Annotated in this window: 54 protein-coding genes (2 of these 54 only partly in view); 31 read left to right on the top strand and 23 right to left on the bottom strand. The window is 66.6% G+C overall.

Annotation, left to right across the window (positions count from 1 at the left end):
• Nucleotides 1-333, bottom strand: partial view of a quaternary amine ABC transporter ATP-binding protein gene (locus MLP_RS04835; protein ID WP_013861894.1) — the 5' end (the start) only. 675 nt of this gene lie to the left of the window's left edge; the window shows 333 of its 1,008 coding nt (coding positions 1-333); it begins with the start codon at nt 331-333; the stop codon falls past the left edge of the window.
• Between the two features lie 245 nt (nt 334-578).
• Here MLP_RS04835 and MLP_RS04830 point away from each other — a divergent pair, with 245 nt between their 5' ends.
• The 7 genes from MLP_RS04830 (at nt 579) to MLP_RS04800 (ending at nt 8,284) form a co-directional block, all read left to right on the top strand.
• Nucleotides 579-1,550: an Ldh family oxidoreductase gene (locus MLP_RS04830; RefSeq protein ID WP_013861893.1), complete on the top strand. Its 972-nt coding sequence runs from the start codon at nt 579-581 to the stop codon at nt 1,548-1,550.
• A gap of 142 nt (nt 1,551-1,692) precedes the next feature.
• Nucleotides 1,693-2,961, top strand: a complete 1,269-nt coding sequence (locus MLP_RS04825) for an aromatic ring-hydroxylating oxygenase subunit alpha (RefSeq protein WP_013861892.1) — start codon at nt 1,693-1,695, stop codon at nt 2,959-2,961.
• Nucleotides 2,958-4,100: a hybrid-cluster NAD(P)-dependent oxidoreductase gene (locus MLP_RS04820; RefSeq protein ID WP_156821032.1), complete on the top strand. Its 1,143-nt coding sequence runs from the start codon at nt 2,958-2,960 to the stop codon at nt 4,098-4,100. Before MLP_RS04825 ends, MLP_RS04820 begins: the two co-directional genes overlap by 4 nt.
• Before the next feature lie 46 nt (nt 4,101-4,146).
• On the top strand, nt 4,147-4,782 hold the full coding sequence (locus tag MLP_RS04815) for a GntR family transcriptional regulator (protein WP_013861890.1): 636 nt from the start codon (nt 4,147-4,149) through the stop codon (nt 4,780-4,782).
• A 148-nt stretch (nt 4,783-4,930) separates the two neighbouring features.
• On the top strand, nt 4,931-6,319 hold the full coding sequence (locus MLP_RS04810; RefSeq protein WP_041791276.1) for a flavin monoamine oxidase family protein: 1,389 nt from the start codon (nt 4,931-4,933) through the stop codon (nt 6,317-6,319).
• A gap of 112 nt (nt 6,320-6,431) precedes the next feature.
• Nucleotides 6,432-7,322 carry a dihydrodipicolinate synthase family protein gene (locus tag MLP_RS04805; RefSeq protein ID WP_013861888.1) on the top strand — a complete coding sequence of 297 codons (891 nt, stop codon included), beginning with the start codon at nt 6,432-6,434 and terminating at the stop codon, nt 7,320-7,322.
• Nucleotides 7,323-7,501: 179 nt separating this feature from the next.
• The gene (locus tag MLP_RS04800) at nt 7,502-8,284 is read left to right on the top strand and encodes an IclR family transcriptional regulator (protein WP_013861887.1); all 783 of its coding nucleotides are present in this window, start codon (nt 7,502-7,504) and stop codon (nt 8,282-8,284) included.
• Between the two features lie 5 nt (nt 8,285-8,289).
• Here the strand turns inward: MLP_RS04800 and MLP_RS04795 are convergent, their stop codons facing one another.
• From MLP_RS04795 to MLP_RS04785, 3 genes are all read right to left on the bottom strand, one after another.
• Nucleotides 8,290-9,012 carry a carboxymuconolactone decarboxylase family protein gene (locus tag MLP_RS04795; protein ID WP_013861886.1) on the bottom strand — a complete coding sequence of 241 codons (723 nt, stop codon included), beginning with the start codon at nt 9,010-9,012 and terminating at the stop codon, nt 8,290-8,292.
• A 112-nt stretch (nt 9,013-9,124) separates the two neighbouring features.
• Nucleotides 9,125-10,141 carry a zinc-dependent alcohol dehydrogenase family protein gene (locus tag MLP_RS04790; protein ID WP_013861885.1) on the bottom strand — a complete coding sequence of 339 codons (1,017 nt, stop codon included), beginning with the start codon at nt 10,139-10,141 and terminating at the stop codon, nt 9,125-9,127.
• A 109-nt stretch (nt 10,142-10,250) separates the two neighbouring features.
• Nucleotides 10,251-11,642 carry a WD40 repeat domain-containing protein gene (locus MLP_RS04785; protein ID WP_156821029.1) on the bottom strand — a complete coding sequence of 464 codons (1,392 nt, stop codon included), beginning with the start codon at nt 11,640-11,642 and terminating at the stop codon, nt 10,251-10,253.
• A gap of 176 nt (nt 11,643-11,818) precedes the next feature.
• Here MLP_RS04785 and MLP_RS04780 point away from each other — a divergent pair, with 176 nt between their 5' ends.
• Nucleotides 11,819-12,415, top strand: a complete 597-nt coding sequence (locus MLP_RS04780; RefSeq protein ID WP_013861883.1) for a TetR/AcrR family transcriptional regulator — start codon at nt 11,819-11,821, stop codon at nt 12,413-12,415.
• A 106-nt stretch (nt 12,416-12,521) separates the two neighbouring features.
• A complete protein-coding gene (locus MLP_RS04775; protein ID WP_013861882.1) occupies nt 12,522-13,442 on the top strand; it encodes an acetoacetate decarboxylase family protein in 921 nt (306 codons plus the stop codon).
• A 70-nt stretch (nt 13,443-13,512) separates the two neighbouring features.
• Here MLP_RS04775 and ald read toward each other — a convergent pair whose 3' ends face one another.
• Nucleotides 13,513-14,631, bottom strand: coding sequence for an alanine dehydrogenase (gene ald, locus MLP_RS04770; protein WP_013861881.1), 1,119 nt, complete (start codon nt 14,629-14,631; stop codon nt 13,513-13,515).
• Nucleotides 14,632-14,752: 121 nt separating this feature from the next.
• Nucleotides 14,753-15,340, bottom strand: coding sequence for a dihydrofolate reductase family protein (locus tag MLP_RS04765; RefSeq protein ID WP_013861880.1), 588 nt, complete (start codon nt 15,338-15,340; stop codon nt 14,753-14,755).
• 104 nt (nt 15,341-15,444) lie between these two features.
• Between MLP_RS04765 and MLP_RS04760 the strand changes: the two genes are divergently transcribed.
• Nucleotides 15,445-16,617, top strand: a complete 1,173-nt coding sequence (locus MLP_RS04760) for a methyltransferase (protein WP_197536503.1) — start codon at nt 15,445-15,447, stop codon at nt 16,615-16,617.
• 2 nt (nt 16,618-16,619) lie between these two features.
• Here MLP_RS04760 and MLP_RS04755 read toward each other — a convergent pair whose 3' ends face one another.
• Nucleotides 16,620-18,719 carry an AAA family ATPase gene (locus tag MLP_RS04755; RefSeq protein ID WP_013861878.1) on the bottom strand — a complete coding sequence of 700 codons (2,100 nt, stop codon included), beginning with the start codon at nt 18,717-18,719 and terminating at the stop codon, nt 16,620-16,622.
• A gap of 131 nt (nt 18,720-18,850) precedes the next feature.
• Here MLP_RS04755 and pdxR point away from each other — a divergent pair, with 131 nt between their 5' ends.
• The 6 genes from pdxR to MLP_RS04725 all read left to right on the top strand — a co-directional run bounded on the left by pdxR (nt 18,851) and on the right by MLP_RS04725 (nt 24,585).
• Nucleotides 18,851-20,284 (top strand): MocR-like pyridoxine biosynthesis transcription factor PdxR, encoded by a 1,434-nt coding sequence (gene pdxR, locus MLP_RS04750; RefSeq protein WP_013861877.1) that lies wholly within the window; start codon nt 18,851-18,853, stop codon nt 20,282-20,284.
• Nucleotides 20,285-20,435: 151 nt separating this feature from the next.
• Nucleotides 20,436-20,738 (top strand): hypothetical protein, encoded by a 303-nt coding sequence (locus MLP_RS04745; RefSeq protein ID WP_013861876.1) that lies wholly within the window; start codon nt 20,436-20,438, stop codon nt 20,736-20,738.
• Nucleotides 20,739-20,784: 46 nt separating this feature from the next.
• Entirely contained in the window at nt 20,785-21,147 is a 363-nt protein-coding gene (locus tag MLP_RS04740) for a hypothetical protein (RefSeq protein WP_013861875.1), read from the top strand.
• A 174-nt stretch (nt 21,148-21,321) separates the two neighbouring features.
• Entirely contained in the window at nt 21,322-22,503 is a 1,182-nt protein-coding gene (locus tag MLP_RS04735; RefSeq protein ID WP_013861874.1) for an FAD-binding domain, read from the top strand.
• Nucleotides 22,504-22,512: 9 nt separating this feature from the next.
• The gene (locus MLP_RS04730; RefSeq protein ID WP_013861873.1) at nt 22,513-23,139 is read left to right on the top strand and encodes a TetR/AcrR family transcriptional regulator; all 627 of its coding nucleotides are present in this window, start codon (nt 22,513-22,515) and stop codon (nt 23,137-23,139) included.
• 27 nt (nt 23,140-23,166) lie between these two features.
• Complete coding sequence (locus MLP_RS04725) at nt 23,167-24,585, top strand: wax ester/triacylglycerol synthase domain-containing protein (protein ID WP_013861872.1); 1,419 nt, start codon at nt 23,167-23,169, stop codon at nt 24,583-24,585.
• A 38-nt stretch (nt 24,586-24,623) separates the two neighbouring features.
• Here the strand turns inward: MLP_RS04725 and MLP_RS04720 are convergent, their stop codons facing one another.
• The 7 genes from MLP_RS04720 to rhaI all read right to left on the bottom strand — a co-directional run bounded on the left by MLP_RS04720 (nt 24,624) and on the right by rhaI (nt 33,111).
• The gene (locus tag MLP_RS04720; protein WP_013861871.1) at nt 24,624-25,862 is read right to left on the bottom strand and encodes an acyl-CoA dehydrogenase family protein; all 1,239 of its coding nucleotides are present in this window, start codon (nt 25,860-25,862) and stop codon (nt 24,624-24,626) included.
• Entirely contained in the window at nt 25,859-26,848 is a 990-nt protein-coding gene (locus tag MLP_RS04715; RefSeq protein WP_156821028.1) for an acyl-CoA dehydrogenase family protein, read from the bottom strand. The genes MLP_RS04720 and MLP_RS04715 overlap by 4 nt, the downstream gene beginning before the upstream one ends.
• A gap of 10 nt (nt 26,849-26,858) precedes the next feature.
• Nucleotides 26,859-28,310 (bottom strand): rhamnulokinase, encoded by a 1,452-nt coding sequence (locus tag MLP_RS04710; protein WP_041791265.1) that lies wholly within the window; start codon nt 28,308-28,310, stop codon nt 26,859-26,861.
• Between the two features lie 10 nt (nt 28,311-28,320).
• Nucleotides 28,321-30,117 carry a bifunctional rhamnulose-1-phosphate aldolase/short-chain dehydrogenase gene (locus MLP_RS04705; RefSeq protein ID WP_013861868.1) on the bottom strand — a complete coding sequence of 599 codons (1,797 nt, stop codon included), beginning with the start codon at nt 30,115-30,117 and terminating at the stop codon, nt 28,321-28,323.
• Between the two features lie 65 nt (nt 30,118-30,182).
• Nucleotides 30,183-31,052: an IS3 family transposase gene (locus tag MLP_RS04700; RefSeq protein WP_041790759.1), complete on the bottom strand. Its 870-nt coding sequence runs from the start codon at nt 31,050-31,052 to the stop codon at nt 30,183-30,185.
• Nucleotides 31,053-31,072: 20 nt separating this feature from the next.
• Nucleotides 31,073-31,366, bottom strand: a complete 294-nt coding sequence (locus MLP_RS04695) for a transposase (protein WP_013861031.1) — start codon at nt 31,364-31,366, stop codon at nt 31,073-31,075.
• Nucleotides 31,367-31,944: 578 nt separating this feature from the next.
• Entirely contained in the window at nt 31,945-33,111 is a 1,167-nt protein-coding gene (gene rhaI / locus MLP_RS04685; protein WP_013861866.1) for an L-rhamnose isomerase, read from the bottom strand.
• 217 nt (nt 33,112-33,328) lie between these two features.
• On the opposite strand from rhaI, the gene MLP_RS04680 reads away from it, so the two are divergent.
• Nucleotides 33,329-35,566, top strand: coding sequence for an alpha-L-rhamnosidase (locus tag MLP_RS04680; RefSeq protein WP_013861865.1), 2,238 nt, complete (start codon nt 33,329-33,331; stop codon nt 35,564-35,566).
• A 101-nt stretch (nt 35,567-35,667) separates the two neighbouring features.
• On the opposite strand, the gene MLP_RS04675 is transcribed toward MLP_RS04680, so the two are convergent.
• Nucleotides 35,668-36,675, bottom strand: a complete 1,008-nt coding sequence (locus MLP_RS04675; RefSeq protein ID WP_013861864.1) for a LacI family DNA-binding transcriptional regulator — start codon at nt 36,673-36,675, stop codon at nt 35,668-35,670.
• A 199-nt stretch (nt 36,676-36,874) separates the two neighbouring features.
• Here MLP_RS04675 and MLP_RS04670 point away from each other — a divergent pair, with 199 nt between their 5' ends.
• From MLP_RS04670 to MLP_RS04645, 6 genes are all read left to right on the top strand, one after another.
• Nucleotides 36,875-38,224, top strand: coding sequence for an ABC transporter substrate-binding protein (locus MLP_RS04670; RefSeq protein ID WP_013861863.1), 1,350 nt, complete (start codon nt 36,875-36,877; stop codon nt 38,222-38,224).
• 24 nt (nt 38,225-38,248) lie between these two features.
• On the top strand, nt 38,249-39,178 hold the full coding sequence (locus MLP_RS04665) for a carbohydrate ABC transporter permease (protein ID WP_013861862.1): 930 nt from the start codon (nt 38,249-38,251) through the stop codon (nt 39,176-39,178).
• Entirely contained in the window at nt 39,178-40,005 is an 828-nt protein-coding gene (locus MLP_RS04660; protein WP_013861861.1) for a carbohydrate ABC transporter permease, read from the top strand. Before MLP_RS04665 ends, MLP_RS04660 begins: the two co-directional genes overlap by 1 nt.
• 102 nt (nt 40,006-40,107) lie before the next feature.
• Nucleotides 40,108-41,136, top strand: a complete 1,029-nt coding sequence (locus MLP_RS04655; protein ID WP_231851418.1) for a LacI family DNA-binding transcriptional regulator — start codon at nt 40,108-40,110, stop codon at nt 41,134-41,136.
• A 214-nt stretch (nt 41,137-41,350) separates the two neighbouring features.
• Complete coding sequence (locus MLP_RS04650) at nt 41,351-42,649, top strand: HAD family hydrolase (protein ID WP_013861859.1); 1,299 nt, start codon at nt 41,351-41,353, stop codon at nt 42,647-42,649.
• Between the two features lie 172 nt (nt 42,650-42,821).
• Nucleotides 42,822-43,076, top strand: a complete 255-nt coding sequence (locus tag MLP_RS04645) for a hypothetical protein (protein WP_013861858.1) — start codon at nt 42,822-42,824, stop codon at nt 43,074-43,076.
• 189 nt (nt 43,077-43,265) lie between these two features.
• Here MLP_RS04645 and MLP_RS04640 read toward each other — a convergent pair whose 3' ends face one another.
• Both MLP_RS04640 and MLP_RS04635 read right to left on the bottom strand, forming a co-directional pair.
• Nucleotides 43,266-44,297 (bottom strand): Rpn family recombination-promoting nuclease/putative transposase, encoded by a 1,032-nt coding sequence (locus tag MLP_RS04640; protein ID WP_013861857.1) that lies wholly within the window; start codon nt 44,295-44,297, stop codon nt 43,266-43,268.
• Nucleotides 44,298-44,532: 235 nt separating this feature from the next.
• Entirely contained in the window at nt 44,533-45,690 is a 1,158-nt protein-coding gene (locus MLP_RS04635) for an aminotransferase (protein WP_013861856.1), read from the bottom strand.
• Between the two features lie 204 nt (nt 45,691-45,894).
• On the opposite strand from MLP_RS04635, the gene MLP_RS04630 reads away from it, so the two are divergent.
• Entirely contained in the window at nt 45,895-46,875 is a 981-nt protein-coding gene (locus tag MLP_RS04630; protein ID WP_013861855.1) for an NADPH:quinone reductase, read from the top strand.
• Nucleotides 46,876-46,892: 17 nt separating this feature from the next.
• Here MLP_RS04630 and MLP_RS04625 read toward each other — a convergent pair whose 3' ends face one another.
• Nucleotides 46,893-47,780 carry a helix-turn-helix transcriptional regulator gene (locus tag MLP_RS04625; RefSeq protein ID WP_013861854.1) on the bottom strand — a complete coding sequence of 296 codons (888 nt, stop codon included), beginning with the start codon at nt 47,778-47,780 and terminating at the stop codon, nt 46,893-46,895.
• Between the two features lie 144 nt (nt 47,781-47,924).
• Here MLP_RS04625 and MLP_RS04620 point away from each other — a divergent pair, with 144 nt between their 5' ends.
• Together MLP_RS04620 and MLP_RS04615 are read left to right on the top strand one after the other, a co-directional pair.
• A complete protein-coding gene (locus tag MLP_RS04620; protein WP_013861853.1) occupies nt 47,925-48,887 on the top strand; it encodes an aldo/keto reductase in 963 nt (320 codons plus the stop codon).
• Between the two features lie 569 nt (nt 48,888-49,456).
• Nucleotides 49,457-49,912, top strand: coding sequence for a GNAT family N-acetyltransferase (locus MLP_RS04615; protein WP_197536502.1), 456 nt, complete (start codon nt 49,457-49,459; stop codon nt 49,910-49,912).
• 369 nt (nt 49,913-50,281) lie between these two features.
• Here the strand turns inward: MLP_RS04615 and MLP_RS04610 are convergent, their stop codons facing one another.
• The 3 genes from MLP_RS04610 to MLP_RS04600 all read right to left on the bottom strand — a co-directional run bounded on the left by MLP_RS04610 (nt 50,282) and on the right by MLP_RS04600 (nt 53,072).
• Complete coding sequence (locus tag MLP_RS04610) at nt 50,282-50,629, bottom strand: VOC family protein (protein ID WP_013861850.1); 348 nt, start codon at nt 50,627-50,629, stop codon at nt 50,282-50,284.
• 119 nt (nt 50,630-50,748) lie between these two features.
• Complete coding sequence (locus MLP_RS04605) at nt 50,749-52,053, bottom strand: multidrug effflux MFS transporter (RefSeq protein ID WP_231851417.1); 1,305 nt, start codon at nt 52,051-52,053, stop codon at nt 50,749-50,751.
• Nucleotides 52,050-53,072 (bottom strand): zinc-dependent alcohol dehydrogenase family protein, encoded by a 1,023-nt coding sequence (locus MLP_RS04600; protein ID WP_013861848.1) that lies wholly within the window; start codon nt 53,070-53,072, stop codon nt 52,050-52,052. Before MLP_RS04600 ends, MLP_RS04605 begins: the two co-directional genes overlap by 4 nt.
• 145 nt (nt 53,073-53,217) lie before the next feature.
• Here MLP_RS04600 and MLP_RS04595 point away from each other — a divergent pair, with 145 nt between their 5' ends.
• The 4 genes from MLP_RS04595 (at nt 53,218) to MLP_RS04580 (ending at nt 55,417) form a co-directional block, all read left to right on the top strand.
• Entirely contained in the window at nt 53,218-54,114 is an 897-nt protein-coding gene (locus MLP_RS04595; RefSeq protein ID WP_013861847.1) for a helix-turn-helix transcriptional regulator, read from the top strand.
• A gap of 100 nt (nt 54,115-54,214) precedes the next feature.
• Nucleotides 54,215-54,553 (top strand): type II toxin-antitoxin system RelE/ParE family toxin, encoded by a 339-nt coding sequence (locus MLP_RS04590; protein WP_013861846.1) that lies wholly within the window; start codon nt 54,215-54,217, stop codon nt 54,551-54,553.
• On the top strand, nt 54,544-54,843 hold the full coding sequence (locus tag MLP_RS04585) for an addiction module antidote protein (RefSeq protein WP_013861845.1): 300 nt from the start codon (nt 54,544-54,546) through the stop codon (nt 54,841-54,843). Before MLP_RS04590 ends, MLP_RS04585 begins: the two co-directional genes overlap by 10 nt.
• A gap of 220 nt (nt 54,844-55,063) precedes the next feature.
• Nucleotides 55,064-55,417 (top strand): cyclophilin-like fold protein, encoded by a 354-nt coding sequence (locus MLP_RS04580; RefSeq protein WP_013861844.1) that lies wholly within the window; start codon nt 55,064-55,066, stop codon nt 55,415-55,417.
• A 355-nt stretch (nt 55,418-55,772) separates the two neighbouring features.
• Here the strand turns inward: MLP_RS04580 and MLP_RS04575 are convergent, their stop codons facing one another.
• A complete protein-coding gene (locus tag MLP_RS04575; RefSeq protein ID WP_013861843.1) occupies nt 55,773-56,624 on the bottom strand; it encodes a CPBP family intramembrane glutamic endopeptidase in 852 nt (283 codons plus the stop codon).
• 198 nt (nt 56,625-56,822) lie between these two features.
• Here MLP_RS04575 and MLP_RS04570 point away from each other — a divergent pair, with 198 nt between their 5' ends.
• A complete protein-coding gene (locus tag MLP_RS04570; protein WP_049804455.1) occupies nt 56,823-57,641 on the top strand; it encodes an alpha/beta fold hydrolase in 819 nt (272 codons plus the stop codon).
• Nucleotides 57,642-57,663: 22 nt separating this feature from the next.
• Here MLP_RS04570 and MLP_RS04565 read toward each other — a convergent pair whose 3' ends face one another.
• On the bottom strand, nt 57,664-57,671 hold the 3' portion of the coding sequence (locus MLP_RS04565) for a TetR/AcrR family transcriptional regulator (protein WP_013861841.1). The gene runs 691 nt beyond the window's last position; 8 of the gene's 699 nt are visible here — the last part of the coding sequence; the start codon falls outside the window, past its right edge; its stop codon occupies nt 57,664-57,666.

The raw sequence follows: 57,671 nt of genomic DNA, 5'->3' as shown, positions 1-57,671 counted from the left end.
TTGGAAGACCATGCTGACGTTGTCCCGGCGGATCCGCCGCAACTGCTCGGCGTTCATCTTCGCGATGTCGTTGCCGTGCACCAGCAACTCGCCTGCCGTCGGCTCGAGCAGCCCGTTGACCATCCGGATCAGCGTCGACTTGCCCGACCCCGACAGTCCCATCACGACGAAGATCTCGCCCGCACGCACGTCGAAAGAGGCATCAATGACAGCCGCCGTGCTCCCCTCCTTGCGGAGATCGTCGCGAGTGGCCCCAGCGCGCAACCGGGCGACGGCCTGCTCGGGACGCTTCCCGAACACCTTGTAGGTGCCGTTAGCCACGATCGCGTTCAATGTCAGACCTCCCGTCGAGGGTCGTTGGGGCAGCACGTCTGAGCCGGTCGACCAAGGCCCAGGCGGGAGGACGGACCAATGCCACACGGGCATCGTCCCGACCGACTGGACGCCGGGCTCGACACTAAAAGCAGCCTGAGCCGTGCGTCAAGAGATTCGTTCGTGAAGATTTAAACACGTTTTTTTCCAGCATGGCTGGTTCGGCACCGCCGAGCGACTTCAACCCAGGTGGCAGGATTCGCCGAGTGACCGTGGTTCAGCAGGACGAACTCATCAGACTGTGCGTCGACGCGCTGGTTCAAGTCGGCGCGGAGCAGACCGCCGCGACAACCCTGGCGGAAGCGACCGTCGAGGCCGAACTGCTCGGCATCCGTGCAGTCGGCGTCGCGCACCTCTTCGACTATCTGGCCGGCTATCGGGAGGGCCGGATCACTGCCGGCGCTCGGCCAGTGGTACGCCGGGTCGCCCCGGCGGTCGTCGAGGTCGATGCTGATCGGGGACTGGCTCAGGTCGCCTTCGCCGAAGCTCGAGCCGAGCTGCTGTCGGCGACGACCAGCTCCGGGATCGCGGCGCTGTGGATCAAGGGCTCCTTCACCTGCGGCGAGCTCGGCTACTACCCCCGGTCGCTCGCCCGGCAAGGGCTCTTGGGCCTAGCCGTCGCCAACGCGACTGCGCTGATGTCACTCGGTGGGGCACCACACTCGGTGTTGGGGACGAACCCCGTCGCGTACGCCGTACCACGTCCTGGCCAACTCCCACTGGTGATCGACCAGGCGTCCTCCGCCACCGCGTACGTCAACATCCGCGCCGCCGCGGCGGGCGGCAGGTCGATCCCGCCAGGATGGGCACTTGGTCCGGATGGACGACCGACCGAGGACGCCAAGACAGCGTTGCACGGCACCTTGCTGCCGTTCGGCGGTCACCGCGGCGGCAACATCGCCCTCCTGGTCGAACTGCTCGCCACCTTGTCCGGCGCCTCGTTCTCCCTGGACTCGCCACCCTTCGACCGCGGCACGGAATCCCCCGCCATCGGCGTCTTCATCCTCTGCATCGACCCGCAGGTCTTCGGCGGCTCGCTCGATCGGATCACGACCTACCTCGATCGCCTCACCGCCGAACACCAGGTACGGCTGCCCGCCCTGGAAGTCACGGAGATTGCTCAGCAGGCTGACCTCGACCCGGCCCTCCTGGACCGGCTTCGCCACGCGGCCGGCTGACCCTGTTGCAGCCGCAGAGTCCGGGATCTACACTTTGTCTATCCTGTTGAAACTGTTCCGCATTGCGAAACACCTGTAGCGCGATCGTCACGCGAGCCAGAGCTTCGGCAGGTGCGACCCCCGGACATTGAGGAGAGTCCCCGTGAGCCTGGCAATCCAGACCCCACCCGTCGAGCTCGAGACGCTCGTCAGGGACCGAGCTGTGGGCTACAGCTTGGCCGCCCCCTTCTACGCCAGCCAGGAGATCTTCGACCTGGATCTCGAGGTGATCTTCGGCCGGCACTGGCTGTTCAGCGCCGTGACCGCCGAGATCCCGGACGCCGGTGACTACCTCACCATCGACATCGGCCCGTACGCGGTCATCATCGTCCGTGACGACGACGAGGAGATCCGCGCATTCCACAACGTCTGCCGGCACCGCGGCTCGCGGCTGCTGAAGGATGCCTGCGGTTCGGTCGGCAACATCGTGTGCCCCTACCACCAGTGGACCTACCGCCCCGACGGCGACCTGATCTTCGCCGAGTCCCAACCGGACACCTTCGACAAATCGCGCTTCGGTCTCAATCCGGTCAACGTCAAGGTGGTCGCCGGGCTGATCTTCGTCTGCTTCTCCGACAACCCACCGGACGACTTCGACGAGGTCGCCGAGTTCCTCGAGCCCTACCTGGCGCCGTACGACCTGACGAACGCCAAGGTCGCCCACCAGACCGACCTGGTCGAAGAGGGCAACTGGAAGCTGGTGATGGAGAACAACCGCGAGTGCCAGCACTGCGACGGCGCCCATCCCGAGCTGGTCAGCGCCTACTTCCCACTGTTCGGCTATTCCGAGGACGACATCACCCCCCGGCTGCGGCCGGTGTTCGAGCGCTATCAGGCGGCCCGTGCCGATCTGGACCGGGTCTGCTTGCTGCGCGGCTTTCCGCAGGAGGAGCGCCGCGAGCTGGACACCCGGGCCACCGGCTTCCAGCTGAGCCACCTGGCGCTCGACGGAGCAGGCATCAGCTTCTCCGAGGGCGGCGCCCAGCTGTGCAAGAAGCTGCTCGGCACGATGACCGAGCCGAGGTTCGGCGACCTCTCGCTGCACCTGCAACCGAACTCCTGGTTCCACTTCCTCAGCGACCATGCCGTCGTGTTTCGCGTGCTGCCCATCTCGCCGGAGAAGAGCATCGTGCGCTCCACCTGGCTGGTGCACCCGGATGCGGTCGAGGGTGTCGACTACGACGTCGAGTCACTGACCGCGGTCTGGGAGGCAACCAACCGGGAGGACCGAGAGCTCGTTGCCGACACCCAGAATGGCGTCATGAACCCGGGCTATATCCCTGGTCCGTACTCGCTGGTCGAGGACGACGTCGAGGCGTTCGCCAACTGGTACATCACCCGCCTGCAGCACCACGTGGCGGCGTTCCGGTGACCACCACTACTTCCCGTGCAGTGGATCCTCGGTCCCCGGGGCTCCTGCCACCGCTCTCCTCGCCCGAGTGCTGGGCGGAGGATGACCAGACCACGTTGGTCTGCCGGGGCGTCTGGGAGATCACCCACGATGTCAAGACGTTTCTCTTCGGTGCACCCGACGGAAGAGTCTTCAACTTCGAGGCCGGGCAGTTCATCACCCTGCAGCTGGAGATCGACGGACAGCCGATCAACCGCTGCTACACGGTCTCGTCGCCGCCCACCCGACCGCACCTGATCTCGATCACGGTGAAGCGGGTGCTCGGCGGGCCGGTCTCCAACTGGCTGCACGACAACCTCGTAGCCGGCACCGAGGTGACCGTGCTGGCGCCACTCGGACAGTTCACCCTGGCCAGCCCGATGGCGGACAAGTATCTGTTCCTGTCCGCCGGCAGCGGCATCACACCGGTCATGTCGATGACCCGGACACTCACCGATCTCGGCTCCGCGGCCGACATCATCTTCATCCACAATGCCCGCACCCCGGCGGACATCATCTACCGGCGCGAGCTGGAGGCGATCGCCGCGGTGATGCCGAACATCAAGGTCGTGCACATCTGCGAGGGCGACTATCCCTCCGAACGGTGGATGGGTCTTCGGGGCCGACTGAGCGCGGCGGCACTGGAGGCGATCGTGCCCGATCTGAACGAGCGGGTCACCTATACCTGCGGTCCGCCGGCGTACATGGCCGCAGTTCGACGCATCGTGACGGCGTTGGGCTACGACATGGCCAACTATCACGAGGAGAGCTTCGACTTCGACAGCCTGCCTGCAGGTGAGCAGCAGGCCCGCGAGATCGAGGTGCCCCAGGACGGCGGCGAAGCCGAAGCAGAGCAGGCGACCTTCAACATCGAGTTCGTGCGCAGTCGTAAGACGGTCACCTGCGGAGCAAAACAGTTTGTCCTCGATGCGGCGCTCACTGCCGGGCTACGACCTCCGTCGTCGTGCAGCCAGGGCATGTGCGGCACCTGCAAGACGGTGATGTTGGATGGCTCGGTCGACATGCAGCACAACGGTGGCATCCGACCCAAGGAAGTGGCCGCGGGGAAGATCTTGATCTGCTGCTCCACACCGCTGAGCGATCTGAAGATCGACGCCTGACCTGTCGACCCCAGCTATCAGCTCAACACTGACTTATCCTCATGGCGTGGTCGGGTTGGCTGAGCAGGCGTACGAGCGGATTCGCGACGACATCGTCTTCCTCCGAGTCGAACCGGGCGCACCACTGGACGACAAGGAGTTGAGCGCAGAGCTGGGGATGAGCATGTCCCCGATCCGTGATGCGCTCAAGCGGCTCACCCTCGAGCGGCTGGTCGTCACCTATCCGCGTCGAGGCACGTTCGTCGCCGAGATCACCGTCAGCGACGAGCAGTGGCTGACCGAGATCCGGCTGAACCTGGAAGGGCTGGCGGCGGCGCTCGCGGCCGCGCGGGCGACACCGGACGAGCGTGACGCACTGTCCACGTTGGCCGCGCGGCTCGACGACGATCGGATGAACCACATCACCAGCGAGTACCACCTGCTGGACTACGAGATTCACAAGGCGGTCTACGTCGCGGCGCACAATCCGTATCTCGAGGCCAGCCTCACGCAGTACCTCAACTTGATGATGCGCATCTGGCACTACGGCCTGCGGCGGGTCCCCAGGCAGCATTCGGTGGGACGCGATCAGCAGGAGGTGGTGGCGGCAATCGTGGCCGGCGATGCGGAGGCTGCGACACTGGCCGCCCGGGCCCATCTCGGCGACTACTCCGTCGCCGTCCGGTCCCTGTTGATTCGCTGAAGCACTGAGTCGATTCGCTGACCTGGTTGCTTCGCTGAGGCGCCGACCTACAGACCAACTGCGCACTATTGACACCCGACATCGGGTGATCTACGTTCTGAAATATCAGTTGTCGGTCCAGTGATGTGACCGAGCTAAGGGGATGCTCATGAGAGACGTCGTCATCGTCGGCGGCGGTATTGCCGGGCTGGCAGCCGCTTGGCGATTGCGCCACTGGGACTCGGTTCTGCTGGAGGCCGATCATCGCGTCGGCGGTCGCATCCGATCGGAGCGACGGGGAGCCTATTGGCTCAACTGGGGCGCCCATGTGCTCGCCGGCCCGGGCAGCTCGACCGACGACCTGCTGCACGAGGTCGGCGTCACCGCCGTCGATGTTCCTGGCTCGTTGAAGGCGCTGTCGATGAACGGCGCCTTCGTCCCGAGTGGGCGGATCGAGACCTATCCCCTCCGGGTGCCGATGTCGATGGCCAACCGAGCGGCCGTGTTCACCTCCGGCGCGAAGATCGCCGCCGCGGTGCTCCGGTATTCCCGCGTGGTCCGCCAGCGGCCCGGCGAGTCCGGCGCCCAGCGACAGCAGCGGATCTACGACTTCGAGAACGAGCGGACCTTCGCCGACTTCGTCGGCGATATCCCCTCCGATGCCGCGGAGCTGTTCAAGGTCACGGTGACCCGCTCGGCCGGCGACATGGACCAGATCTCCGCCGGGTCGGGCATCGGCTATTTCAGCCTGGTGCTGAGCGGCGGACAAGGACTCGGCCGCGGCATCGTCGGCGGACCGTCGACCCTGACCGAGGCCGTCGCCGTGGCTCTCGGCAATCGCGTACAACTCGGCGCTCAGGTGCAGGAGATCGTGCACCGACGCGACTCCGTCGTGGTGCGGTATCGCCAAGGCGATGCCGATCACGAGGTGGAGGCGCGTACGGTCGTGCTGGCAACCCCAGCCACGGTCTCCCATCGGGTGGCCGTCGACCTGCCGGAAGAGGTACGCGGCGCGCTCGGCCAGATCGTCTACGGCCCGCACGTGTCGGCAGCGTTCCTGACCAACGAGACCTCGGCTCGTCCTTGGGACGACGTGTACGCCATCGCCTGCCCCAAGCGGTCGTTCGCCATCGCCCTCAACCAGGCCAGCATCGTGCGCGGCAGCGAGTCGGTCCGCCAGCCCGGCGGCAGCATCATGACCTTCTCTCCCGCCAGCCTCGGCCGAGCTCTGCTCGACAAGTCCGACGAGGAGATCGTCAACACCCACCTCGCCGACCTGGAAGAGGTGCTCGGCCATGGATTCGCCGACAGCGTGGTCGAGGCCAACGCCTCCCGTTGGCAGGACGGCTCGCCCTACTGCGCGCCGGGCCGGGCCAAGCTACAGCCGATCCTGACCCGTCCCTCGAGCCGGGTGTTCCTGGCCGGCGACTACCTCGGCACCTTGTATACCGAGTCTGCGATCACCTCGGGCTTCGCCGCCGCGCAGGAGGCGGCCAGCCTGCTGGCGACCGATCGCCAGCGCCACGTCCCCGCCATCACCCAGCACGCAGCGGATTAAGAGTCCGCGGGTCGCTTCTCGACCAGCCCGCGCACCACCGCCAGTTCGCGTACACAGCCCCACAACCGACTACCCACCGAGCCTCATTCAACCCCGGAAGGACCCTCCGCTCATGACCTCCGACACCGCACTGCACGGCGTACTCGTCGCCCTGGCCACCCCGTTCACCGCCGATGGCGCCCTCGATGTGCCGACCCTCCGCGCCTTGGTCGATCGCACGATCGACGGCGGCGTACACGGCGTCGTCGCCTGCGGCTCCACCGGCGAGTTCAGCGCCCTGAGCTCTGACGAGCGCCGTCAGGTCGTGGAGACCGTCGTCGACCACGCCGCCGGCCGCGTGCCTGTGGTCGCGCAGACCGGCTCGACCAGCGTCACCGAGGCCATCGCCTTGTCTCAGCATGCCGAGTCCGTCGGCGCCAGCGTGGTGATGCCGGTCGCACCGTTCTACGAGCCGCTGTCGCTGGACGAGACCGCTCACTATCTGCGTCGGGTCGCCAGCTCCGTGCAGATCCCGGTGATGATCTACAACCTGCCAGGTGCCACCGGCGTCGATCTGCCGCCAAGCCTGGTCGCCGAGCTCGCCGATTCGGTGGAGAACATCCGCTACATCAAGAACACCACCCCCGACATGGCGCAGGCCGCGCAGCTGATCCACTACTACGGCGACCGACTCGGGCTCTTCCTCGGCTGGGACAGCCTGATCCTGTCCTCGCTGGCCTCCGGCTCGGCGGGCGTGATGGCCGGCACCGCCAACGTCATCCCGGCCGAGATCGTCGCCGTCTACGACGCCATTCAGGCCGGGGACCTGGCGGCTGCTCGCCAGGCCTGGGCGCGGATCTACCCGCTGCTGGACGGCTCGCTCTCGGTCAACTACGTCGCCGCGGTCAAGCTGGCTCTCGACGTCGTCGGCTTCCCCGCCGGTCCGACCCGCGAGCCGATCTCCCCGCTCGACCCGGCAGATGCCGCCCGGATCACCGAGCTGGCCTCCGCCTTCCGTTCGTAGCTCGACTACTTCGGCTTCGCGGTCCCGTCGATTCCCACTCCGCGCCAACTCAGTCCCGACCCGGCGCCCCTCCCTCCCTCCACTTCGCACCATTTCCCTGCTACTGCGCACCAGGTAGACCCCATGCGAAGTAGACCGAAATGGTGCGAAGTGGGGATTGGGTCGCATAGAGTTTCACCATGGGAGACGGTGCCGCCAAGCGAGACATGTCGGTGCACTCCGTCGACCGGGCGGTGTCGATCCTGCAGGTGCTGGCTCGTCGCGGTCCGACGGCGGTGACCGATGTCGCCAACGAATTGGGCATTCACAAGTCAACCGTGTTCCGGTTGCTGTACACGCTCGAGGCCCGCGGGTTGGTCGACCAGACCGGCGCACGCGGCCGCTATCAGCTGGGCTACGGGGTGGTGCAGCTCGCCGCCGGCGCGTCCCGCAAGCTCGATCTGTCCCAGGTGAGCCGCAGGATCTGCGAGGATCTGGCCGAACGAGTCGGCGAGAGCGCGAGCGTCGATATCGCGGACGGCGACTCGGTGCTGAGCCTCGATCAGGTGATCGGAGCGGCCTCTGTGACCAGCGTCAACTGGGCGGGCAAGCGCACCCCGATGCACGCCACCTCCTCCGGCAAGATCTTCTTGGCGTTCATGCCGGCAGAGCAGCGCGCCGCGTACTTCGAGCGGCCCGGACAGCGATTCACCGAGCACACGATCACCGGTCGGCGGGAACTGGAAGCCGAGCTGGCGCAGGTACGCGACCAGGGCTTCGCCGCCACGATGGAGGAGTTCGAGATCGGCCTGGCGGCCATCGCCGCGCCGATCCGCGACATGAATGGTCAGGTCGTGGGCGCCATCTCGATCTCCGGCCCCAACTTCCGGATCAACGCCGAGACCATCCCCGCTCTCGCGCCGGCGGTGATCGAGGCGGCCGACGAGATCTCCCAGCGCAACGGCCAGCCCAAACCCGGCTGAGGTCGTTAGGCGGGAGGAATGACCTCGTTGATCGCATTGATCGCGTTCAACGAGCGCGGATAGCCGATGTACGGCAGCAGCTGGGTGACGACGTCGATCAGCCGAGCCCGGTCGTTGCCGACATTCAGGTTGCCCCGGACGTGGCCCTTCACCTGCGGATCGCAGCCGCCTTGGGCGACCAGGAACGCGAACGTGATCAGCTCGCGCGTAGGCAGGTCGAGCCCGGTCCTGGTCAGGTGGTCACCGAAGCAGTTACCGGACAGATAGACCTGGATGTGGGCCAGATCAGCCGGTGCATTGGCATACATCGCGTCGACCCCGGCGTGCCCTACCACCTCACCCTGCACCTGGCGCCCGCGAGCCAGCCGGTTTGCCGGGGTCGTGGTCGACTGTGCCGGCAGCGGCAGCGCGACACCTCGCTCGACGAAGACCTCGTTGGTGATGGTCAGGGCGTCGAGCGCCTTGCCCAACCCGACGTACGGGACCGCCTGATAGACGATCTCCCGCACCTCCACCGGGCTGACCCCGGATGCGAGCACAGTGCCGAGCAGCACCCGGTACGCGCCGTGTGCCTGACCGGCGATCAGCGCGGCGAGCTGGACGATCAGCCGTGTCCGATCATCGAGGCTGCCGTGCGGCAGCACCTCCTCGGCGACGAAGCGGTCGACATACTCGACCAGCTCCGGATCCGTTGTCGCCAGGGTCGGGTAGTCATCGAGATACGCCATGAGCATGCCTTCCTCTTCGTCGTTGCTACAGATTCGGTCGTTCAGCGGCAACAAACTGCGTGTTCGTCACCGTCATCGGAGACGAACACGCAGCTTGTGCCGGAATAGCACATCAGGGCCGAAGCAGGACCTTGATCGCACGACGCTCGTCCATCGCCGCGTACGCCTCGGCGACCTGCTCCAGCGGCAACTCCAGATCGAACACCTTGCCCGGCTCGATCTGCCGGCTGAGCACCTTGTCCAGCAGTGTCGGCAGATACTGAGCCACCGACGCCGGGCCACCTTTGACTCCGACATTGCCGAAGAACATCTGTCGCAGCGGCAACTCCACGCCGTGCGGCACGCCGACGACCCCGACCATGCCACCGGGTCGGACCACCCGTACCGCCTGAGTCATCGATTCCCCGGTGCCGACCGCCTCACAGACCGCGTCCGCGCCAACGCCATCGGTCAGCTCCATGACCGCGGCGACTCCCTCGTCACCGCGGGTCTCAACGATGTCGGTGGCACCGAAATCGGTGGCGATCCGCTGCCGGGACTCGTGCCGGCTCATCGCGATGATCCGCTCGGCACCCAGCTCGCGGGCGGCAAGCACCGCGCAGAGTCCGACGGCCCCATCGCCCACCACGACCACTGTCGCACCCGACTGGACGTTCGCACTGACCGCGGCATGCCAACCGGTGCTCATCACATCCGACAGGGCGAGCAAGCTCGGGATCAGTTCCTCGTCCGGCAACGTCGGGGTGGCGAACAAGGTGCCATCCGCCTGCGGAATCCGGATCAGCTCGGACTGGCAGCCGTCGAACGGGCTGGAGTTGACGCAGGAGAACTGGAAACCGGCGCGGCAGTGGGCACAGGTGCCGTCGGAGGCATAGAAGCCGCCGACCACGAACTGCCCGGGCGTCAGCGTGGTGACCCGCTCGCCGACCTCTTCGACGATGCCGACGTACTCGTGTCCGTACGGCCGTGGCTTGGCGAGCTGGTCGATCCCGCGGTACGGCCACAGGTCCGAGCCGCAGACGCAGGTCGCGACCGTCCGGATCACCGCGTCAGTGGGTTCCTTGATCACCGGATCGGGCCGGTCCTCGACTCGCACATCGCCTGGTCCGTACAAGATCGTTCCGCGCATCGATTCTCTCCTCCGACTGCTCGCTGTCCGGGACTGGTCAGGTCCCCGGCCTACTCAACCAGCCGAGCAGCGACGGTGGGAGGCCCTGTCAATGCCACCCTGCTGACAGTCAGTGCGGCGCGCCCGGCCGAAGCAGCCGGCGTCGCACGACGGCAGTGAGCAGCATCGCCAGGAGGCCGGCAGCCACCGCACGCAAGAGGGCGGCCCACCACGGCAACGGACCGCGGTCGACGGGCCGCGACTCGACCTGCCACCGCGGGATCAGGTCACGGGCCGCGTCGACGGACGCCATTGCTGCACCGGTGAAGTTGGGCCGATAGGTCGCAAAGGTCTGCCAGCTGCCGTTCACGACGTCAACCCAGAGCAGCTCGGCGTTGTTCGCGTCGCCGTCAGTTGGTGCATGCACAAGAACCGTCGAGTCATCGCGCCAGCCGAGCACGGCTCCCCAGTAGTCAGGTGTCTCCAGCGGCAACCGCCGAAGCGATGGCTCGGCACCGGAGAAATCCGCGACGAGGACCGTGGTACCCAGGGTCGCCGCGATCCGACGTCCGTCGGGCGACCAGGCATCACCATCCAGGCTGAGCTCGGGGCAGGTGTAGCCATCGTCATCCTCACTCGCGTCATCAGCAGTCGCGCCATTCTCGGCGTCGGGACTCGTCTCCGCCTCCTCACCGTCCTCGCTCTCCTCACCGTCGTCCACGGTTTCGTCCTCGTATCCCTCGTCCTCGTATCCCTCGTCCTCGTAGCAACGAGAGTCGCGCTCGATCTCGACCGGGAGCTGCGTGATGCGCCGGCCAGAGTCGGCATCAATCACCTCGAAGGTGTCACCGCGGATGATCGCGATGCGATTCCCATCCGGCGACAGCGCAGCTCCTCCGACGTCGCTGATGCCGGGATACTCCCGCATACGACCAGTGGCCAGATCGATGCTGGCCAGCCCAAGGCGCTCCCCCTCGGCATATCTGTTCACCTCTTCATCGCTCACCGCGAGCAGGACTGTTTGAGAGTCCGGCCCGATCGCGGCCGGCATCGCGGTACGACCATCGCCCACCGAGAGCGTGCGACGGTGCCCGTCGCGCAATGTCACGACATCGATATCGCCGGTGGCCCCGGAGCTGCCGATGACCACGAACGTACCGTCTGGTGACAGGACGCTCGGGCCGGGATCCCCCTGATCCATCGGCGTCGACCGAGCCTCCGCCTGAGCGAGTCGCCGATAGGTGGCGCCGTCCGCACCCAGCAGCACAGCCATCGGGCTGTCACCGAACTCCACTCCGACACCGTTCTGATAGAGCAACGACGCCGCCTCCATCTCCCCGTCGGCCAGCGAGTTCGTGTGCCAGGAATAGCTGGCGATCGTCGATGGGAACCGTGGCGGATCGAGCGATGCCGGACCTTGGAGTCGCAGCACCCAACCCGGGACATTGAGCAGCGCGAGCACGATCACCGCCACCAGCAGCCCTACCCTCGCCGGTCGAAGCCAGTCACGCACCCGCCGCATCGACACCAAGTCCTCCCGTCCCCACTCCCCGCCCCCGCGGGGAGATGGCGGTGAGCGTACGACCTGGCAAGGTCACACGCAGCGAATCCCCAGGGAATCTGGCGAGCTGCGGCCAGCGCCTCCGGGATGAGATATGTTTACGTTGCTCACATAAGCGCTGAGGAGCGACGTGCACCGTGTCAACTTCGACGAAGAGTGGCTACCATCACGGCGACCTGCGCGCCGCCTCACTGGCCACGGCCATGCGCATGCTGGAGGCCGGGGAACAGTTCTCCTTGCGCGCAGTGTCACGGGAAGCGGGAGTCTCACCCACCGCGTTGTATCGGCACTTCACCGATCGGGACGCACTGGAGTCTGCCCTGGCAGCCGCGGGGCTACGCGACTTGCTGGCCGACCTGACCGCCCACGAGGAGCCGCCGGCAACAGCCGAGGATCTCGGCGATCTCGCAGTGGCCTACGTCGATTTCGCCCTGCGCAGGCCGGCGCTGTTCCGAGTGATGTTCACCAACGCGTGCGACGAGGGGAATGAGCAGCGCGTCGAGGCCGCGGGACGGATCCACTCCCTGCTCGAGTCCGCCATGGCTCGTGTCTTTCCCGGCGGCGACGCCAAGGCGCTCGCCGCGGCCGGGTGGGCCTTCGCACATGGGATGGCCTGCCTGTATGCGGACGGCAAGTTGACCGCGCGCTCCACGGAGGAGGTCGCCGACCACGTACGCGCAGCACTCGCCGCTTTGCTGGCAATTCGCTCGGCCCAGTCACCGACGCCCGACTAGCGCGCCAGGGGCTACGCACGCCACCGCCCGAAGCACAGTGTTGACACTGCTCACATCAACCACTAGCAACGTTGATGTAAGCAACGTAAACATTGAGGAGCAGCCTGTGTCCGTCAGCACCGAGCAGACCGTCACCGTCGACCTGGGCGGTCGTGCGGTCGACGTACCGAAGGGTGGCCTGTACGACCGCTTCCGCATGGATACCGACCTCGACGTGGTCGCCGCCGACCCGCGGGTGAGCAGCGTGGACTTCTTTCGCCGGCTGCCCAAGGTCCGGGTCGATTCCCCCATCGGACCGACGCTGACGCCGAACTTCTACTACCGGATCTCCACCGCCCGACTCACGATGATCGCGCCGTCGCGAGCGATCCGCAGTCGTTTGCCGAAGGAGCTGTCGCCGCTGGAGGTCGCGCCGGGTCTTGGCCTCGTGTCGGTGATGTTCTTCCGCTACGACGTATGCGACATCGACTTCTACACCGAAGCAGCTGTGGGGATCGCTGTTCGACCCGCCCGGCACGGTGGTCTCGGTCTGGTCGACACCGTCGCCGCTCTGAAGAACGAGCACTTGCACTCGTACGTGCTGTCGTTGCCGGTCAGCACCGAGATCGCCCACGTGCGCGGCCACGACGGCTACGGGTTCCCGAAGTGGGTCACCGACCTGGACGTCGAGATCGACACCACCCGGACCTCCGCCCGCGTGGCGAACGACGACGGCGAGACCGACATCGCGCTCTCGGCGGCAACACCGCGACAGGCCACGGCCGGCACCGGCGAGCACGTCGCGACACTGACCTCGTACACGTCCATCGGCGGCGCATGGCACTCCACCCTCAGTCAGACCAACCTGCTGAGTGCCGGCACCACCCGGTTCCCTCGTGGAGTGAACCTGCAGCTCGGAATCGGCCGAATGGCCGACGACGTCCGATCCTTGCAACCGATCAGGACCATCCAGCTTGATGTGGTCACCAACGGCCAACTGGCCCTGCACATGCCCGTCCCGACCTCGATCCAGCGAGTTCAGGCATGAAGCGCATCTTGAACGTCGTCACGAACGTCGGCCACTAAGACGACCCCTCGCTGGAGAACTTCCAGTCCGACTAGTGCGCAAGCTCGGCGTCGTGGAAGGGCAGTCCGTGAGCCTCGGCGACCGCGAGATTGCAGAGGCTGCCGTCGAGGGTGGAGAGTCCCAGAGCCAACGCCGGATCGGCTGCCGCGGCACCGCGGACACCCCGGCCCGCCACGGTGACCAGATAGCGAAGCGTGGCGTTGGTGAGCGCGAGGGTGGACGTGCGGGCCACAGCGCCGGGAATGTTGGCGACGCAGTAGTGCACGACCCCTTCCTCGACGTACGTCGGGTTGGAGTGGGTGGTCGCTCGGCTGGTCTCGAAGCAGCCGCCCTGATCGATCGCGATATCGACCACGACACTGCCGGGTCGCATACTGGCGATCATCTCCCGGCTCACCAGCTTCGGGGCCTTCGCGCCGGGCACCAGCACGGCGCCGATCACCACGTCGGACTCGGCGACGTACGCGGCGGTGACGGCCCGGTTCGGCACGACCAGGTCGAGTTGGCCACCGAACACATCGGACAAGTACGCCAGGCGGACCGGATTGGTATCGAGGACCCGGACGATGGCGCGCATGCCCATCGCGATCTTCGCCGCCTCCGTGCCGGAGACACCACCACCGATGATCGTCACCTTTGCCGCCGGAGTGCCGGGTACGCCGCCGAGGAGAATCCCGGCACCGCCGGCGGGAGACTCCAGCGCCCGGGCGGCGGCCTGGACCGACATGCGGCCGGCGACCTCGCTCATCGGGGTGAGCAGCGGCAGTCGCCGGTCCGCGGTCTGCACGGTCTCGTACGCGATGGAGTCGATCCTGCGCTCGAGCAGGAACTCGGTGAGCTGCTTGTCGGCCGCGAGATGCAGGTAGGTGAACAGCTGCTGACCCTCGCGGAACCGGTGGTACTCGGCCGGGATCGGCTCCTTGACCTTGACGATCAGGTCGGCACCTGCGAACACCTCATCGGCACTCGACACCACGGTCGCGCCCGCGGCCGCATACTCCTCGTCACTGAACCGCGAGCCGGCTCCAGCACCGGCTTCGACGAGAACGGAGTGACCGTGGTGCACCAACTCGGCAACGCCGTCGGGCACCACCGAGATGCGGTTCTCGTTGTCTTTGATCTCTTTGGGGACACCGACGACAAGGGACATGGGGCTCCTAAACAAGAGGTCCAATGAGGATGGCTGGTTGCGTGTTGCCGGGTGGTCAATAGTGAGTATGTCAGGCCGCACATTCGGCGGCTCTGATGGTGTCCTCGAGCAGTGTGCGGTGCTACTGCCGCGGCGGGACACCGAACCGGGTGTGGATGGCGGCCGGTGTGGCCACCGCGCCCAGGGCCTCCAGTTGCAGGTGGTCAGGACCGAGGTGGTCGAACATGCGGGTACCGGCACCGAACAGCACCGGGACCAGATGCACCGAGATCTCCTCGACGAGACCGGCCGCCAGGAACTGTTGCCCGATGTTCGCGCCGCCCATGATGCAGACCGCCTGGTCACCGGCGGCGGCCTGGGCCTGGCTCAGGGCACTCTCGATGCCGTCGACCACGAAGGTGTAGACGCCCCCGGTCGGCGGATCTTGCGGCGCGGAGTGGGTGAGCACGAACACCGGTCGCCGGGCCGGCCCGCTCGGACCGTCCGCACCCCACCAGGGCAGGGACGTGTCGTAGGTCGTCCGACCGGTGATGACCGCACCCAGCCCGGCGACCTGGCTGGCCAGGTAGTCCTGGTTCTGCTCGTCCGTCCCGAAGGCCCACTCGTTGAGCCGCTGACCGCCCGGACCCAACGGCTCGTCCGCGGTCTGCCCGGCGGCAGTCATGTAGCCGTCCAAGGACATGCTGATGTCGAAAACCACGCGCCCCATGCGCTTGCACCTTTCAGGTGAGGGGTCGACCGTTCGTACGAGGTCGATCGTTCGACCCTCTCCCCCCGGTCTGCCCAACAAACAGGCCAGCTGCAGACCATTTGGTGCCGAACTACCTCACGACGGCAGCAAGTGGGCAGGACCTGGTCTGGCTGTTGGACACCGATCCGGCGCAGCGTGGCAGCGCAACCAACGCTTCGGGGCCGATCACGGTCGCCGACAACACACCTTGTGGAGGTGCCATGACCACGGACGCCGATCGAGCACTCTCGCCCGTCCCCTTGATGCAATTGACGACCGGCTTCTGGGCATCCAAGACGCTCGCCGCAGCCCACGAGCTCGACCTGTTCTCTCGTCTGTCCGGCACGCCCGGCACGACGGCAGGAGAGCTTGCCGAGGCACTCGCGATCGAGGAGCGACCGGCGGACATGCTGCTCACCGGATGCGCAGCGCTCGGACTGCTCGTGAAGAACGGCCGCCGCTATGTCAACAGCCCGCTTGCCGACGAGTTCCTGGTGCGCGGCAAGCCCTACTACTTCGGCGGCTTCGTACAGATGCTCGACCAGCGGCTCTATCCGGGCTGGGGCCGGCTGGCTGAGGCGATCCGGACCAACCGCCCGACCACCTGGGATCCGGACCGGCAGAGCTCGCTCTTCGACGGCGAGGATCCCGAGCTGCTCTCGGTGTTCTGGGAGGCGATGCACTCGATCTCGACGTTCACCGCTCGCGCCCTGGGCGAAAGCGTCGATCTGAGCGGTGCCCGCAAGCTGCTGGACGTCGGCGGTGGCTCCGCAGCATTCGACATCGAACTATGCCGGCTCTATCCCGACCTCGCCGCAACCGTCTACGAGCTGCCGCAGATCGCCCACATCGCCGCCGGGAAAGTCAAGGAAGCAGACCTCTCGGACCGGATCGAGACTGTGGCTGGTGACTTCTTCGCCGATCCTTCGCTGCCCGGTGGGCACGACACGATCCTGCTGTCCATGATTCTGCACGACTGGGCGGAGGACCGGTGCCGCACGATCCTCCGGAAATGCTGGGCAGCCCTGCCGAGCGGTGGACAGGTGATCGTCGCCGAACTGCTCGTCAACGACACGCGAACCGGTCCGCCCGCCGCAGCGTTGATGAGCCTCAACATGCTGGTCGAGACCGAGGGCCGCAACTACACCCCGGCCGAGTACGGCGCCTGGTTGGCCGAGCTTGGCTGCCAAGACATCCGCACGGTCTGGTTCGAGGCCGCCGGGGCGAACGGCGCCGTCATCGGCCGGAAGCCGTGAGGTCAGGCAGAGCGCACTCCGCTGTCGACGTCGAGTTCCCACAACCAGTCACTGACCGACGCGACAGCCCGGTCGCGATAACGACGAAACGTCGTGAAGGGCAGGTCGAGCAGCTCAGCCGCCTTCTCCTGGCTGGCTGCCGGCCTGAGGTAGGTGCGGTCCAGGACTCGGTAGAGATGCTGATTCCGCGGGTCCTCTTTCAACACCTGCGCGGCGTCGGACACCAGGCCGCGCAGCACCCGATCCGGGCTGACCTCGGGGTCAGCGCGTCGCCGTGCCCGAGCGATTCCCGACCCCAGCAGCGGATTGCGCAGCAGAGCGGATGGTTGGTGCAGATCCCGCAGCGCCTGCTTCACCGATCCCGCGAAGTCCTCGTACGGCAGCGTCGCCACGTGGGCGACTGGTTCGTCGTCGATGCGCTCGCCGAGTTCGCGGGCAGCCGTACGCTCCAGCCAGGCGGCCACGCCGACCCGGCGCCAGTCGTGGGCGTAGGTGATCTCGCGGCCCGCGGGGCGATCGTCGCCCAGAATCTCGGCGAAGTCCCAGCTCTGCAGCAGCGCCGACCAGGACCGCGATCCCCCGTCGACGGTGACGAACTCCCAGGCTGCCGGCGACCGCAGCAGGATGTCTTCCAGGTGCCAGCCGCGGAAGACCTCTGCCACGCCCCGCTGCCGATCAGCATCGTCTCGCCCGCCGATCAGAAACCGCCAGGCCAGCACCTGCTCGCCCGGCCGAGCCGGCGCGTGTTGCTCGACGTACCTGAGCATGCGGGCCGCTGCCGGGTCCGCGGCGAGATCCTCGGACCGCACCAGGTGCAGCGGCAGCCTTGCCCCGACCCCGATCAGGCCGCCGGCTTCGTCTCGCACCACCCGGAAGGACTCCCGATAGCGGTCCAGCCACCAACCGGCGGTTCGTGCGGCAGCGCCGCCGCGGAGTCGGCCCAGGAGATCGACGACGTCCTGGACATCGCTGGGACCGACCCGGGTCGCCCGGGCGGGTCGGGAGTTGGCCTCACACCGGCTTGTCGTGTCGCCCAGCAGCGGCCGGGCCAAGAACAGCAGCTCACGCAACGCCTGGTGCGCCGCCGCCGGATGACCGGCCGACCGGCGCACTTGCTCGACCAGGTGCCCACGCAGCCGCTGATGCAGCAGGGCATAACCCTCCGGGTCGCGGCGCCGCAGATCGGCATCGATCAGGCTGCGGGCCAACGGCAGCGGACGCAGCCCGGTCGGCGTCTCCTCGACGACGGACAGCTCGCGCAGCCAGTCCCACAACTGCGACACCTCCGTCGGCGGGACATCCGGCATCGCGGCTCGCAGGACAGCTTCGGTGGTGATCCCGGCGTGCGCACTCGCCTGCAGCGCGATCCGGTGCGCGCCGCCAGGGGGTCGGTCCACGACCGCGGACAAGAGCCCGTCGATCAAGGCGGGCACCTCCGCCAGACTGGCCGGGATCTGACCGGCGTCGGCTCGGCGCAGCTCCTCCACACACAAAGCGACGGCCAGCGGATGACCAAAGGTCAGCCGCATCACCGCGGGCAGGTGCCGCTGTGGCAGACCCTCGGCCGCGAGAAGCGCCCCGACCGCAGCCGGCTCGAGGTCATCAAGAGGGAGCATCCGCAGCAGTTGTCGCCAACCGGGATCAGCCAACCAACGGTGGCCGGGAGGTCTGCGGTGCGCGACCACGGCCAGACTCTGCGCCGGCAGAGCCGGCAGCAACTCCTCGCGCAACCAGTCCTCGCCGACCGGCCAATGCTCCACAGCGTCGAGCAGCACCACCGGCCGGTCGGCACGGGTCAGGCCCGGGCCGGCGAATCCCAATGCGTCGACCAGTGCAGCGCGGACCGCGGCCGGGTCGGCACCGCCCGCGATCTCAGCGACGCGGCGGCCGGCGGCCCGGGCTCGACGTGCATATGCGGCGAGCAGGCTCGACTTGCCCACCCCTCCGGGTCCGTACACCCACAGCACAGCGGGCGTGTGCTCCGGACCACCCGTGACCAGGTGCTCAGCGAAGATCTCCAGCTCGGCCGCGCGCCCGACGAAACGGCGAACGCGTTCTCGCTGCAACCGCTCACCGAGGTCGTCGATCCTCGCCACCGTCATCTGCTGCTCACGTTCCCATCGAGGTTTCGATCTCGTCACCGCAGATCCACCGTAGGATCCACAATGGCCTGGCCACAGATCCAAGTCAGGCAATGTTGACCAGACCAAGTTGGCGGTTGCAGGCTGTATTGGTGGAACTGTTCCTCGATCCGGGCGATCCTCGCCCCCGCGCCAGCCAGCTGTATGACCAGCTGCGGGATGCCATCGCCGACGGTCGGCTCGACCCGGGAGACCGGCTGACTCCGTCACGGATCGTGGCGCGCGAGCTCGGGGTGTCCCGATCGACGGTCACGGAGGCGTACGGGCGCCTCGGTGCCGAGGGCTACATCGAGGGCCGTGCGGGCGGCGGGAGCGTGGTCGCTGCCGCGCCGGGGCCAGTCCGCTCCCGACCCGTGTCCGCCGCTCTCCAGCCGACGGCCCGAGCGGCCGCCGTCGAGCCCTACGCGGAGTTCGCGGACGTCGCGGCGACGTACGACTGCCGACCCGGACGGGTGGATCCAACCCTGTTTCCGATGGCCGCGTGGCGGCGTTGCATGATGGCGGCCTTGGATGGGTCGCCCGGCCAGTACGGAGACCCGGCCGGATCGCCAGACCTGCGTGCCGCGTTGGCGCACTGGGTGGTCCGATCACGCGGCGTAGCAGCCATCGCGGAACAGATCTTCGTCACAGCCGGCGCCGGCCATGCCATAGATCTGGTCGCTCGCGTGCTTCTCGAACCAGGCGACACAGTCGCCCTGGAAGAGCCGGGCTATCCGGTGGTCGCCGCACTGCTCCGCAGCCAGGGGCTGCGGGTGGTCGGGATCCCGGTCGACGACGAGGGCATCGTGGTCGACGCGCTGCCCGCCGAGGCCAGACTCGTCTATGTCACCCCTTCCCATCAGTTTCCGCTCGGCATGGTGATGTCTCGCCGGCGCCGATTCGCGCTGCTGGACTGGGCCACCGCCAACGGCGCGGCCGTGATCGAGGACGACTACGACAGCGAGTTCCGCTATACCGCGCGGCCGCTGGAACCGTTGCAGCGCCTCGACCGCGATGGCCGGGTGCTCTATGTCGGCACCTTCGCCAAGACTTTGTCGGCCGGGCTCCGGCTTGGCTTTCTGGTTGCACCGGCGAGTCTGCTCTCCGCTCTGCGCGCCATCCGACAGGTGAGCGACTGGTGTCCTCCGACGACCACCCAGGCAGCACTCACCGGGTTCATCGCGGGTGGACACCTCGACCGTCATCTCCGGCGAGCTCGTACGGTCTACACCGAACGGCACCGGCTGATGTGGGAAACCATGGGCGAGCTGCTGCCGGCCGGCTACCGGCGGCTACCCGCCGTGGCCGGGTTGCACCTCACCGTGCGAGCCGACCACTCGGCTCGCACGGAGGTTCCCGAGACTCGTCGTGCCCTGCGACGGCAGGGACTGCTGTTCTCTCCGCTCGAGCCCAGCTATCAGTTCTCCGAGCCGGCCGTCGGCTACCTCCTCGGATTCGCCGGCGTTCCGACGCCCCACGTCGTGCCGGCGGTCCGGGCGTTCACCACCGTCTTGTCCGAGGCCGGACAGCCAACTGAATCTGTTTGATCTGGCTGGTCGGTACGGCGCCGAAGGGCGACAAATCACCCGCCTGCCGGGCCAAACGAAGGAAAGCACCTTCCCCTGAGCGGTATCACCATCCCGGTCCCCGCGGTCATCTCGGTATTCGACCACAGCAACCGAGTCAGGAGGCCTGACGATGAAACCTCGAGCCGACGCCCGCAACCGGGCGATCCGCACCTTCCTCCAGGGTCTGGCCTTCGATGTCCTGGCGGCATCGATCCTGGTCCTGCTGCCGGTCATAGCCAACGCGAAGTCGCTTGCCGACTTCGACTGGGCCGTCCTCGGATTCCTGTTCGGGAAGACCATCGCCGTCGCCGTCTTGTCGTACGTGATGCGCTTCTTCGGCCTGGGCAAGGTCACCACGCCCAACGGCACGCAAGGGGTCGCGCAGGGAACGACGGCGCCGATCGCACCGGTGATGGGATCAGTGACTCAGTAGCCGATCAGGCTTCCAGTTCGAGCAGCCACGACGAAGGAGCCCGCTCATGCGTCCGAAGTCAATCGAGATCAAAGCCACCCTGGTCGGAGCCGACGTCGAGCGCGCCGTTGCTGCACTGTCGTTGGCCGTGGACAAACAGTGGCGAATTGCCTTCTGTGAAGACGTCACGCTCGGCGTCGTACCTTCGACACCACTGCTCGACATCGGCATCGTCCTCCGCGTCCGCGGAAAGTCCGGCACCAAGGGTGACTCCACGGTAAAGCTGCGCCCATGCCGGTGGTCGCAGCTGAGCGAGAGGTACTTCACCGACCAGAAGCTCGACGGGAACGAGCTCAAGATCGAGGCCGACTGGGCCGGGCCGAGAAGGACCAGACTGCCTTGCATGGCTTCCTCGCCGATCACCAGCTGACAGTGGAGCCGGATCAAGAGAACAAGACCCAGCGTGTGCTGCGCCACCTGGTCGCAGGCGCCGCATCCACCGGCTAAAGGGGCGTCACTGTCGAGTACGTTGAACCCCGCCCAGATTCTAGACCATCGGTCTACACTAGTGGTCGAACTAGCAGTCTGGACGGAGGTATGGGAGATGCATGTCTTGATCGTGGGAGCCGGGATCGCCGGCCCGACATTGGCGTACTGGCTGTTGCAGGCCGGGCACGAGGTGACTCTGGTCGAACGGGCGCCGGAGCTGCGCTGCGGCGGCTACCTGGTCGACTTCTGGGGTGCCGGCTTCGATGTCGCCGACCAGATGGGCATCGTCCCCGAGCTGCGACGGCGTGGCTATGTGATGACCGAGGCACGCGCCGTCAACCGCGAGGGGCGTCGGATCGCCTCGATCAAGCCGACCAAGATCATGGGCCCGACCGAACGGTACGTCAGCATCGCCCGCTCCGACCTGGCCGACATCATCTACCGGTCGCTCGATGGCGCCGCGGAGCTGATCGTGGACGACACCGTGACGGACTTGACGGACGACGGTGATCGCGTACGAGTCATGCTCGAGAGCGGCCAGACGCGGGACGTCGACCTGGTCGTCGGTGCCGACGGGCTGCACTCCCGTGTCCGGAGACTGGCGTTCGGGCCGGATGAGCAGTTCGAGCGTTATCTGGGCATCGTGGTGTCGGCCTTCGAGGTCGAGGGGTACCGCCCCCGCGACGAACTGATCGCCAAGCTGTACGCCGAGGTCGGCTTCCAGGCGGTTCGAGTGTCCTTGCGCGACGACGTCACGCTCTGTCTGCTGACGGTTCGCCACGATGGACCCGTGCCCACCGACGACCGCGCCGCGCAGGAGATGTTGCTGCGGACCAGGTTGGCCAAGGCGAGCTGGGAGGTGCCGGCGATGCTGGAGCGGCTGTCCCAAGCGAAGACCTTCTACTTCGACGCGGCGAGCCAGATCCGGATGCCGACCTGGACGCGTGGGCGAATCGCGCTGGTGGGCGACGCGGCGGCCGGCCCCTCGTTTCTTGCCGGTCAGGGATCAGCACTCGCGATGGTGGAGGCATACACGCTGGCGGCCGAGCTGGCCCAGTGCCGCGATCACCGTGAGGCGTTCGGCCGCTATCAGCAGCGGCTCGTTCCCCTGCTGGTGTCGAAACAGGACGCGGCCGCGGGACTTGGCCTCGCGTTCGCCCCGAAGAGTAGGCTCCAGCTTCTCCTACGGAACACGGTGATGAAGCTGATGGGTCTCCCCAAGGTCGCCGACCTCGCAATGGGCCGGAGCTTCCGCGACGCCGTCGAGTTGCCTGCGTTCCACGCCGCACGAGCCTGACCTGAGCGCATGGTCCGACCCCGATTCGCCAAGCTGGCGCCAGCGCAGCAGCAGAGGATCCTGCAGGCGGCTGTCGACGAGTTTGCCGAGCACGGCTTCCACGACGCTTCGCTGAATCAGGTGATCGAGGCAGCCGGCATCTCCAAGGGCTCTCTCTACTACTACTTCGACGGCAAGGACGATCTGTACGTCTATGCGGTGCAGACCGAGCTCCAGGCGCTGTTCACCCGTCTGGGACCGTTCCCGCTGCCCAGCGAGGGAGATGCCGACACGTTCTGGTCCACCGTGGAGCGTTACTACCTCATGCTGATGTCAGCGCTGGTCGACTCTCCTCAGCTGGCGGCTCTGATCCGCGGGTGGATCGCCACGTCAGCCAATCCGACCCTGCGCCGTGCCCAGCAGGAGGCGGAACTCGCACTCGGGCCCTGGCTGCAGCAAGCGCTCGCCGCCGGTCAACGGGTGGGCGCGATCCGTACCGACCTGCCGCCCGCGCTGCTGATCGCGGTGGTGTCGGGCATGGGCCAGGCGATGGACACCTGGCTGCTGATCGAGGAACCCGACCGCGATGAGCTGCCACGGCTGATCAGCGCCCTGATCGAGATGATCCGTGGTGCGGTCCGACCGGTGGCAGCGTGATAGCCAGGGACCGGAGAGGATATGGCTATGACCGACCCGACATCGGTGGACGGACGACGTCTGGGAGGTATGAGCGCCGCGACCTGGCGGGCTGCGGTGCACAGACCGCTTTTGCGATCGGCGATGACTGGCGTCTTCGTCCTGGATGAGGCGCCCGACCCCGACGCACTGCGCGTACGGATGGAGGGGATCACTCGACAGTTCCCTGCGTTGCGGAGCCGCATCATCGACTCGCCTTCCCAATTCGGCTCACCACGGCTGGTGCCGGACCCCGCCTTCGATCTCTCGCTGCATCTCGCTCACTATCTGATGCCGGCTCCCGGCAGCTGGCAGCAGGTGCTGCAGCACGTACGTCGCCACAGCCTGACTGATCTGGATCGAGATCGGGCTCTGTGGCGGGCCACCCTGATCGACGGGCTCCACGACGCCCGGTCGGCGGTGATCCTCGTCGTGCACCACGCCATCTGCGACGGTCAAGGGCTGGTCAAGATCATCACGGGGCTCCTCGACCACGACCACACGGACACCGATCTCGCCACCGGGGTGCAGGTGCCGGCGGGCTCGAGCCAATCGAAGTCCTCGTTCCGATCTCCAGGCGTCGATCACGTCCGTCACGGACGAGCCGCGCAGGCACATGAGGCGATGTCCAAGCATGCTCGCAGAGTCATCGCCAGTCGGTCCCGAGCGTCCGGCGTGCTGCGGCTGGCCGGCTCAACCCGTCAGATCGGGCAGATCCACTCCGCGCCGCTGTCGACCTTGCTCACCGGGCGCAGCGCGACGTACGCCGCTCGCACGCTCGACCTCGTGTTCCCCTCGCTCCGGGCGGTCGCCAAGCAGCACGGCGGCAGCATCAACGACGCATTCCTGACCGGTCTGAGCGGAGGTATCGGCCGCTACCACGAGGCTTCCGGCTCGCCCGCCGGCAAGCTGCGGATCAACGTACCCGTCAGCTTTCGCCGCGAGACCGATCGAGTGGACGACAACACCCAGGCGATCGCTCGAATCGTGCTGGATGCGAGCGAGGCCAACGACGACATCCGGTTCGCCGCCGCCCAACGGGCGATGGCGGCGGCTCGGCGTGAGCCGCTCCTGCCGCACATGGACCTGGTGGCCGAGGCCAGCAAGCTCCTGCCGATCGACGCCATCGTGGCGATGAGCCGAGGCAGCGACCTGACCGCGAGCAATGTCCCCGGCCCGCCAATGCCGGTCCGGCTGGGCGGTTCCCGGGTGGAACGCATCTATCCGGTGGTCGCGACCATGGGTGCGGCGGCCAACATCACCCTGCTGTCGTACGCCGGAAAGTGGTGCTCGATCGGCGTCACCGTCGACGAAGCGGCGGTCGAGCAGCCGGATCTGTTCGTCGAGTGTCTGGCACAGGGCTTCACCGACCTCGGCGTCGACGTGCCTGCCGACCCGTTCGACCCGCTGTCGATCTCGAGAGGCTAACCCGGATCCGCTCCGGCGCTGGCCCGGGACCTGCTGCGTCAGGGCCGAGTGTCGAGAGCCGACATCGCGGTCGGCGAGAACCTGAGATCCCGCGCGATGAGCATGCTCTGGACCTGGTTCGTGCCGTCGTAGATCTCGGTGATCTTCGCATCCCGCAGCCGGCGCTCGAGCCCGACGTCGAGTCGATCTGCCTCCCCACCCAGCAGCTCGAGACATCGGGCAGCGACCTGGACGCCCACGCGGGTGCAGTGCAGCTTCACCTCCGCCAGCAGCGCGGTGGGATCGGCACCGCCGGCAGCAGCGACGGCGTCCGTGGCCGCGCAGGCGTGCAGCAGCAGCGCGCGGGCCGCACTGATCTCCGCCCGCAGCGCGGCCAGGTCGAACTGGAGATCCTGGGCTGCTCGGTTCCGCGCGGTCAGCAGGCCGTGCTTGGCGCAGTACGCGACCACGGTCTCGAAGGCACCGGTCGCGAAGCCGACCCCTTGGGCGGCGGCGCTGATCCGAGATCTGAGCACCGCCTGGAGCAGCAGGGCCCAGCCCCGCCCGACCTCCCCGAGCACGGCGTCCGCCGGTACCCGGCAGTGGTCGAAGCTCAGCGGCACCGTCGAGGCGCCGCGCTGCCCGAGCTTGTCCATCGGCCGGCCGACGCCGAATCCCGATAGGTGGGCGGTGTCCAGCAAGAAGGCCGTGATCCCGTCCCGACCGAGCGCCGGGTCGACGGTGGCGAACAGGACGAGGACGTCGGCGACGTCGCCATTGGAGATGAACATCTTGCTGCCGTTGATGACATAGCTGTCGCCGTCGCGGCGCGCGTACGTCCGCATCGAGGCGACGTCCGAACCCGCTTCGGACTCGGTGAGGGCCGTCGCACCGAAGGCCTGACCCGATCCGAGCGCCGGGACCCAGCGCCGCTGCTGATCCACTCGGCCGCCAAGCACGATCGGATGGGCGCAGTGCAGATTCGTCATGTAGACGGTGGATGTTGACCCGCACGCGGCGGCGATCCGCGCCAGGACCTCGGCATAGACGACCAGTCCGGCATCCGGCCCGCCGAACTCCCGAGGAATCAGCAGACCGCCGAGCCCCGCGTCGACGAGCGCCTGGACGCCCTGCCGAGGGAAGAGGTGATCCCGGTCCACATCCTCGGCCGCCGGCACGATGACCTCGTCCAGCACGGGTTGCAGCGCGGACAGGTACGCGGTCGCTGGCCCAGAGACGTCGTACGCAGGGGATTCATGCACAGAAACGTCGTACGCAGGGGATTCGATCTCGCTCATGCCAGAGCCCCCAGCCGGTCGTCGGCCAGCCGGGCCATCACCAGGCGGCGCGGCAGCGCCGCGGCTCGCAGACTCACCGCATCGCGCAGCAGACCGGCCACCGGATACTCCTCGATGTAGCCGTACCCACCGTGAACCTGGATGGCGTCGATCGCCACCTGGACCACCGCCCGCCCGGCCGCCGCCGAAGCCTCGAGGACCCGTACCTCCGACTGCACGCCCTCCGCTGTGAGGGCGGACTCGAGCAGGCCGCGTACGGCACCGGCCCGATGCCGCATCTCGGCGAGGATCGCGCGCAGACCCGCGAACGAGCCGATCGGTGCGTCGAACTGCCGACGTTCTCGGGCATAGTCCTCCGACACCTGCAGCGCGCCTTCGGCCGTGCCCAGCATCGCCGCGGTGAGCAACAACTCCAGGTCACGAGAGGCCGCGACGGCTACCGGTGCCGGGAGGGCCGCGGCACCGTCTCGACTCAGCTGGAACGTCCGCAGGTGAGCTCCGTCGAGCCCGGACCTGGCGACCTCCTTGTCACGGAGGAACGAACGGGCGACGATCACACCGGACCGACCCTGACCATCGAGGATCACGACCGACGCCGGATCGAGCACGACCGGCAGGGCGACGTCGGAGTCCTCGATCGGCCGAAAGCGACCCGCGTCATCGAGTCCTGCCGCCCGACCTGCCACCGCACTCGTGGCATCGGTGTCGATCGCCACCAGTGCTCGTTGCGCCGCATACCGGCTGGCCAGCGCGAAGGCGATGGCCGGTGACCGCCGGGCGATCGTCGTGATCACGCTGCTGAGCCAACGGACCGCGCCATCCAGCTCGGTCTCCGCCCCCAGCTCGAGGACTCCGGCCTGGTCCAGCAGCCGACGCAGGGTACCCAGCCGATCAGGGCTCAGGACCCGCTCTCCGACGGGCAATTGCTCCTCGGCGAGCCGGCGCACGACCCCGAGATATTCCTCGAGATCGGCATCGGCGCTCACCGGCAGCACCTTACGCGCCAGGTGAACGCGGCTGATACCGAAGGGGCGGGTGGGTGTCGGCGACCAGCCGACGCAGCTCTTCCAGGGTGCCGGTCAGCAGTCCGGCGGCGCGGGCCTGGATCAAGACGTTGCCGATCGCAGTGGCCTCGACCGGGCCGGCTTCGACGATTCGGCCGGTGTAGTCGGCAGTCAGCTGGCAGAGCAGCGGATTCTGGCTGCCCCCGCCGACGATGTTGACCGTGTCCACGCTGACCCCGGCCAATTCCTCGGCGGTCGTGATGGCATCCGCGTACGCGGCGGCCAGGCTCTCCAGGATGCTGCGCACCACGACGGCCGGGGTGCTGGGGACCGGCTGCCCGGTGGCCCGACAGAGCGCCGCGATGCGGGTCGGCATATCACCGGGTGGGAGCAGACTGTCGTGGTTGGTGTCGAACAACGGGATCGTCCCGGTGACCGCGGTCGCGTCGGCGATCAGGCTGGTGAGGTCGATCTCGTGCCCGTCGCGTTCCCAGGTCCGGACCGACTCGCTGAGCAGCCACAGACCCATCACGTTGTGCAGATAGCGGATCCGGCCGTCGACCCCGCCCTCGTTGGTGAAGTTCACCGCCCGACTCGCCTCACTCAGCACCGGCTCGTCGAGTTCCACGCCGATCAGCGACCACGTGCCCGAGGACAGGTATGCCGCTCCGTGATCGGCCAGCGGTACGCCGACGACCGCGGAAGCGGTGTCGTGTGAACCGACTGCGACCACCTGCACCGACTCGGGCGCTCCGATCTCCACGGCCACCGACGAGCGCAGACCGCCGATGACACTGCCCGGGGGGACGATCGGGGGAAACAGACTCTCCGGCAGCCCGAGCTTGTCGATCAGCGTCCGGCTCCAGTCGCCGGTGGCGACATCCAGCAGCCCGGTCGTCGACGCGTTGGTCTGCTCGACCCGCTGCTCGCCGGTGAGCCAGAACGCGATCAGGTCGGGGATCATCAGCAGCGAGGTGTGTTCGTCGATCACACCGTCACGCTGGTCGACCGCCAGCTGATAGATCGTGTTGAACGGCAGGAACTGCAGCCCTGAGGCGGCGTACAGCTCCTCAGGCGAGACGATCCCGTGCACCAGGTCGACGCCGGCGACACGCGCCTCGTCGCGGTAGTGATGCGGGGTGCTGATCATCCGATCGCCCCGCAGCAGGGCGTAGTCCACGGCCCAGGAGTCGATCGCGATGCTGCTGATGGACGGCTCCCGATCGAACGCGATCCGCAGCCCGAGGAGAACGTTGCGATAGAGCTCGAGGATGTTCCAGCACAGCCCGTCGGCGGTGCGGACGGGGTTGTTCGGGAACCGGTGCACCAGGTCGAGGGCGAGCCGATCGGGGCCGACCTGACCGAGCATGACCCGACCGCTGGTGGCGCCCAGATCAACCGCCGCGACCCAGCCGGCCCGCCCTGCCCCCAGTGTCGAACTCATCGACGGAAGCTCATCGCAGGAAGGCGGCAGCGACGCCGGCGTCAACCGGGACATGCAGCCCGGTGGTGTGTGACAGATCGGCGGAGCAGAGCACGAACACCGCGTTGGCGACGTGCTCCGGCAGCACTTCCCGCTTCAGCAGGGTGCGCTGGGCGTAGTACTTGCCCAGATCTTCCTCGGCCACCCCGTAGACGGCGGCTCGCTTCGCCCCCCAGCCACCGGCGAAGATCCCCGATCCCCGCACCACGCCATCAGGATTGATGCCGTTCACCTTGACCCCGTGCTCCCCGAGCTCGGCGGCCAACAGCCGCACCTGGTGCGCCTGGTCGGCCTTGGTCGCGGAGTAGGCGATGTTGTTCGGTCCGGCGAAGATCGAGTTCTTGCTGGAGATATAGACGATGTCGCCGCCCAGACCCTGCTCGATCAGCACCTTCGCCGCGGCCCGGGAGACCAGGAACGAGCCCTTGGCCATCACGTTGTGCTGCAGATCCCAGTCCGCGACCGTGGTGTCCAGCAACGCCTTGCTCAGCGACAGTCCGGCGTTGTTGATCACGATGTCCAGTCCACCGAAGGCGAGCACGGTGGCGTCCACCGCGGCCTGGACGGCATCCTCGTCGGTCACGTTCGCGGCGATCCCGACGGCCACGTCAGCGGTGTTCTTCGAGGCGCCTGCGGCGCGGGCGACCTCAGCGGCCGCCGCCTGAGCCTTCTCGGCATCCAGGTCGGCGATCACCACGCAGGCACCCTCGGCGGCGAGCCGGGTGGCAATGGCCTTGCCGATACCGGAGGCGGCGCCGGTGACCAGCGCGATCCGGGTCGCCAGCGGCTTCGGCTTCGGCATCCGCTGTAGCTTGGCTTCTTCCAGCGCCCAGTACTCGATCCGGAACTTCTCCGCCTCGTCGATCGGCGCATACGTCGACAGTCCTTCCGCACCGCGCATCACGTTGATCGCGTTCAGATAGAACTCGCCTGCCACCCGGGCGGTCTGCTTGTTCTTGCCGTACGAGAACATCCCGACGCCGGGAATCAGGATGATCGCCGGATCGGCACCCCGGATCGCCGGAGAGCCGGCGGCGGCGTTGCGGTCGTAGTAGCCCTGGTAGTCGGCCCGGTAGCTCTCGTGCAGCTCCTTCAGCCGGGCGATCGAGTCCTCGACGCTCGCGTCCGCCGGCAGGTCCAGCACCAACGGCTTCACCTTGGTCCGCAGGAAGTGATCCGGGCAGGAGGTGCCCAGCGCCGCCAGCCGCGGGTGCTCGGCCGAAGCGAGGAACTCCAACACCCGCTCGTCGTCGTTGTAGTGCCCGACCATCGGCGCGTCGGCCGAGGCAATCGAACGCAGCGTCGCGGCCAGTGCGGCGGCCTTGGCATGCCGCTCGGCTTCCGGCAGCGCGCCGTAGCCGTCCAGTGCCGGCCCGAACGGCTCGGTCTTGGAGTGCTCAGCGATGTAGGCGGCAGCGGTGTCGATGATCCACAAGGAGTTGGCCTCGGTCTCCGCGCTGGTATCGCCCCAGGCGGTGATCCCATGACCACCGAGGATGCAGCCAATCGACTGCGGATTGGCCGCCTTGATCGCGGCAATGTCCAAGCCCAGCTGGAATCCCGGCCGCCGCCACGGCACCCAGACCACGTTGTCTCCGAAGATCTCAGCTGTCAGTTGCTCCCCATCGGCGGCGGTCGCGATCGCAATGCCCGAGTCCGGGTGCAGGTGATCGACATGCGCCGCGTCCACGAGACCGTGCATCGCGGTGTCGATGCTCGGCGCAGCCCCACCCTTGCCATGCAGGCAATAGTCGAACGCCGCGACCATCTCGTCCTCCCGGTCGACCCCGGGATTGAGGTTCCCCCTGTTCCACGGACACTCGGGGTTGAGGGTCAGCCCGGACGGTCTGACCCTGTGGAACGGGTTTCAAACTCTATCGGCGACAGCATTCCAATACTCGAATGCCGACGTCTCCGATTATACCATGATTCTATCCATCGAAACATCGCGTTGGCAAGCTCGTCCCGGGTGAACCATACCTGCGAATCGAGCAGCTCGAGTTGCATTCTCTCCCAGAAGGACTCCATCATCGCATTGTCGTAGCAGTCGCCCACACTGCCCATCGACGGCACCAGCCCGGCATCATAGACTTTCTGACTGAATGCCCACGATGTGAATTGCGACCCGTGATCGGAATGCATGATCGTGTTATTGTCGACGTCCATCGGGTTGCGCCGCAGCACCGCCATCCCGAGCGCGTCGACCACGAGCTCCTTCCGCATGTTGTCGTCGATGGACCAGCCCAGGACCCGGCGGGACCAGGCGTCCATGACCGCGGCGCAGTACACCTTGCCCTCCACCGTCGGGTGCTCGGTGATGTCGGTCAGCCACAACCGGTTCGGACCGTCCACCGTGAACCGGCGGTTGACGAGGTCCTTGGCGGGGATGGCGTGCGGGTCCCGGATCGTGGTCCACGACCGACGCCGCCGGTACAGGCCCTGGATGCCGGCCTGGCGCATCAGCCGGGCGACCCGCTTCTGGTTCACCTGCAGGTCGTGCCCCAAGACCAGCTCGGCGTGCACCCGCGGCGCCCCGTACGTCTTCATGTCCTCATCGGCATGGATCTCCTCGATCAGCTTCAACAGCAGCGTGTTCTCCTGTTCCCGTGCCGATGCAGGCCGGCCGCGCCAGTCGTAGTATCCCGACCGCGACACATTCAGCACCCGGCAAGCCACCGCGACATCAATCCCGTCATCGGCCATTTCATGGACCAGCCCGTACACTATTTTGGGAGAACATTCTCCTGGGCAAAATAGGCGGCCGCCCTTTTCAAGATCTCGACTTCCATCTCCAGGCGCCGTTTATCCCGGCGCAGCTCGACCAGCTCCTTCTTCTCCCGACTGGTCAACGCCGTCTCGCTACCACCGGCAGCGTCGGTCTCGGACTGCTCCATCCAGCGACGCAGACACGATTCGGAAATTCCCAGATCTTTCGCCAACTCAGCAACTGGCTTGGACCGCTCACGAGCAAGCTCGACCGCACGACGGCGGAACTCAGGCGGGTGAGGAGCAGGCACAACGACATCCTCCCTGGTGACCAGTGGCCACCTCAGGTCAGGTGTCCGTCAAACGGGGGGAAGTCCAGGATAGACCCCCACCAACGACCGCAGTCGATCCAGCCGCAGCACCGCCAGGCCACCGGGCTTCAAGGTCCCCAGATCACCCCCCGACCCCTTGACCCACACCAGCTCAACGGCCTCCCCCGTCACCGGATCAACCTCACGCCCCTTCGCCGACGTATTCCCCCCGGCATAGTTCGTGTTCTTCGGCTCCGCCCCCAACCGGTTCGACCGCCCAATCAACTCATCAACAGTGGTGTTAGTCATCAACTTCTCTTCTCATTCAGATACAGGCAGTGCTCAAAGGGCAACGGTGCGCGTGTGGCGTCGACCCGCCCAGAGCCGACACGCTCGTATGAGGGCCACCACCACCAACCATCCCCTCCGGGGGGGTGACATCAACGCAGAGGTGTGGGGTCGCTGGGGGTCGTGAAGGGACGTGGATGGGCCTGGCGGGAGCGCCGGAGCTTGCGGAGGCGCGGATGGCTGTCCCGAACGACCCCCAGAGTCCCCACACCGGAAGCAACCACAACAGGTCAGGCCCCCCAACCAGCCTGCCGCCCCCCAACCCGCTCCACTTCAATCCGCCCCTGATACCCAGACTCCGCATAAGCACGCATCGGATCAGCAGCAAGACCTCGCGACTCGCGCCAAGCCGCAAGATCAGCACGAACATCGGTATAGAACGCGTCCATCACGATCCCGTTCGCCCCCAACACATCCCCCGCCTCCTGCGCATCAGACAAAGCGGCAACATCCACCAGCAATGCCCGTGCCAACATCTCCTGCACATTCAGCACCGACCGGATCTGCCCAGGGATCTTGTCCTCGACGTTGTGACACTGATCGAGCATGAAGGCCACCGGCGAATCCTCGTCGAGCCCACCGCCTCGGATCACCTCGTAGAGGATCCGGAACAACTGGAACGGATCGGCCGCTCCCACGATCAGGTCGTCGTCGGCATAGAACCGGGAATTGAAGTCGAACGAGCCGAGCTTCCCCAGCCGCAGCAGTTGCGCAACGATGAACTCGATGTTGGTGCCCGGCGCGTGATGGCCGGTGTCCAGACACACCATGGCCCGGTCACCCAGCGCCGTCACCTGGGCGTACGAGGTGCCCCAGTCCGGCACGTCGGTGTGATAGAACGCCGGCTCGAAGAATTTGTACTCCAGCACCAGCCGCTGGTCGTCGGCGAGCTGCGCGTAGATCTGGGAAAGGCTGTCGGCGAGCCGATCCTGCCGGCCACGGATATCGCCTTGGCCCGGATAGTTGGTGCCGTCGGCCAACCAGATCTTCAGGTCTTGCGACCCGGTCAGCCCCATGATCTCGATGCACTCCAGGTGATGGTCGATCGCCTTCTGTCGCACGGCGTCATCGACGTGCGTCAAGGACCCGAACTTGTAGATGTCGTCCTGGAAGGTGTTCGAGTTGATCGTCCCCAGCGTGACGCCGAGCTCCTCCGCGTGCGACCGCAGCGCCGCATAGTCCTCGACCTTGTCCCACGGGATGTGCAGCGCCACGGTCGGCGCCAACCCGGTCAGCTCGTTCACCTTCGCCGCGTCGGCCAGCTTCTCCTGCACTGTCCGCGGCGTCCCCGCCGTGCCGAACACCTTGAACCGGGTGCCGGAGTTGCCGAACGCCCACGACGGCAGTTCGATCGACAGCCGAGCGAGTCGGTCGGTGATGTCGGCGAAGACGGGCACAGCAGCTCCTCGGAAAATTTGAGACGTTTCAGACCAAGGATTCTAGGCGACCAGCTGAGGCAACGCAATGGCCAGCTCGACGGCCCTTCGGGCGAGGACTGATCCGTGCTGGCTGATCAGCAAGCTCATCAAGGCCCCCGGTTGACACTGCTCGGGTTCCGATGACTACGATCGTTGATCGTTTCATTGCAGCGCTTCAATTCTGCCTAGGAGTGATATGCCTCAGTGGTCCGCGTCGGGCATCGTCCCGGACGACGATTTCGCGGGTGCGCCCTTGTTGCGACGTGAGTTCGAGCTGGAGCCAGGCCACGGGCCCGTCGCCCGGGCGGTCCTGTTCGCGACCGCCCACGGTGTCTTCGAAGCCTTCGTCAACGGCGTCCCGGTGTCGACCGACGTGCTGAGTCCGGGCTGGTCGAGCTATCAGTGGCGGCTGCGCTACTGCGAGTGGGACGTGACCCAGCTGCTCACGCCGACCAGCGTGCTCGGTCTGGCGCTGGGCAACGGCTGGTATCGCGGTCGCCTCACCTGGCTGGGCGCTCGGGCCCTGTACGGCTCCGAGCTCGGCGCGTTCGCCCAGCTGGAGATCACCTTCGCCGACGGCCATCGTCAGCTGGTGGTGACGGATCGCTCGTGGTCGGCCGGGCCCTCAGCAGTGCTGACCAACGACCTCTACGACGGCCAGACCATTGATGCGCGGCGCGCTTGCGAGGACTGGCATCGTCCCGGGTTCGAGTCGGCCGAATGGACCACCGTGCACGAGACGGAGTTCGACACCGCCCTGCTCACGCCCTACGTCGGTCCGCCGGTCCGCCGCATCATGGAACTGCCGGTGGTCAGGTCCTGGACCTCCCCAGCCGGGAAGACGCTGGTCGACTTCGGCCAGAACCTCGTCGGCTGGCTGCGCATCCAGGTCACCGGCCGACGCGGCGACCAGATCGTGGTCCGACACGCGGAAGTGCTGGAGCACGACGAGCTCGGCATCCGTCCGCTCCGGACCGCGGCGGCCACGGATCGCTTCATCCTCAGCGGCGGCCAGGATGTCTTCGAACCGACTCTGACCTTCCACGGATTCCGCTACGCCGAGATCGACGGCTGGCCGGGTGAGTTCGATCCCACCAGCGTGACCGCGGTCGTGGTGAGCTCCGAGCTGCGTCGGATCGGAGGGTTCTCCTGTTCCGACGACCTGCTCAACCAGCTTCATGCCAATGCTGTCTGGGCGACCAGGGGCAATTTCCTCGACGTGCCGACCGACTGCCCGCAGCGCGACGAACGCCTCGGCTGGACCGGCGACATCGCGGCGTACGCGCCCTCGGCGGCCTATCTGTTCGACGTCGAAGGGTTCCTCCGCGACTGGCTCCTCGATCTGTCGGCGGAGCAACGGGCTGCTGACGGACTCGTCGCGTTCGTCATCCCCGATGCGCTCAAGCTGGCCGGCGGACCCGGGAGCTTCCCGCCGCCGGAGTCCACGGCCATCTGGAGCGATGCCGCGGTCTGGGTGCCGTGGGCGCTGTGGCAGGCGTACGGGGATCTCGGCGTCCTGTCCGATCAGTTCGACTCGATGGCTGCCCACGTACGTCGGGTGGAATGCCTGCTGTCCCCGACCGGACTCTGGGACACCGGATTCCAGTTCGGAGACTGGCTGGATCCCACGGCGCCGCCCGACGATCCGGTCGCGGCAAAGGCCGACAACGGCGTGGTGGCCACCGCCTGCCTCTACCGTTCGGCCAGCCTGGTCGCCGAAGCCGCTCGCCTGCTCGGACGCGACGAACAAGATCACTTCGACCGCCTGGCCAGGCGAACCCGTCAGGCGTTCCATGATCACTACGTGTCCGCGGACGGCACCATCACCAGTGATGCAGTCACCTGCTACGCCCTCGCGATCGTGTTCGACCTGCTGGACGACTCGGTACGGCAACGGGCCGGCGATCGACTCGCCGCACTGGTCGCCGAGGGCGGACACCACATCCAGACCGGATTCGCCGGTACGCCGTACGTCACCGATGCGTTGACCATGACCGGCCATCTCGACACGGCGTACCGACTGCTGCTGCAGACGGAGTGCCCGTCCTGGCTCTATCCGGTCACTATGGGCGCGACGACGATCTGGGAGCGGTGGGATTCGATGCTGCCCGACGGCACTATCAATCCCGGCCAGATGACCAGCTTCAATCACTACGCGCTGGGCGCCGTCATCGACTGGATGCACCGCACGATCGGCGGTCTTGCCCCCCTCGAGCCGGGCTATTCACGGGTCCTGATCGCCCCACAGCCAGGGGGCGGCCTCACCTGGGCCAAGGCCTCGTTGGAGAGTCCGCACGGTCGACTAGCCGTGTCCTGGACCTGCGACGACGATGTCCTACGAGCGATCATCGACATCCCGGACGGCGTCGAGGCAGTCGTCCGGCTGCCCGGGCGCGACGAACTCGTCGTGGCTGCCGGTCGACACGAACTCTGACCCGAATCCGCGATTGCTGAGTAGTGAGTGGTCACTCACTGGTGCCCTGTGGTGGCTTCAAGTCACGCGAAGCAACCCTGGCGCACCAGTCGATGAATGCGTCAGGCGAGCGGCGTAGTGCTCTGCCGGATGATCAACTCAGGCTGGGTGACAACCGTACGGTGGACGTGGTCCGGATCGCGCAGCTCCTCGAGCAGCAGACCCATCGCAGTCCGGCCCATCTCGCGCCCGGGTTGGCTGACCGTGGAGACCGGGACCCGGCTCTCGGCAGCGAAATGGTTGTCGTCGTAGCCGATGACCAGCAGATCGTCGGGCACGCTCAGACCGAGCCCGGCCGCAGCCTGGATCACACCGATCGCGAGCGGATCCGACGGACAGATGACGGCGTCCACGGCTGACTCGCTCAAGATCCGGCGACCCGACTCCTGGCCGGAGACGATCGACAGATCCTTGGCCCGCACGATCTCGAGGTCGGCACCGGCGGCCGCGACCGCCCGCTCGATTCCCCGCCGCCGGCGGGCGATGGCGGATAGGCCCAGGTGGGCGGCGAGATAGACCAGCCGGCGGGCGCCCTGATCGAGCACATGTTGGGCGGCCAGAAATCCGCCCTGCTCCTCGTCCACCATCACGCAACAAAGATCGGGATGCGAGTCGGGTGCATTGACCAGGATGGCCGGCAGCCTGCGACGACGAGCAGCACGCAAGGCGTCCAGCGGCCCGTCCACCGGGGCCAGGATGACGCCGGCGACCCGAGCCTCCTCGAAGCGGCCGACATAGGTCTCCTGCTTGGGATGATCCAGATCTGCGTTGGCGATCCACAGGTGGAACCCGGCCGCTGCGGCGGCCGCCTCCGCCCCCCGGGCGATGTCGACGAACAGCGAGTTGCCGAGATCGATCACCACCATCCCCACGGTGTCGCTGCGGCCGGACACTAGCGTCCGTGCGGCGTTGTTGCGGACGAAACCCAGCTCGTCGATGGCCTGCTCGACTCGCACCCGGGTCGACTCGGCCACCTTGTGCGGGTTGTTCAGGACGTTTGAAACGGTTCCGGTCGCCACCCCGGCACGCCGTGCCACGTCCTGGATTCGCGGGTTCGCCGGTCTGGTCACTCAACCTCCTCATCGCACGCAGCGGTGCCGATCTCGATCGACTCCGGGTCAGCCTAGCGGTAGGTCGAGGGATCGGAGAGGAGAGGGTTGACGCGTTTCAATTCGTCCGCTACGTTTCGTTGAAACGATCAAGGCGATGAGGCCGATCGGCCCGCCCGAACCCGCTTCTCGCCAGACTCACTTCGACCTGGAGGGTCCTATGCGATCTCATCCCGCGGCGCGTCGGTTGCTTGCCGTCGGCGCCTTGGCGGCGTCGGCGACGCTGGCATTCACGAGTTGCAGTGCCGGCAGTCTCGGCAGCAGTTCCGGCGGCGAGGACGGCGGCGCCACGACCACGATCACCTTCCTGTCCGGCTCCACCGACACCGAGGTGGCCAGCGCCAAGGCACTCATCGCGGCATTCCAGAAGGCCAATCCGGACATCACCGTGAAGTCCGACACCCGACCCGGGGGCTCCGAGGGCGACAATCTGGTCAAGACCCGGCTGGCGACCGGGGACATGGCCGAGGTCTTCTCCTACAACAACGGCTCGCTGCTGCAGGCGATCAAGCCCGAGCAGAACCTGACTCCACTGGACGGTGAGTCCTGGGCCGGCCAGCTGGACGAGAACTTCGCCAATTCCTCCAAGGGGACCGACGGCAAGCTCTATGGCGCGCCACTCGGCACGGCATTCGGCGGCGGTGTGCTCTACAACATCCCGGTTTACAAGAAGCTCGGCCTCGAAGTGCCCAAGACCTGGGACGAGTTCATGGCCAACAACTCAGCGATCAAGGACGCCGGCGGCGTGACTCCCGTCGAGCAGACCTACGGCGAGACTTGGACGTCGCAGTTGTTCGTACTCGGCGATTATCACAATGTCGAAGCCCAAGCGCCGAATTTCGCGGCCGACTACACCGCGAACAAAGCGCACTACGCCGATACCCCAGCAGCCCTGGCCGGTTTCCAACACATCCAGGAGGTCAAGGACGCCGGCTACCTCAACAAGGACTTCGCCTCGGCCAAACTGAACGATGGCATCAAGGCCGTGGCTACGGGCGAGGCGGCGCATTACCCCCAGCTGGGTGGCTCGGCCAGCAACATCGAGAACGTTGCTCCGGGCAACACCAATGACGTCGGCTTCTTCGCACTGCCCGGCGACAATGCCGAGGCGAACGGGCTCACGATCTGGCCGGGCACCTCCGCGCTCTATGTGCCGAAGTCGGTGGAAGGCGACAAGCTCGATGCGGCGAAGAAGTTCGTCGCTTTCGCCGCCACCCAGGAGGGCTGTGACGCGGCCATTGCGGGCAATCCGCCGCAGGGACCGTTCCTGTCCAAGGCATGCAAGCTGCCGGCCGATGTCTCCCAGGTGGCCAAGGACACCCAGGCCTATATCGACGCCGGCAAGGCCAGCCCGGCGCTGGAGTTCAAGTCCCCGATCAAGGGCCCGAATCTCGAGCAGATCTGCATCCAGGTCGGCACCGGCCAGGAGACCGCCGAGAAGGCTGCGGCGTTGTACGACGCCGACGTCAAGAAGCAGGCTCAGCAGCTGGGTCTGCCGGGCTGGGACTGATCGCCTACACGAAAGGGCTTCGCGATGGCGAGCACACTGAGCAGTGCCGAGGCATCCCGTGGGGCAGCGGCCACAGCGGGCAACCCGAGGTCGGGCCGCAAGCGGCCGGGTCCGTACCCGCTGTGGTTCCTGCTGATCCCCGCTCTGATCTATGGGGTGTTCTTCCTCGTTCCGACCGTCTTCTCGTTCTACTTCTCCTTCACCCGGTGGGACCTGTTCACCTCGCAGTGGATCGGTCTGAAGAACTACCAGACCTTCTTCCAAGAGCAGGCACTGGTCATCGGGCTGCGCAACACCTTGATCTACGCCGTGCTCACCTCGGGTCTCAAAGTGGTCCTCGGGATGGCACTGGCGCTGCTGCTGACCTCTCAGATCATCGCTCGCGGCTACCTGCGCTCGGTGATCTTCTTCCCGGTGCTGGTCAGCGCGATCGGGATCGGCCTGACCTTCACCGTCTTGATGGATCCGGAGAAGGGTCTCATCAACAAGGCGCTGGCCGGCGTGGGCGTCGACGGTCCCGGCTGGCTCACCGACCCCAGCCTGGCGCTGTTGTCGGTGGCCCTGGTCGACGTCTGGAAGGGCGTCGGCCTCGCCACGGTGATCTACATCGCCGGTCTCGTCTCGATCCCCGGTGAGTACTACGAGGCGGCGTCGGTCGACGGCGCCAGCAAATGGGAGGTGTTTCGACACATCATGCTCCCGCTGGCCCGTCCGGCGACCGCGTCGGTGATCACCCTGTCGCTGATCGGCGGTCTGCGTTCGTTCGATCTGATCTGGTCGATGACCAAAGGCGGACCCGGGTTTGCCTCGGACGTGATCGCCTCGGTGATCTACAAGCAGTACCAAGCCGGCTTCTACGGCTTGTCCACCGCCGGCAGCGTGGTGCTGTTCGTGCTCGTCACCGTCATCGTCGTGCCACTGACCAGATGGCTCAATCGCGGAGAGGAATCCTGATGAAGAACGCTCGTGGCGTCGTCGCCGGTGTCGTTTCGATCGTGGTGTCGGCTGTCTTCTTCCTCGTACCGTTTGCCTTCATTCTGGTCACGGCAAGCAAAGACCGGGCTGAGGCCAATCTGCTCGAATTCTCCTGGCCGAAGAACTTCGTCTTGTTCCAGAATCTGAGCGAGGCCTTTGTCGCGCGTGACTATCTGATGGTCATCGCGTTCATCAACAGCTTGATCCTGACCGTGGCCAGTGTCACTCTGCTGGTATTCCTCAGCGCCATGGTCGCCTATGTCTGGCAGCGGCGATCCGGTCCGCTCAGCGGTCTGATCAACGGCCTGGTGTTGACCGGTCTGATCGTTCCCCCGGCGGTCGTGCCGACGATCTGGGTCCTGCAGGGTGTCGGTCTGTTCAAGACCATGCCCGGGCTCATCCTGATCGAGGTCGCCTACGGTCTGCCGTTCTGCATCCTGTTGTTCCGCGCGTTCATCGCCGGCGTGCCCCGCGAGTTGGACGAGGCGGCTTTGGTCGACGGTGCGAATCCGGTCCAGATCTTCTTCCGGGTCGTCTTCCCGGTGCTGCGGTCGGTGATGGTGACGGTGATCATCCTGCAGACGGTGTTCGTCTACAACGACTTCCAGAACCCGCTGTACTTCCTGCCCGGTACGCAGAATGCGACCATCCAGCTGACCCTGCTCAGCTTCCAGAGCCAGTTCACCACGCAGTACAACCTGCTGTTCGCCACTATCCTGCTGGTCACCATCCCGCCACTGGTCATGTTCATCTTCTTCAACCGCAAGATCGTCGAGGGGATGGCTGCCGGCTCGGTGAAGGGCTAGCCCGCAGGTCCGGCTTCGAGAGGACATTGGCACGTTTCAGTGCTCCGCTAGGATGACGTGCCTACGAACCGGCGACTCGACAGCTGAATGATGGGAGGTGGCGTGGCGCGCACCGCCGCCTCCGTCAGCATGAAGGATGTCGCTGCGCTCGCCGGCGTCTCCCTCGGCACGGTGTCCAATGTGGTCAACTCGCCACAACTGGTCAGCGAGGCGACGCGGGCCAGGGTCGAGGTGGCGATCGCCAAGCTCGGCTGGGTGCCCAACGAGTCGGCCCGGCAGTTGCGCGCCGGTCGGAGCCGATCCATCGGCATGGTGGTGATGGACATCAGCAATCCGTTCTTCGCCGACGTGCTGGCCGGCGCCGAGACCGCGGTCTATGACCACGGCTACACACTGCAGGTCGGCAACAGCCGGTCAGAACCGGTGCGGGAGAGTGAGCAACTGCTGCTGTTCGAACAGCAACGGGTCCGCGGTGTCCTCTACACACCCGTGGGCGCCCTGAACGATCGCATCGCTCAGATGCGCCACCGCAACATCCCGGTCGTCATCGTCGACCGCACTGGTGATGGCTCCGGCTATTGCTCGGTGTCGGTCGACGATGTCGAGGGTGGCCGGCTCGCCGCGGAGCATCTGTTCGCTCGAGGTCACCGGGCGATTGCCGTCGTTGGAGGTCCAGGGAGTCTGCATCAGGTACGCGATCGGCGGCTTGGCGTTGATCTCGCCCGAGGCCAGCAAGCCGAACCCGTACGGGTGATGACCGTGACGACCGAGGCGATGGACGCCGCATCCGGGGTTGCCGCCGCGGATCAACTGCTGACCCTGCCGGTCGACGAGCGCCCGACCGGTGTCTTCGCCACCAATGACCTGCTGGCCATGGGTCTGCTCCAAGGTTTCGTGACACATGGGCTTCGGGTTCCCGACGACATGGCCATCATCGGCTACGACGACATCTCCTTCGCGGCATCGGCGGCCGTGCCCCTGTCGTCGATCCGCCAGCCGCGCGAGGCACTCGGACGGCGAGCGGCGGAACTGCTGTTCGAGGAGATCGCCGCTGCCGACAACAAGACCGAGCACGAGCACCAGAGCGTCCGTTTCACCCCGGAGCTGGTCGTTCGCCGCAGTAGCGCCTAGAAGGGGTGCGCGGCCCCTACTCCCTAGAAGAATCTCGGCCACAAATATTCGAAGGCAAACCTCTTGACTCGAAGTATTCGCGGAATCTAACGTCCAGCGAATCCAGAGCTACTCAGGTCTTCCTGAGAGAAGAGGAGTTCCCCATGACTGGTGCCATCGCACCCAACGGCCGCCTTTGTGGCCAGACCGCTCGCCGCGACCGAGGAGGTTCGAGATGAGACTGAGACGACTGGGCGCTCCACTCCTGGCTGCCGCGCTCGCGTGTGTTGGCCTTGGCGCCGCACTCGGCGCAGGGGAGGCGGACGCCGCACCCGCACCGACACCACAATGTCGCCAACTCGATCCGTCCTTGCCCTGGCACGACGGCGTACGCGAGTTCCTGCAGAAGGCGATCGATGCCAACAGCACCTGCATGGGCACCGTGGTTCCGGGCCAGAACAAAGTGGCGATCTTCGACTGGGACAACACCGTTGTGAAGAACGACGTCGGTCGCGGCACCAACATGTATCTGCTGAAGAACGACCTGGTTCTGCAGCCGCCGAACAAGGACTGGAGCCGAACCAACCGATTCATCACCAAGGCGGCGGTGAAGGCACTGACCAAGGCCTGCGGGACCAAGGTGCCGGCCGGGAAACCACTGCCGACCAGCACCAATACCGCGTGCGCCGATGAGATCATCGCCATCACCAGTGGCAAGACGAAGGCCGGCGAGGAAGCGTTCAAGGGGTTCGACCATCGCTGGATGGAAGCCTCGTTCGTCTGGGGTGGCAACCTGGCAGCCGGCTACACCGACGCCCAGCTGGCCACGTTCGCGCAGAAGGCAAAGGTGGGCTACGAAGCCAACCCGGTCGGCTCCACCCAGGTGGTCGGCACCAGCACGACGTTCGACTACATCCACGTCTACCCCCAGATCCGGGATCTGGTCGGCACCTTGGTGGCCCACGGCATCACCCCGTGGGTGGTCTCCGCCTCGCCAGAGCCGATCGTCAAGGCCTGGGCCCCTTCCGCCGGCTTCACCGTCGACCACGTGGTGGGCATCCGCTATCTGCACGACCGGAAGGGCCGGCAGATCCATCATCTGAAGGGCTGCGGCGGACAGCCGGACGGAGCCGACACGATCACCAACTACATCGACGGCAAGCGTTGCTGGACCAATCAGGCCGTCTTCGGCGTCAAGGGCAAGAAGGCACTGAAACGTCTCCCGGCTGACCAGCGGCAAGTCCTCGGTGCCGGCGACTCGGTCACCGATGTCACCTTCGTCAAGGACGCCACGCATGCCTCGCTGGCGATCAACCGCAACGTGCCCGAGTTCATGTGCCGTGCCTACGACGGATTGTTCAGCAAGGGCAAGGGCGGCACCTGGGCGATCAACCCGATGTTCATCGAGCCGCTGCCGCAACGTCCGACGCCATACCAATGCAGCACCGCCGGGACCACCAGGAACGGCGATCCGGCTCCGGTCCGGCGAGCTGACGGATCAATCATCCCGGATCAGGTCGACTCCGTCTTCTGATCCCGTTCCGGGACGGGGGCCGGACGGTCCACGTCACGTCGGGTCACTTCGCTCGTGGGCACTTCACGAGCGAAGTGACCTGCGCGGCGCCGCGCTGACGGAGTGGGAGCCAGGGCTGCGCCCGTATGTCGCCGGCTGGCAGACCAGCGGCACACTCAACGGGCGTTCTTTCGTGCCGCCGACCCGGGGCCAGATCGCCGTACGCCGGATCATGATGCGGACCCTGCAGTGGCCGATCGTCGGCCGGCTGATCGCCAAGGTGATGCCCGAGCCGGACATCGCCCGCAAGGAGACCGACATCGTCGCCGCTGTCAGCAGCCAGGCGACGGCCGATTCGACCAACTCGACCGACTCGACGGGCGACCAGCCGAGCCAGACCCAGCAGCATCCGGAGGGGATCTCCGTTGCCGCCGACGCAACTGCCTGAGCACGCCTCGCCGAAGGCCGCCCGAATTCTCGGTGCCGCCCGCGAACTGCTGCTGCGTCGCGGCAGCCGAGGGTTCACGGTCGGCGACACCGCGAGTCGCGCCACGTCGGCAAGGGCACCGTCTATCTGTATTGGGACAGCAAGGAAGATCTCGTCGGGCTCGTCGGCCGGGAGTTCCTCCGCGTCAGTTCAGTCGAGGACCTCGTCGACGCTCATGGCGTTGAGAATTCGCCGGGCCCACGTGTGCAGTTGGTCACTGGTCGCAGTGAACACTCGGGCCTGAATCCCGACAGGCTGCGGCCCGAACTTCACGGTCAGCTGCTCCAGCAGAAGCTCGGCCTGCCCCTCGACTCGGCCCTCGACACGGCCTTCGGCGCGGAGTTTCTCGGCGGTGGTCATGAGTGCCTCCTGCACAACAGGTCCCAAACGACTGACAAACGGTTGGAGCTCTTCGGTCGAAACATCACTGACATTCACAATGTACGTGAACGCGGCGAACAACTGCTGCGATCCACCCGGCGCCGCGGCAACCTCAAGCAGGTCATCGTGCAGAGTCTCCAAGAACCCGAGAAGATCAGGCTGGTCCGAAACCTGGGACAACAACACCTGGATCAACCGCAACGCCGCCGTCACCGGCCGCGCCCGCAACGCTTCGACATCAACCTGGCCCCAGTCATCCAGCCGGTACGGCACCTGCGGCAGAAACTCAGCCAACTCCGCTGCCGTCGCCGGGTCCAGATCCAGCAGGTCCCGCAGATCCGCGGCCGCGGTCCACGCCCTGCGTCCTTGGTAGACCACCGCCGGCAAGATCGCCGGCACCCTCGTCACGGTCGGGTTCGCTTGTAGATACCGGTCCCAGATCCGGACCTGATACCGCAGCATCCGTAACGCCATCAACGGATCCACACTGCTTTGATGCTCGACCAGCACGTAGACGATCACCTCCCGGCCCGCCAACGACACCTGTAACGCCAGATCGGTCTGACGCAGGGTCAACTCCTCATCGACGTAGGTGCCGTCCAACACGGTCACACTGTCGGCATCCAGCAACGGCACCAGTGTCGGGAACAGGGAGCCGATCAACGCCACCTGCTCAGCCCGGCCCTGCAGCCCAGCCCGAAAGTAGCGATCATGCGCCTGAGCGATACCAGCAGTACCCGACGACCCGGGGACCCCAGAATCCGAACGAGCCTGCGGCTCCGGCGCTGACGTTTCCGACATGACCAGCACGCTACGACCCGCCACTGACAGTCCGATCCCGCAGAAGAGCTGCGAACCCGCTCACTACCCACTTCAACCCAGACGCGGCGCGGACGAGCGCTGTGAACCGTCGCCTCACCCGATCACGAAGTGATATATCAGCCCCGACTCAGGGCCCAACTGGTGTGAGGTGGGTCTCGGCGGGCTGGTCGGGACGAGTTTCTGTCAGCAGCCTCGTGGCCACCCGGCGCACATCTCAGGCAGCTGCTGACCGCAACCGATCGGCGAGGTCGCCGGCGGTTCCCTCATCCACGCCGGCAATGCTCACTCGAAGCGAGCGGCTGTCGGTCGGCTCGAACGCCGTACCCGGTAGCAGCAACAGGTCATGGTCGACCAGCAATCTCCGGGCCACCTCCGGTGTCGGCTCGTCATGGAACGGATGCCGGAGCCAGCCGAAGTAGCCACCACAGGCCAAGATCTCGAATCCGCCCGGCTGATCGGCCAGCGCGGCCCGAAACGCCGCTCGCCGGGACGCCATCTCGGCCGCCCGCTCGATCCGCCAGTCGGTGGCTCGGGTGAGGCCGGCCCAGGCCGCCTCCTGCCCGATCTTCGGCGCGCAGACGGCGACGCAGTCCATCAGCTTGGCCACCTCCCGACCGACCTTCGGCCCAGCGACGACCGCGCCGACCCGGTAGCCGGGGATCGCGAACTCCTTGGAGAAGGAGAACAGCCCGATCACGTGATCGCTCCAGTCGGCCTCCGCGTACAGGGCATGGGCCGGTCCCTCGGTGGCGCGGAACGACCGATAGGTCTCGTCCAGCACGAGCGCGATGTCGTGCCGGCGGGCAACCTCGGCGAACGCCGCGATCTCCTCCGGCGGGATGGTCACACCGGTCGGGTTGCCCGGCGTGACCAGCAGCACTGCCCGCGTACGTGGAGTGATCAGCGCCTCCAGCGCTGTGGCGCGCGCCACCAGATCGGCGTCGGGCTCGAGGTAGACCGGGGTGATCCCGTTCAGCCGCAGCCACATGTCGTGATTGAAGTAGTACGGCAACGGCAGCACGATCTCGTCGCCGGGCTGCGCCAGCACCCCGGCGACCAGGCAGAATGCCTGATTACAGCCCGAGGTCACCTGGACGTTCCCGGGCTCCAACGCGGCGTCGTAGTCCTGGCTCAGATCCGCGGCGAACGCCTCCCGCAGCTTGGGCAGACCCGGCACGTCGGTGTAACCCGCGCTTGCCCCGTCGGCCAGGCAACGCTGCAGGTGGTCCACCACCGCCGGCGCCGGCGGATAGGGCGGCGATGCCTGGGACAGATCCAGCAGCGGCAGCCGACCGGCCCGCTGGGAAAGCAAGTCGTACGCCGCACCCACCGGTGAGTCGATCTGGGCCGGAACCCACGGGTTGAGCAGCATGAACGTCCTTCCTGTACGGATTCACGGTCAGCCTTGATGCCCGGCTTCCCCGCCAGATTCTCGTGATCCAAGATCGACGGCGCAACAGCCGACCTCCTCGGCATGTCGCGGCCAGCCGGGCTTCTTCGGCTCAGTCAAAGGAAGTATATTCTCAGGAATAACTATCGGGATGACGTGGTTCGATCACTCAACCGAGGAGGGGCCATGCGAGCCGTCTACTACGACCACCAGGGACCAGCCGACGAGGTGTTGCACCTCGGTGTGCTTCCCGACCCCGAGCCAGGACCGGGTGAGGTGCGCGTACGACTGCACTACTCCGGGGTCAGTCCCGGCGACACCAAGAAGCGGGCCGGCTACTTCGGTTCGGCGATGCCCTATCCGCGAGTGATCCCTCACAGCGACGGCGCGGGGGTCATCGACCAGGTCGGCGCCGGCGTCAGCCCGACACGCATCGGGCAACGGGTCTGGGTCTACAACGCCCAGTCCTACCGTCCCTTCGGCACTGCCGCCGAGTATACCGTGGTACCCGACACCACCGCCGTCGGACTGCCTGACGAGGTCGATGACATCGTCGGCGCATGTCTCGGCATCCCTGGGATCACCGCGCACCGCGCCGTGTTCGCCGACGGACCTGTCGGCGGCCAGACCGTGCTCGTGCACGGCGCCCTCGGCGCGGTCGGATCGCTCGCCGCCCAACTCGCTGACTGGGGAGGCGCCATGGTGATCAGCACCGTCCGCCGCCACAGTGACCTTGCCCATCTGACCGGACCAGCGGCCGAACGAGTCGTCGCACTCGATGACCCGGACCCCATTGGTGCTATCCGCCGGCACACGCCAGCCGGGGTGGATCGCGTCATCGAAGTCGCGTTCTCCGACAACATCGCCCTCGATGCCGCGGTAGCCGCCAACGGCGCGGTGATCGCCGCCTACGCGACCCGCGATCCGCGGCCGTGTTTCGACTTCTGGCCCATGCTGTTCGACAACATCACCATCCGTCTGCTCGGTAGCGACGATTTCCCCGTCGAGGCGAAACGCAGCGCCGCGATCGATCTCACCACCGCCGCCCGCGAGGGACACCTCGTCATCCCCACGGCGTCGCCATTCGCCCTCGCGGACGTCGCGAGGGCACACGATCAGGTCGACACCGACAACCGTCGGCGGGTCCTGGTCGCACTCGACCGATAGAGCAGGAGCTGGCCTGACTACTGGGTCATGCGTTGGCCGGCCGTGCCGACCAGGTGGGTGGCCGCCCAGCTGGCGAGCAGGGCCAGGTTGTCGGCGTCCGGGGTGCCCGGATCCGCGCTGTAGGCAGTCAGAGTCCAACCCGGCTCGCCGGGCACGTCCAGGGCATCGAAGCTGAGGTTCAGATCGCCGACCTCCGGGCGGCGGAAGTGCTTGCTGCCGATCCGGTGCAGCTCGACGTTGTGCGCGGTCCAGCGAGTGCGGAACTCCTCGCTGCGGGTGGCCAACTCCCCCACCAGATCGGACAGGGCTTTGTCGTACGGATCGCGCCCCGCCTCGGCCCGCAGAATCGACACCGTGGTGCTCGCCGACGCCACCCAGTTCGGGTGCAGCAGGTGAGCACGCGGGTCGAGGAACACGAACCGAGCCAGGTTCACCGGCCGGGTCGGTGATTCGTACGCGAGGCTGTAGAGGGCGCGGCCCATGGCGTTGATGCCGAGGACGTCGAGTCGGCCGTTGCGGATGAAGGCGGGGATGGCGACCATCGAGTCCAGTAGCCGCTGCAGACTGGGCCGCAGCTCGCGGGCCTGCGGCTTCGGCGATCGGCGACGGGAGCCTGTCGGGGAAGCCGCCCTTGCGAGATCGAACAGATAGGTGCGCTCGGACTCATCCAGTCGTAAGCCGGCAGCCAGCGCCTCGAGCACGGTCTCCGACACGCCCGTGAGATTGCCGCGCTCGAGTCGGATGTAGTACTCGATGCTGACCCCGGCCAGCTGCGCAACCTCGGCCCGGCGCAGCCCTGGCACGCGGCGAGCCCCGAAACTAGTCACGCCAGCCTGGTCCGGGGTGAGCCGGGCCCGACGTGAGGTCAAGAAGTCACGTACCTCGGCGCGGTTGTCCACAACCATCGACGGTACGGCAGCTTCAGCCAGCGCCGGGAGACATTGCCATTACCACCTATGGCAGAGTCTCCCAGCGCGTCGCCACTTCCAGGTGAACTGATCTCTGAGGTATGGCGCACGGCAGCGATGAAGGAAAGAAGGACAGGTCAGATGGAATATCAACGGTTGGGACGGTCCGGGCTCAAGATCAGCCGGATCGGCATGGGATGCATGAGCTTCGGAAACCCTGGCTTCCACGCCTGGACCCTCGACGAGGAGGCTGCGCAGCCGTTCTTCCGGCAGGCCGTCGAGCTGGGCGTGACGTTCTGGGACACCGCCAACGGCTATGGCGGAGGTAGCTCGGAGGAGTTCGTGGGCCGGGCGATCAAGACGTACGCCAGACGCGAGGACATCGTGCTGGCCACCAAGGTCCACAACAAGATGCACGATGGGCCCGGCGGTTCTGGGCTGTCCCGCAAGGCGATTCTGGAGCAGCTGGACGCCTCGCTGACCAGGCTCGGGACGGACTACATCGATCTCTATCAGATCCACCGTTTCGACGACGATGTCCCGGTCGAGGAGACCATGGAGACCCTGCACGACGTGGTCAAGGCCGGCAAGGTCCGCTATATCGGTGCGTCGTCGATGTGGGCCTGGCAGTTCGCCAAATTGCAGCACGCGGCCGTCCTGGGTGGCTGGACGCGGTTCGTCTCGATGGGGGACCAGTACAACCTGCTGAAGCGCGAGGAAGAGCGCGAGATGCTGCCGATGTGCCTCGACCTGGGCGTCGGCGCGATCCCCTATTCACCCCTCGGCAAGGGAAGACTCGCCAGGCCATGGGGCCAGCACACCCGGCGCGGCGACAGCGATCAGGTCGCCAAGACCTTCGACCTCGACATCGACAAGCCGGTCGTCGACGCCGTGCAGCAGATCGCCGCGGAACGCGGAGTGCCGATGGCGCAGATCGGGATCGCCTGGCTGCTGTCCAAGCAGGTCGTGGCCGCTCCCATCGTCGGCGCCACCAAGCCCCACCATCTCGCAGACGCCGTCGCCGCCCTCGACATCACCCTCACCGACGACGAGATCACCCGACTCGAGCAGCCCTACACCACCCAACCCGCCTACTGGTGGTGAAGACTCGGCCGTGTGATCGCCATCGAGAAGGCCCCTCATCCACGATCGGCTGATCCGCGGGTCCTGGGAAGGATCTGGTGCGACCTCGCACCGAATCCCTGCCACGAGTCTGCCATTCAGCGGAACGCCCGACATCGAGAGGGCGACTACTACTCCTCCCGTCACCTCGCGACGATCCGGACGGCGAACGGCTTGCGAACGCGACGGCTGGCTGCCTGCTAGGCGCTGCTGGTGACTACAATCACGGCATGGCTCGTCAGTGATGTGACACCTCGCGTTGTTACTCACCACTCATTTTGAAGGACAGCCATGCCCACCAGCACTCTCGTTGGCCAATCCCCCGACATCGCGGCCGTGCCCGCTCCCCCTGTTCGACGTCCACATCCGGGCCCTCACCAGTGCGGACCGCGAACAGCCCGCCCAGCTCTACCTCGACAGCTATCCACCTATCTCGACCCTGGACGGGCCTCGATGGCGTTCGGCCCCGCCGGCGAGACTGCGTCTCCTGATGCCCTCCGCCTGTGCCGCACCGCGGGGATGCGGCCGAGGTGACCCCGACGACGAGCCCGGTGACCATCGCAGCCCGACGTGATCCCGCCGGGGTCGAACGAGTGCTGCGGTCTCTGCCCCAGTGGTTCGGCATCGAAGAAGCCATCCAGCAGTACATTCGTGATGCCGCAGACCTCGCCTACGAGAGTTTGACCGCTTGGTCTGGCGACCGTTGCGTCGGCGTTGCGCTGATCCGCCGCCACTACCCCGAAACGGGCGAGCTGCATCTACTCGCCGTTCATGCTGCATACCGACGGACGGGAGTTGGGCAACGACTCGTCCGACGCGCCGCATCCGACCTCATCTCCACCGGTGCACAGCTCTTCTCCGTTCACACTGTCGGGCCGTCGTACCAAGACACCGGCTACGCCCAAACACGCGATTTCTACGCATCGATGGGATTCGTGCCGCTCGAGGAACACCAAGGCCTCGACTGGACCGGCCCCACACTCATACTCGTGAAGCCTCTGCGCTGATACATCGAGGTGTTCCAAAACTCACCCACATGCGGCCTGATCGCATCCGATCTCGCACTCAGGATTCCCCAGCCGCGTTGCAGATCGCACCGGAACGTAGAGCGTCGCTACGACGAGGTCTATGGTGCGGTTGACACGGGCGAGCAGTTTCGTGGAAAGCAGGATTGGGCGTCCACTCGGCGAGCACGGGACCTGTGGCCTTGACGGTAGCGATCCGGGTCCGACGACTTCTTGGTCGTGGACCAGGCTGCCGGGCATTCGTGCTGGCTGGAAATCGGCGTGCTCTTCGCTCGTAGAGCCGTTGGTCTAGTGCCGCCGATCGAGTGGCGGAGCCGACGCCTCATTGGCCGACGTCGAGGCGCCTGCGACTCACAGAGGTCGGGTGAGGTCAACGATCGGTCCGTCTTGGACCTGCGCCCAGGCCGATTCCATGCCATAGTCCATGGCCGCCGGTTCGCGGAGGATGGTGGCGCCGGCAGCGCGGGCCCTGTCGGCAGCGCTCCTGACATCGTCAACCCAGCAGTGCACCACCACCCCTTGCTGGAGTGCGGTGGTGGATTCGCTCGGAACGTTGAGCCAGACGACAGCACCGTTCCCCGTGGCCAGCTCAGCGAATGCGCCGAAGTCCTGCGTGATGGTCCAGCCGAACGCGTCGTGCAGGCGGCGCGCAATCGTGCTGGGCTGCTCGACGATGAGGGTGATGGCATTGATTGACACTGGCGTCCGTCTCCTTGCTGCCAACTACGTCTGACAGCCGGCGGCGCGAGACGTGCGGAGTACACACGCTACTCGCGGCCGCTTGTGGCCCGGCGGCAAACGCCGAGAAGGTCCGGTCGTCAGCGGCTCGGTCGGGCGAAGACGAAGAGCCCGACCATGGAGATGGCGATGGTCAGGATCATCAACACGGCCATCGGGACGGCGGTGTGCTCGCCGCCGAGTCCAGCGATCGGCGCGATGACACCGGCGGCAACCCACTGCACGAAACCGAGGAGCGCGGACCCGGTGCCGGGATGCTCGGGGACCTCCGCGGCGGCGAGCGCGCCGCCGTTGGGACCGATCAGGCCCTGCGCGGTCATCAGCACGAAGAAGCAGACGATGGCGACCAGCAACGGAGTGTCGAACCAGAGCGCACCGATCAGCATGCCGATGCCGGCGGCTAGTGCGGCGACCTGCCCGACCGCGATGACCGTACGGGTGGCGACCCGGCCGGCGAGCCGGGCCGCCACGAACGAGGCCACGGTCATCCCGACCGCGTTGGCGGCGAAGTCGACCGAATAGCCGATCGGCGACATGCCGTTCATCGATTGGAGCACGAACGCCGAGGTGGCGACGTAGGCGAACACCGCACCCATCGCCGATCCGGAGACGAGCACATAGCCGACGTAGCGCCGGTTGCGCAGCACCTCCCGGCCGGCGACGACGAACGCCCGCAGTCCACCGGCGTGCCGCCGCTCCGGAGGCAGAGTCTCCGGTACGACGACGAGTACGCAGACGATCATCGCCACCCCGAGCGCGGCGACCGTCCAGAACGAGACCCGCCAGTGAGACAGCTGCAAGATGACCGCACCCAGCAGTGGGCCGACGATCGGGGCGATGCCGCCGACGGCCGCGATGATGTTCAGCACCCGGACCAGTTGAGCTCCGGTGGCGAGGTCGACGATCACTGCTCGGCCGATCACCATCGCCCAACCGCCGGCGAAACCTTGGACCAACCGGGCGCCGGCCATGACCCCGATCGTGGGGGTGAGCGCGCAGACCACCGAGGCCACGGTCATCACCACGATCGCGACGAGCAGCGGCCCGCGGCGGCCGCGCTGATCGGACACGGGTCCGCCCATCAGCTGACCGAGAGCCATCCCGACGAAGAACGTGGTCAGGGTCAGCTGGACCTGGGTGGCGGTGGCGGACAGCTCGGCGGCGACGCGCGGGAACGCCGGCACGTACATGTCGGTTGCCAACGGGGCGATCGCGGTCAGGAAGACCACGGTCGCCACCAGCCCGGAGGTGACCAGAGCACGATGCCGGTCGGCAACGTCTGCCTGGCCGCTCACCGCTTCCGGGGCTGGCTGGTCGCCCAGGTACTCACAGTCGGGGCAATAGCCCAGCTGCGGTATCGCCTTGTTGGTCTTGGACTCGGTCACAGGGTCAGCAGCACCTTGGTCGCACGCCGCTCGTCCATTGCCGCGTAGCCCTTGGCGGCGTCCTCGATCGGCAGCGTGAGGTCGAAGACCACGCCGGGGTTGATCTGGTCGGTCATGATCAGCTCGACCAACTCGGGCAAGAACCGGCGTACCGGGGCCGGGCCGCCAAGCAGACTGACGGTGGCGAAGAACAGGTCCAGCCCGTTGAGTTCGACACCGTGCGAGACACCGACATAGCCGACGTGTCCACCTGGACGGGTCGCACCGATGGCCTGCAGCATCGATTCCTGGGTGCCGACGGCCTCGACCGTCGAGTGCGCGCCGTAGCCTCCGGTCAGCTCCTTGATCTTGGCGATCCCCGCCTCGCCGCGCTCGGTGACGATGTCGGTGGCGCCGAACGTACGGGCCAGTGCCTGCCGGTCGGCGTGCCGGGACATGGCGATGATCCGCTCGGCTCCGAGCCGCTGGGCGGCCAGGATGGCCAGCAGCCCGACCGCGCCGTCGCCCACCACGGCGACGGTCTTGCCGGGCCCTGCCTCGGCGGCGACCGCGGCGAACCACCCGGTGCCGAGCACATCGGAGGCGGCCAGCAGACTGCGGGCCTGCTCCTCGGTGGGCTCGCCCGGAACCTTGACCAGGGTGCCGTCGGCCAGCGGGATCCGGGCGTACTCGGACTGGGTGCCGACCGAGCCCATCATCACCTGATGGATGCAGCGGGACTGGAACCCCGCCCGGCAGATCTCGCAGGAGTTGTCGGAGGCGACGAACGAGCCGACCACATAGTCGCCGACCTCGATATCGCGTACGGCATCACCGACCTGCTCGACGATGCCGATGTACTCGTGACCCATCGGCGTGGGTCCGTTGACGTCCTCGTAGCCGCGGTACGGCCACAGGTCAGAGCCGCAGATACACGCGGCGGTGACCCGGATGATCGCATCGGTCGGCTCGACGATCGTCGGATCGGCGATGTTCTCGACCCGGACATCTCCGGGTGCATGCAGGACGACGGCGCGCATAACTGTTCCTCGAAAGAGTGGGTTCTTCGGACGTGGTGGGTACAGCCCCAACCTCAGCACGTTCCTCGCCACCCCGGGAGTCTCTGCTGATAGAGGTACTCAGAGGGACTCCCCCAGGCTCACCAGCAGGGCATACCGTGGGGCGGTGGACAACCGGGCGGAGGTACGCGAGTTCCTCACCTCGCGGCGTGCCCGGATCACCCCCGAGGACGTCGGTCTACCACCGGGCGCGAGCCGCCGAGTGAACGGCTTGCGCCGCAGTGAGGTGGCCACGCTTGCCGGCGTCAGCGTGGAGTACTACACCAAGCTCGAACGCGGCGGGATCAGCGGCGCCTCGCCGGAAGTGCTCGACAGCCTGGCCAAGGCGCTACGTCTCGATGATGCGGAGCGGGCGCATCTGTTCGACCTTGCCCACGCGGCCAGCCCGGTCGCTCGCCCGCCCCGGCGCCGTAGCCCGAAGTGCTGGAGCCCGCACCCGAGCCTGCAGTGGACGCTGGATGCCGTCACGGCCGGCCCCGCGTTCGTCCGCAACGGGCGCATGGACCTGCTGGCAGTCAACCTGCTGGCCCGGGCGTTCTACTCCGACGTCTACGACATGCCCGGGCAACCGCCGAACCTGGCGCGCTTCGCGTTTCTCGACGAGCGCGCGTATCAGTTCCATCCGGACTGGAACTCCTTCGCCGAGATCACCGTCTCGATCCTTCGTACCGAAGCCGGCCGGGATCCGCACAACAAGGAGCTACACGATCTCATCGGCGAACTGGGCACCCGCAGCGAGGACTTCCGCCGCCTGTGGGCGGCGCACAACGTCCGGCACCACGGCACCGGCTTCAAGACCTTCCGGCATCCTGTGGTGGGCGAGCTGACCCTCGCCTTCGAAGGGTTGGAGATGGCCGCTGAACCAGGGCTGACTCTCACCATCTACGCCGCCGAACCCGGTTCGCCATCGGCGGAGCGGATGCATCTGCTCGCCTCCTGGGCCGCCAGCGAGTACGGCGACACGATGCTGGACTATCGAGGCCGAGCGGACGCCGGCTGCTGACCTCCCGGTGTTGCTCTGGAGATCGGACTGTTCGAACAGGTCGTGGCGCCCATTGCGCGCCCGCTCGACCACCTCCGAGAGTGTCAGCTATAGTCGACACATGCTCGACGTCGTCCGCACTGACGAATTCGACTCGTGGCTGCAGAGACTGAAAGACCAACGGGGCAAGTCCCGCATCCTCCGCCGGCTCGACAGGCTAGCCCAGGGCAATCCGGGGGACGTCAGGCCGATCGGCAAAGGGTTATCGGAGCTCCGCCTCAATGTGGGTCCGGGATACCGGATCTACTACCTGCAAGACGGAGAAGTCTTGATCCTCCTCCTATGCGGCGGCGATAAGTCGACGCAGCAGAAGGACATCAAGAAGGCTCACCAACTGGCCGCGGAATGGTCGGCCGATAAGCAGAAGGCTGAAGAGAAGGAGGGCACACCATGGACCTGAGCGAGAAGTACAAGAAATTCGATGCCGCCGACTACCTCAAGGACCTCGACGACGTCGCCGCGTTTCTGGAAGGCGCCCTCGAAGACTCCCTCGAAGATCCGACCGCAGTTCCGCACGCACTGGGCATCATCGCCCGCTCGCAGAACATGAGTGAACTCGCCCGTCGCGTCGGCATGAGCCGCGACGGCCTCTACAAGGCACTCTCCACGGACGGCAATCCCACCTGGTCGACCATCCTCAAGGTCACCAACGCCCTCGGACTCCGCTTCGAGTTGCACTCGGTCGCCTGATGTCCCGCGAGCCCGGGTGGTCCTGCTCAGGATTGTCGGCTTCGCTCGGGATACAGATAGTGCGAAGCCGACAAGATCGAGCGCCTCCTGTGCGGCCCAAGCCCAGTCAACCCGCGCGCTCACACGGTGGGAGTCTCTGTCAGGGAGGTACTGGCAGGGACTTCCTCGTCTCCTCGTCAGCTGGTTACGGTGAACGCCGAAGCCGACCACGGGAGACTCCATGCAGATCGAGCTGACGATCAATGACACGCTGGTCACCGGTGACCTGTACGACCACCCGGTGGCGCGTGAGCTGTTCGAGTTGCTCCCCCTCGAACTGGTCTTCAACGACTTCAACCAGGTCGAGAAGGTGGCCCCTCTTGGAAGCTCTCTGACTTTGCGTGGCGTGCCGAGGGCGGACGCGCCTGGGCCTGGCGAGATCGGCTACTACGCCCCGAGCCAGGGACTGGTCCTCTACTACGACAGTCCGGGGAGATGGCCGGGGCTGGTCGTGATGGGGCAGTTCGACTACGACCTGAACGCGCTGCGCGCGCTGCCGGACGGGACCCGGATCCGAATTGCGGCCGCACCCTAACTCGCCCACAGTCCAGCTCGAGGTTCGTCGGGTGCACAGCCCCCGTTGCTTCCCGATCATGATTTCGACAGGCAGCACCCACCTGAGCCAGCTCTGCCCGGTCGTTCAGGCGTTCGGAGAGTATCCGCACGGCGATCCTGCTGCGGGCCCTCCGGAAGAGGAGGATCTTCGATCCATGTGCAGCTCTGGGGAGACCGGTTGGACAACACCCTGATGGAATGACGATCAGGGAGTGCGGGTGTGGGTGACCGCCGCCGAACGGATAGCCGCAGGTCATGCGGGCTGGTCGAGGAGCGCTCCTTCGCCAACGGACTGATCTACGCGCGCTACCGCCGTTCGTGCTGAGCATGCAGTCTCAGGGATCGGTGACGGCGGCCTTCGGATCGGGAAGGCCGTAGTACGCGCGCCCGACTCGGCCGCGGATGAAGAGCAGCAGCATGAACCCGACGACGATGACCACTGGGTTCGCGAGGTTTGCGATCGGTAGCAGGGCGCCGGCTTCGCCGAGCTGTCCTTGCTCGTCGATCGCACCGGTGAGGAGGAACTGGCTTGGATCAGTGGAAGCGTGCAGCAGGATCGGCCAGATCAGGCTGCCGCCCACCCGCATCGAGAGATACATCAGTACGCCGAACATGCTGGTGTACGCCACCAGCACGATCATCGGGAGCAGGTCGGTGGTACCGATGAAGTTGCCGGCGTGCAGCGCCCCGAACAGCAGTGACGACAGGGCGGCCACGGCCCACTCGCCATAGCCGCCGCGCCGCAGCAGCTGCACAGTGAACCCGCGGCAGACCAGTTCCTCGGTGAAGCCGATGCACAGACCGAGAAACAAGGTCATCACAGTCACGCCCAGACCGACTGCCTGATAGTCGACCGCGGCGTACCGCACGAGGTTGAAACCCAGCACGACAACGACGGCGGTCCACATCCACCAGCTGCCACGGATCGGCTGAGGCCCGAAGAGTTCCGTCAACCAACCGAAGGACCACGCCAGCAGCAGCATCAGCAGCCCGGTCGTCAGGATCGAGAACGCCTGTCCGAAGAACACGTTCTCAGGGCTGGAGAACGTGCCGCCGTCCGTCCTGAAGCCACCGAAGAACTGGTGGAGCACCCAGGCGACGCCTTGATAGAGCAGCCAGTAACAGACCACCAGCAGGAGTGCCTTCCAGGCCCCGCCCTGGTTCCAGAACCTGCGGTAGCCAGCCACGTGATCACCTTACGTCTCCGGCTATCACAGCCTCCTTCCTCTCGTCGGGAGCCAGAGTTCTGTATCGCGTCGACGAACAGTCAGACATTTCGTCGATCACGTCGCAGCCCGCGGCGTCTCGACGAACCCCCTTGACGTAGCAGTATGAATAAGACGGACACGAGGAACCGACAGCGCAGGAGGAGAGTCGTGACAGACATGAAGCCGGTGACCATCCCCGGGGGGACCGTCATGGTGGCAGACCGCGGCTCAGGCGATCCAGTCCTTCTTGTCCAGACGGCGCTGACGGCCGATGAGCTCGTGCCGCTGGCAGAGAACCTCGAACGCGGAGGCCACCGGGTGGTCCTCTATCACCGGCGCGGGTACGGTGCGAGCTCACCGGCAGGCGGTGCCGTGACCGTCGTCGGGGATGCCGAGGACTGCCATGAGCTCCTGTCGCGAATCGGTCTGGCCTCGACCCACGTCGTGTCAACCTCGTACGGCGCGGCCGTCGCGCTGGAGCTGGCAGCCAGGTGGCCGTCGCGTGTACGGTCGCTGACACTGATCGAGCCGCCGCCGGTCGTCGCGCCCTCGGTGGTCGAGGAGTTTGCCGCCGCGAACTCGACACTGCTGACGTCGTACCGGGAGCGCGGGGCGCCCGTCGCGCTCGTGGAGTTCCTGACGCTGCTGATGGGAGTCGGGTGGCGGGCGACACTCGAGCGGTGGCTTCCCGGTTCGGTCGAGCAAGTGACTGCGGACGCGGAGACCTTCTTCGGACACGATGTCCCGGCACTGATCGACTGGCGGTTCGATGACCGTGATGCCGCGCGGATCACCTGCCCGGTGCTGTACGTGGGCGGCTCCGCGAGCGGAGAGTGGTTCGCCGCCGTTCGACAACAGGTCCTCTCGTGGTTTCCGGACGCCGAGGACGTCGTGGTGCCAGACGCGGACCACAATCTCGCCCTGACTCACGTGGACCAGATCGCTCTGGCCGTCGGCCGGTTCATCGCACGCCAGCGCAGCGGTCGACAGCCCTGAGGGCCCGCCGCTGATCTGCCGGCTAAGCGC

The sequence above is a fragment of the Microlunatus phosphovorus NM-1 genome (assembly GCF_000270245.1).
Taxonomy (GTDB): domain Bacteria; phylum Actinomycetota; class Actinomycetes; order Propionibacteriales; family Propionibacteriaceae; genus Microlunatus; species Microlunatus phosphovorus.
Note: the sequence above shows the minus strand (reverse complement) of the source record. Positions and strands in the feature narration are given on the sequence as shown.

Bases quoted from the DNA above. Each gene is read 5' to 3' on its own strand.
- MLP_RS04810 (WP_041791276.1), top strand. From the start codon at position 4,931: ATGAGAGACGTCGTCATCGTCGGCGGCGGTATTGCCGGGCTGGCAGCC.
- MLP_RS04805 (WP_013861888.1), top strand. From the start codon at position 6,432: ATGACCTCCGACACCGCACTGCACGGCGTACTCGTCGCCCTGGCCACC.
- MLP_RS04800 (WP_013861887.1), top strand. From the start codon at position 7,502: ATGGGAGACGGTGCCGCCAAGCGAGACATGTCGGTGCACTCCGTCGAC.
- MLP_RS04795 (WP_013861886.1), bottom strand. From the start codon at position 9,012: ATGGCGTATCTCGATGACTACCCGACCCTGGCGACAACGGATCCGGAG.
- MLP_RS04790 (WP_013861885.1), bottom strand. From the start codon at position 10,141: ATGCGCGGAACGATCTTGTACGGACCAGGCGATGTGCGAGTCGAGGAC.
- MLP_RS04785 (WP_156821029.1), bottom strand. From the start codon at position 11,642: ATGCGGCGGGTGCGTGACTGGCTTCGACCGGCGAGGGTAGGGCTGCTG.
- ald (WP_013861881.1), bottom strand. From the start codon at position 14,631: ATGTCCCTTGTCGTCGGTGTCCCCAAAGAGATCAAAGACAACGAGAAC.
- MLP_RS04765 (WP_013861880.1), bottom strand. From the start codon at position 15,340: ATGGGGCGCGTGGTTTTCGACATCAGCATGTCCTTGGACGGCTACATG.
- MLP_RS04755 (WP_013861878.1), bottom strand. From the start codon at position 18,719: ATGACGGTGGCGAGGATCGACGACCTCGGTGAGCGGTTGCAGCGAGAA.
- MLP_RS04745 (WP_013861876.1), top strand. From the start codon at position 20,436: ATGAAACCTCGAGCCGACGCCCGCAACCGGGCGATCCGCACCTTCCTC.
- MLP_RS04740 (WP_013861875.1), top strand. From the start codon at position 20,785: ATGCGTCCGAAGTCAATCGAGATCAAAGCCACCCTGGTCGGAGCCGAC.
- MLP_RS04735 (WP_013861874.1), top strand. From the start codon at position 21,322: ATGCATGTCTTGATCGTGGGAGCCGGGATCGCCGGCCCGACATTGGCG.
- MLP_RS04730 (WP_013861873.1), top strand. From the start codon at position 22,513: ATGGTCCGACCCCGATTCGCCAAGCTGGCGCCAGCGCAGCAGCAGAGG.
- MLP_RS04725 (WP_013861872.1), top strand. From the start codon at position 23,167: ATGACCGACCCGACATCGGTGGACGGACGACGTCTGGGAGGTATGAGC.
- MLP_RS04720 (WP_013861871.1), bottom strand. From the start codon at position 25,862: ATGAGCGAGATCGAATCCCCTGCGTACGACGTTTCTGTGCATGAATCC.
- MLP_RS04710 (WP_041791265.1), bottom strand. From the start codon at position 28,310: ATGAGTTCGACACTGGGGGCAGGGCGGGCCGGCTGGGTCGCGGCGGTT.
- MLP_RS04705 (WP_013861868.1), bottom strand. From the start codon at position 30,117: ATGGTCGCGGCGTTCGACTATTGCCTGCATGGCAAGGGTGGGGCTGCG.
- MLP_RS04700 (WP_041790759.1), bottom strand. From the start codon at position 31,052: ATGGCCGATGACGGGATTGATGTCGCGGTGGCTTGCCGGGTGCTGAAT.
- MLP_RS04680 (WP_013861865.1), top strand. From the start codon at position 33,329: ATGCCTCAGTGGTCCGCGTCGGGCATCGTCCCGGACGACGATTTCGCG.
- MLP_RS04670 (WP_013861863.1), top strand. From the start codon at position 36,875: ATGCGATCTCATCCCGCGGCGCGTCGGTTGCTTGCCGTCGGCGCCTTG.
- MLP_RS04665 (WP_013861862.1), top strand. From the start codon at position 38,249: ATGGCGAGCACACTGAGCAGTGCCGAGGCATCCCGTGGGGCAGCGGCC.
- MLP_RS04660 (WP_013861861.1), top strand. From the start codon at position 39,178: ATGAAGAACGCTCGTGGCGTCGTCGCCGGTGTCGTTTCGATCGTGGTG.
- MLP_RS04650 (WP_013861859.1), top strand. From the start codon at position 41,351: ATGAGACTGAGACGACTGGGCGCTCCACTCCTGGCTGCCGCGCTCGCG.
- MLP_RS04640 (WP_013861857.1), bottom strand. From the start codon at position 44,297: ATGTCGGAAACGTCAGCGCCGGAGCCGCAGGCTCGTTCGGATTCTGGG.
- MLP_RS04635 (WP_013861856.1), bottom strand. From the start codon at position 45,690: ATGCTGCTCAACCCGTGGGTTCCGGCCCAGATCGACTCACCGGTGGGT.
- MLP_RS04630 (WP_013861855.1), top strand. From the start codon at position 45,895: ATGCGAGCCGTCTACTACGACCACCAGGGACCAGCCGACGAGGTGTTG.
- MLP_RS04625 (WP_013861854.1), bottom strand. From the start codon at position 47,780: ATGGTTGTGGACAACCGCGCCGAGGTACGTGACTTCTTGACCTCACGT.
- MLP_RS04620 (WP_013861853.1), top strand. From the start codon at position 47,925: ATGGAATATCAACGGTTGGGACGGTCCGGGCTCAAGATCAGCCGGATC.
- MLP_RS04600 (WP_013861848.1), bottom strand. From the start codon at position 53,072: ATGCGCGCCGTCGTCCTGCATGCACCCGGAGATGTCCGGGTCGAGAAC.
- MLP_RS04590 (WP_013861846.1), top strand. From the start codon at position 54,215: ATGCTCGACGTCGTCCGCACTGACGAATTCGACTCGTGGCTGCAGAGA.
- MLP_RS04585 (WP_013861845.1), top strand. From the start codon at position 54,544: ATGGACCTGAGCGAGAAGTACAAGAAATTCGATGCCGCCGACTACCTC.
- MLP_RS04580 (WP_013861844.1), top strand. From the start codon at position 55,064: ATGCAGATCGAGCTGACGATCAATGACACGCTGGTCACCGGTGACCTG.
- MLP_RS04570 (WP_049804455.1), top strand. From the start codon at position 56,823: ATGAAGCCGGTGACCATCCCCGGGGGGACCGTCATGGTGGCAGACCGC.